This window comes from Mycoplasmopsis pullorum (genome assembly GCF_001900245.1).
Taxonomy (GTDB): domain Bacteria; phylum Bacillota_I; class Bacilli_A; order Mycoplasmatales; family Metamycoplasmataceae; genus Mycoplasmopsis; species Mycoplasmopsis pullorum.
This window is the reverse complement of the sequence record NZ_CP017813.1, coordinates 692,056-749,726: the sequence shown is the minus strand read 5'-3', so window position 1 is coordinate 749,726 and position 57,671 is coordinate 692,056. Positions and strand designations below refer to the sequence as shown.

Annotated in this window: 59 protein-coding genes (2 of these 59 only partly in view); 25 read left to right on the top strand and 34 right to left on the bottom strand. The window is 29.4% G+C overall.

The window, feature by feature from the left end; translation table 4 throughout:
* A protein-coding gene (locus BLA55_RS03095) for an HsdM family class I SAM-dependent methyltransferase (RefSeq protein WP_073372626.1) crosses the window boundary here: on the top strand, positions 1 to 1,702 show its 3' portion. 416 nt of this gene lie to the left of the window's left edge; the window shows 1,702 of its 2,118 coding nt (coding positions 417-2,118); its start codon lies beyond the left edge, outside the window; its stop codon occupies positions 1,700 to 1,702.
* On the top strand, positions 1,690 to 2,781 hold the full coding sequence (locus tag BLA55_RS03090) for a restriction endonuclease subunit S (RefSeq protein WP_073372625.1): 1,092 nt from the start codon (positions 1,690 to 1,692) through the stop codon (positions 2,779 to 2,781). The genes BLA55_RS03095 and BLA55_RS03090 overlap by 13 nt, the downstream gene beginning before the upstream one ends.
* 6 nt (positions 2,782 to 2,787) lie before the next feature.
* Here BLA55_RS03090 and BLA55_RS03085 read toward each other — a convergent pair whose 3' ends face one another.
* On the bottom strand, positions 2,788 to 3,105 hold the full coding sequence (locus BLA55_RS03085; RefSeq protein ID WP_073372624.1) for a hypothetical protein: 318 nt from the start codon (positions 3,103 to 3,105) through the stop codon (positions 2,788 to 2,790).
* Between the two features lie 340 nt (positions 3,106 to 3,445).
* On the opposite strand from BLA55_RS03085, the gene BLA55_RS03080 reads away from it, so the two are divergent.
* The 4 genes from BLA55_RS03080 to BLA55_RS03065 all read left to right on the top strand — a co-directional run bounded on the left by BLA55_RS03080 (position 3,446) and on the right by BLA55_RS03065 (position 7,627).
* Positions 3,446 to 4,045, top strand: a complete 600-nt coding sequence (locus tag BLA55_RS03080) for an MHJ_0274 family protein (protein ID WP_073372623.1) — start codon at positions 3,446 to 3,448, stop codon at positions 4,043 to 4,045.
* Entirely contained in the window at positions 3,999 to 4,721 is a 723-nt protein-coding gene (pgsA, locus tag BLA55_RS03075; RefSeq protein WP_073372622.1) for a CDP-diacylglycerol--glycerol-3-phosphate 3-phosphatidyltransferase, read from the top strand. The genes BLA55_RS03080 and pgsA overlap by 47 nt, the downstream gene beginning before the upstream one ends.
* A gap of 173 nt (positions 4,722 to 4,894) precedes the next feature.
* Positions 4,895 to 6,244, top strand: a complete 1,350-nt coding sequence (locus BLA55_RS03070) for a DUF2179 domain-containing protein (protein ID WP_073372621.1) — start codon at positions 4,895 to 4,897, stop codon at positions 6,242 to 6,244.
* A 195-nt stretch (positions 6,245 to 6,439) separates the two neighbouring features.
* Entirely contained in the window at positions 6,440 to 7,627 is a 1,188-nt protein-coding gene (locus BLA55_RS03065) for a phosphopentomutase (protein WP_073372620.1), read from the top strand.
* An 85-nt stretch (positions 7,628 to 7,712) separates the two neighbouring features.
* Here BLA55_RS03065 and BLA55_RS03060 read toward each other — a convergent pair whose 3' ends face one another.
* From BLA55_RS03060 to rpmF, 5 genes are all read right to left on the bottom strand, one after another.
* Positions 7,713 to 8,312: an FMN-dependent NADH-azoreductase gene (locus tag BLA55_RS03060; RefSeq protein ID WP_073372619.1), complete on the bottom strand. Its 600-nt coding sequence runs from the start codon at positions 8,310 to 8,312 to the stop codon at positions 7,713 to 7,715.
* Positions 8,313 to 8,442: 130 nt separating this feature from the next.
* Positions 8,443 to 8,697, bottom strand: a complete 255-nt coding sequence (gene rpsR / locus BLA55_RS03055) for a 30S ribosomal protein S18 (protein ID WP_073372618.1) — start codon at positions 8,695 to 8,697, stop codon at positions 8,443 to 8,445.
* 8 nt (positions 8,698 to 8,705) lie between these two features.
* The gene (locus BLA55_RS03050) at positions 8,706 to 9,368 is read right to left on the bottom strand and encodes a single-stranded DNA-binding protein (RefSeq protein WP_073372617.1); all 663 of its coding nucleotides are present in this window, start codon (positions 9,366 to 9,368) and stop codon (positions 8,706 to 8,708) included.
* Positions 9,369 to 9,397: 29 nt separating this feature from the next.
* Positions 9,398 to 9,766, bottom strand: a complete 369-nt coding sequence (gene rpsF / locus BLA55_RS03045; RefSeq protein WP_073372616.1) for a 30S ribosomal protein S6 — start codon at positions 9,764 to 9,766, stop codon at positions 9,398 to 9,400.
* Between the two features lie 137 nt (positions 9,767 to 9,903).
* Positions 9,904 to 10,101 carry a 50S ribosomal protein L32 gene (gene rpmF, locus BLA55_RS03040; protein ID WP_073372615.1) on the bottom strand — a complete coding sequence of 66 codons (198 nt, stop codon included), beginning with the start codon at positions 10,099 to 10,101 and terminating at the stop codon, positions 9,904 to 9,906.
* Between the two features lie 195 nt (positions 10,102 to 10,296).
* Here rpmF and BLA55_RS03035 point away from each other — a divergent pair, with 195 nt between their 5' ends.
* Both BLA55_RS03035 and BLA55_RS03030 read left to right on the top strand, forming a co-directional pair.
* Positions 10,297 to 11,211, top strand: coding sequence for a nucleotidyltransferase (locus tag BLA55_RS03035; RefSeq protein WP_073372614.1), 915 nt, complete (start codon positions 10,297 to 10,299; stop codon positions 11,209 to 11,211).
* Between the two features lie 13 nt (positions 11,212 to 11,224).
* Positions 11,225 to 11,800, top strand: coding sequence for a thymidine kinase (locus BLA55_RS03030; RefSeq protein ID WP_073372613.1), 576 nt, complete (start codon positions 11,225 to 11,227; stop codon positions 11,798 to 11,800).
* Positions 11,801 to 11,820: 20 nt separating this feature from the next.
* On the opposite strand, the gene BLA55_RS03025 is transcribed toward BLA55_RS03030, so the two are convergent.
* The 4 genes from BLA55_RS03025 to BLA55_RS03010 form a co-directional block, all read right to left on the bottom strand.
* Positions 11,821 to 13,053: a CNNM domain-containing protein gene (locus tag BLA55_RS03025; RefSeq protein WP_157089918.1), complete on the bottom strand. Its 1,233-nt coding sequence runs from the start codon at positions 13,051 to 13,053 to the stop codon at positions 11,821 to 11,823.
* 86 nt (positions 13,054 to 13,139) lie between these two features.
* Positions 13,140 to 14,621: a replicative DNA helicase gene (gene dnaB, locus BLA55_RS03020; protein ID WP_235631829.1), complete on the bottom strand. Its 1,482-nt coding sequence runs from the start codon at positions 14,619 to 14,621 to the stop codon at positions 13,140 to 13,142.
* Between the two features lie 11 nt (positions 14,622 to 14,632).
* On the bottom strand, positions 14,633 to 15,091 hold the full coding sequence (rplI, locus tag BLA55_RS03015; RefSeq protein WP_073372612.1) for a 50S ribosomal protein L9: 459 nt from the start codon (positions 15,089 to 15,091) through the stop codon (positions 14,633 to 14,635).
* Positions 15,072 to 17,063 (bottom strand): GGDEF domain-containing protein, encoded by a 1,992-nt coding sequence (locus BLA55_RS03010; protein WP_073372611.1) that lies wholly within the window; start codon positions 17,061 to 17,063, stop codon positions 15,072 to 15,074. Before BLA55_RS03010 ends, rplI begins: the two co-directional genes overlap by 20 nt.
* Positions 17,064 to 17,274: 211 nt before the next feature.
* Between BLA55_RS03010 and BLA55_RS03005 the strand changes: the two genes are divergently transcribed.
* The 3 genes from BLA55_RS03005 to BLA55_RS04290 all read left to right on the top strand — a co-directional run bounded on the left by BLA55_RS03005 (position 17,275) and on the right by BLA55_RS04290 (position 21,487).
* Entirely contained in the window at positions 17,275 to 19,065 is a 1,791-nt protein-coding gene (locus tag BLA55_RS03005; protein ID WP_084107660.1) for an ABC transporter ATP-binding protein, read from the top strand.
* A complete protein-coding gene (locus BLA55_RS03000; protein WP_073372610.1) occupies positions 19,058 to 20,968 on the top strand; it encodes an ABC transporter ATP-binding protein in 1,911 nt (636 codons plus the stop codon). The genes BLA55_RS03005 and BLA55_RS03000 overlap by 8 nt, the downstream gene beginning before the upstream one ends.
* A gap of 366 nt (positions 20,969 to 21,334) precedes the next feature.
* Entirely contained in the window at positions 21,335 to 21,487 is a 153-nt protein-coding gene (locus BLA55_RS04290; protein WP_167542420.1) for a hypothetical protein, read from the top strand.
* Positions 21,488 to 21,543: 56 nt separating this feature from the next.
* On the opposite strand, the gene BLA55_RS02995 is transcribed toward BLA55_RS04290, so the two are convergent.
* The 3 genes from BLA55_RS02995 to adhP all read right to left on the bottom strand — a co-directional run bounded on the left by BLA55_RS02995 (position 21,544) and on the right by adhP (position 24,893).
* Complete coding sequence (locus BLA55_RS02995; RefSeq protein WP_157089916.1) at positions 21,544 to 22,482, bottom strand: aquaporin; 939 nt, start codon at positions 22,480 to 22,482, stop codon at positions 21,544 to 21,546.
* A 13-nt stretch (positions 22,483 to 22,495) separates the two neighbouring features.
* A complete protein-coding gene (locus tag BLA55_RS02990; protein WP_073372609.1) occupies positions 22,496 to 23,533 on the bottom strand; it encodes an NAD(P)-dependent oxidoreductase in 1,038 nt (345 codons plus the stop codon).
* A gap of 322 nt (positions 23,534 to 23,855) precedes the next feature.
* On the bottom strand, positions 23,856 to 24,893 hold the full coding sequence (gene adhP, locus BLA55_RS02985; protein ID WP_073372774.1) for an alcohol dehydrogenase AdhP: 1,038 nt from the start codon (positions 24,891 to 24,893) through the stop codon (positions 23,856 to 23,858).
* A gap of 154 nt (positions 24,894 to 25,047) precedes the next feature.
* Here adhP and BLA55_RS02980 point away from each other — a divergent pair, with 154 nt between their 5' ends.
* Positions 25,048 to 25,677, top strand: coding sequence for a DNA-processing protein DprA (locus BLA55_RS02980; RefSeq protein WP_073372608.1), 630 nt, complete (start codon positions 25,048 to 25,050; stop codon positions 25,675 to 25,677).
* 23 nt (positions 25,678 to 25,700) lie between these two features.
* Here BLA55_RS02980 and rpmA read toward each other — a convergent pair whose 3' ends face one another.
* The 5 genes from rpmA to prfA all read right to left on the bottom strand — a co-directional run bounded on the left by rpmA (position 25,701) and on the right by prfA (position 28,548).
* Positions 25,701 to 25,961, bottom strand: coding sequence for a 50S ribosomal protein L27 (rpmA, locus tag BLA55_RS02975; protein ID WP_073372607.1), 261 nt, complete (start codon positions 25,959 to 25,961; stop codon positions 25,701 to 25,703).
* An 8-nt stretch (positions 25,962 to 25,969) separates the two neighbouring features.
* The gene (gene rplU, locus BLA55_RS02970) at positions 25,970 to 26,269 is read right to left on the bottom strand and encodes a 50S ribosomal protein L21 (protein WP_073372606.1); all 300 of its coding nucleotides are present in this window, start codon (positions 26,267 to 26,269) and stop codon (positions 25,970 to 25,972) included.
* Positions 26,270 to 26,372: 103 nt separating this feature from the next.
* The gene (locus BLA55_RS02965; RefSeq protein WP_073372605.1) at positions 26,373 to 26,618 is read right to left on the bottom strand and encodes a hypothetical protein; all 246 of its coding nucleotides are present in this window, start codon (positions 26,616 to 26,618) and stop codon (positions 26,373 to 26,375) included.
* 121 nt (positions 26,619 to 26,739) lie between these two features.
* A complete protein-coding gene (gene prmC, locus BLA55_RS02960) occupies positions 26,740 to 27,465 on the bottom strand; it encodes a peptide chain release factor N(5)-glutamine methyltransferase (protein WP_073372604.1) in 726 nt (241 codons plus the stop codon).
* Positions 27,466 to 28,548, bottom strand: coding sequence for a peptide chain release factor 1 (gene prfA / locus BLA55_RS02955; protein WP_073372773.1), 1,083 nt, complete (start codon positions 28,546 to 28,548; stop codon positions 27,466 to 27,468).
* Between the two features lie 285 nt (positions 28,549 to 28,833).
* On the opposite strand from prfA, the gene BLA55_RS02950 reads away from it, so the two are divergent.
* The 4 genes from BLA55_RS02950 to BLA55_RS02935 all read left to right on the top strand — a co-directional run bounded on the left by BLA55_RS02950 (position 28,834) and on the right by BLA55_RS02935 (position 34,406).
* On the top strand, positions 28,834 to 31,548 hold the full coding sequence (locus BLA55_RS02950; protein ID WP_073372603.1) for an OppA family ABC transporter substrate-binding lipoprotein: 2,715 nt from the start codon (positions 28,834 to 28,836) through the stop codon (positions 31,546 to 31,548).
* A 70-nt stretch (positions 31,549 to 31,618) separates the two neighbouring features.
* On the top strand, positions 31,619 to 32,554 hold the full coding sequence (locus BLA55_RS02945; RefSeq protein WP_167542432.1) for an ABC transporter permease subunit: 936 nt from the start codon (positions 31,619 to 31,621) through the stop codon (positions 32,552 to 32,554).
* Entirely contained in the window at positions 32,544 to 33,617 is a 1,074-nt protein-coding gene (locus tag BLA55_RS02940; RefSeq protein WP_073372601.1) for a hypothetical protein, read from the top strand. The genes BLA55_RS02945 and BLA55_RS02940 overlap by 11 nt, the downstream gene beginning before the upstream one ends.
* 21 nt (positions 33,618 to 33,638) lie before the next feature.
* The gene (locus tag BLA55_RS02935; RefSeq protein WP_073372600.1) at positions 33,639 to 34,406 is read left to right on the top strand and encodes a class I SAM-dependent methyltransferase; all 768 of its coding nucleotides are present in this window, start codon (positions 33,639 to 33,641) and stop codon (positions 34,404 to 34,406) included.
* 48 nt (positions 34,407 to 34,454) lie between these two features.
* Here the strand turns inward: BLA55_RS02935 and rplA are convergent, their stop codons facing one another.
* The 11 genes from rplA to mutM all read right to left on the bottom strand — a co-directional run bounded on the left by rplA (position 34,455) and on the right by mutM (position 43,118).
* Entirely contained in the window at positions 34,455 to 35,150 is a 696-nt protein-coding gene (gene rplA / locus BLA55_RS02930; protein WP_073372599.1) for a 50S ribosomal protein L1, read from the bottom strand.
* 2 nt (positions 35,151 to 35,152) lie between these two features.
* Positions 35,153 to 35,740: a 50S ribosomal protein L11 gene (rplK, locus tag BLA55_RS02925; RefSeq protein WP_073372598.1), complete on the bottom strand. Its 588-nt coding sequence runs from the start codon at positions 35,738 to 35,740 to the stop codon at positions 35,153 to 35,155.
* Positions 35,741 to 35,907: 167 nt separating this feature from the next.
* Entirely contained in the window at positions 35,908 to 36,567 is a 660-nt protein-coding gene (locus BLA55_RS02920) for a deoxynucleoside kinase (protein ID WP_073372597.1), read from the bottom strand.
* 77 nt (positions 36,568 to 36,644) lie between these two features.
* On the bottom strand, positions 36,645 to 38,600 hold the full coding sequence (locus tag BLA55_RS02915) for a transketolase-like TK C-terminal-containing protein (RefSeq protein WP_073372596.1): 1,956 nt from the start codon (positions 38,598 to 38,600) through the stop codon (positions 36,645 to 36,647).
* A gap of 159 nt (positions 38,601 to 38,759) precedes the next feature.
* Positions 38,760 to 39,311 (bottom strand): inorganic diphosphatase, encoded by a 552-nt coding sequence (locus BLA55_RS02910; protein ID WP_073372595.1) that lies wholly within the window; start codon positions 39,309 to 39,311, stop codon positions 38,760 to 38,762.
* Positions 39,312 to 39,347: 36 nt separating this feature from the next.
* On the bottom strand, positions 39,348 to 40,013 hold the full coding sequence (locus tag BLA55_RS02905; protein ID WP_073372594.1) for a LemA family protein: 666 nt from the start codon (positions 40,011 to 40,013) through the stop codon (positions 39,348 to 39,350).
* 13 nt (positions 40,014 to 40,026) lie between these two features.
* Positions 40,027 to 40,266: a YneF family protein gene (locus BLA55_RS02900; RefSeq protein ID WP_073372593.1), complete on the bottom strand. Its 240-nt coding sequence runs from the start codon at positions 40,264 to 40,266 to the stop codon at positions 40,027 to 40,029.
* 36 nt (positions 40,267 to 40,302) lie between these two features.
* The gene (locus BLA55_RS02895) at positions 40,303 to 41,388 is read right to left on the bottom strand and encodes a M42 family metallopeptidase (protein ID WP_073372592.1); all 1,086 of its coding nucleotides are present in this window, start codon (positions 41,386 to 41,388) and stop codon (positions 40,303 to 40,305) included.
* Positions 41,389 to 41,390: 2 nt separating this feature from the next.
* Positions 41,391 to 41,732: a Smr/MutS family protein gene (locus BLA55_RS02890; RefSeq protein WP_073372591.1), complete on the bottom strand. Its 342-nt coding sequence runs from the start codon at positions 41,730 to 41,732 to the stop codon at positions 41,391 to 41,393.
* Complete coding sequence (locus BLA55_RS02885) at positions 41,725 to 42,267, bottom strand: cysteine hydrolase family protein (RefSeq protein ID WP_073372590.1); 543 nt, start codon at positions 42,265 to 42,267, stop codon at positions 41,725 to 41,727. Before BLA55_RS02885 ends, BLA55_RS02890 begins: the two co-directional genes overlap by 8 nt.
* Entirely contained in the window at positions 42,267 to 43,118 is an 852-nt protein-coding gene (gene mutM / locus BLA55_RS02880) for a bifunctional DNA-formamidopyrimidine glycosylase/DNA-(apurinic or apyrimidinic site) lyase (RefSeq protein WP_073372589.1), read from the bottom strand. Before mutM ends, BLA55_RS02885 begins: the two co-directional genes overlap by 1 nt.
* Positions 43,119 to 43,173: 55 nt before the next feature.
* Between mutM and BLA55_RS02875 the strand changes: the two genes are divergently transcribed.
* From BLA55_RS02875 to BLA55_RS02855, 5 genes are all read left to right on the top strand, one after another.
* Complete coding sequence (locus BLA55_RS02875) at positions 43,174 to 43,650, top strand: L-threonylcarbamoyladenylate synthase (RefSeq protein ID WP_073372588.1); 477 nt, start codon at positions 43,174 to 43,176, stop codon at positions 43,648 to 43,650.
* A 79-nt stretch (positions 43,651 to 43,729) separates the two neighbouring features.
* Positions 43,730 to 45,244: a phospholipase D-like domain-containing protein gene (locus BLA55_RS02870; protein ID WP_073372587.1), complete on the top strand. Its 1,515-nt coding sequence runs from the start codon at positions 43,730 to 43,732 to the stop codon at positions 45,242 to 45,244.
* A 445-nt stretch (positions 45,245 to 45,689) separates the two neighbouring features.
* A complete protein-coding gene (locus BLA55_RS02865) occupies positions 45,690 to 45,947 on the top strand; it encodes a hypothetical protein (RefSeq protein ID WP_073372586.1) in 258 nt (85 codons plus the stop codon).
* Between the two features lie 5 nt (positions 45,948 to 45,952).
* Positions 45,953 to 47,317, top strand: coding sequence for an ATP-binding cassette domain-containing protein (locus BLA55_RS02860; RefSeq protein WP_073372585.1), 1,365 nt, complete (start codon positions 45,953 to 45,955; stop codon positions 47,315 to 47,317).
* Positions 47,304 to 48,845 carry an ATP-binding cassette domain-containing protein gene (locus BLA55_RS02855; protein ID WP_073372584.1) on the top strand — a complete coding sequence of 514 codons (1,542 nt, stop codon included), beginning with the start codon at positions 47,304 to 47,306 and terminating at the stop codon, positions 48,843 to 48,845. The genes BLA55_RS02860 and BLA55_RS02855 overlap by 14 nt, the downstream gene beginning before the upstream one ends.
* A gap of 42 nt (positions 48,846 to 48,887) precedes the next feature.
* Here the strand turns inward: BLA55_RS02855 and asnS are convergent, their stop codons facing one another.
* The 5 genes from asnS to BLA55_RS02830 form a co-directional block, all read right to left on the bottom strand.
* Positions 48,888 to 50,240 (bottom strand): asparagine--tRNA ligase, encoded by a 1,353-nt coding sequence (gene asnS, locus BLA55_RS02850; protein WP_073372583.1) that lies wholly within the window; start codon positions 50,238 to 50,240, stop codon positions 48,888 to 48,890.
* Positions 50,241 to 50,366: 126 nt separating this feature from the next.
* A complete protein-coding gene (gene ylqF / locus BLA55_RS02845) occupies positions 50,367 to 51,221 on the bottom strand; it encodes a ribosome biogenesis GTPase YlqF (protein ID WP_073372582.1) in 855 nt (284 codons plus the stop codon).
* 1 nt (position 51,222) lies between these two features.
* On the bottom strand, positions 51,223 to 51,477 hold the full coding sequence (locus BLA55_RS02840; RefSeq protein ID WP_073372581.1) for a hypothetical protein: 255 nt from the start codon (positions 51,475 to 51,477) through the stop codon (positions 51,223 to 51,225).
* Positions 51,478 to 51,479: 2 nt separating this feature from the next.
* A complete protein-coding gene (locus BLA55_RS02835) occupies positions 51,480 to 52,208 on the bottom strand; it encodes a TrmH family RNA methyltransferase (RefSeq protein ID WP_073372580.1) in 729 nt (242 codons plus the stop codon).
* On the bottom strand, positions 52,192 to 52,728 hold the full coding sequence (locus BLA55_RS02830; RefSeq protein ID WP_073372579.1) for a tRNA (cytidine(34)-2'-O)-methyltransferase: 537 nt from the start codon (positions 52,726 to 52,728) through the stop codon (positions 52,192 to 52,194). Before BLA55_RS02830 ends, BLA55_RS02835 begins: the two co-directional genes overlap by 17 nt.
* Positions 52,729 to 52,881: 153 nt before the next feature.
* Here BLA55_RS02830 and BLA55_RS02825 point away from each other — a divergent pair, with 153 nt between their 5' ends.
* The 4 genes from BLA55_RS02825 to secA all read left to right on the top strand — a co-directional run.
* On the top strand, positions 52,882 to 53,388 hold the full coding sequence (locus BLA55_RS02825; protein WP_073372578.1) for a metallophosphoesterase family protein: 507 nt from the start codon (positions 52,882 to 52,884) through the stop codon (positions 53,386 to 53,388).
* A gap of 10 nt (positions 53,389 to 53,398) precedes the next feature.
* A complete protein-coding gene (locus BLA55_RS02820; RefSeq protein ID WP_073372577.1) occupies positions 53,399 to 54,304 on the top strand; it encodes a Cof-type HAD-IIB family hydrolase in 906 nt (301 codons plus the stop codon).
* Between the two features lie 114 nt (positions 54,305 to 54,418).
* Complete coding sequence (locus BLA55_RS02815; RefSeq protein ID WP_073372576.1) at positions 54,419 to 55,837, top strand: ribonuclease H1 domain-containing protein; 1,419 nt, start codon at positions 54,419 to 54,421, stop codon at positions 55,835 to 55,837.
* Positions 55,838 to 55,914: 77 nt separating this feature from the next.
* Positions 55,915 to 57,671 carry the 5' portion of a preprotein translocase subunit SecA gene (secA, locus tag BLA55_RS02810; protein ID WP_073372575.1) on the top strand. The gene runs 817 nt beyond the window's last position, so only the first 1,757 of its 2,574 coding nucleotides appear in the window; it begins with the start codon at positions 55,915 to 55,917; its stop codon lies beyond the right edge, outside the window.

Sequence of the window (57,671 nt, the reverse complement as noted above, 5' to 3'; positions counted from 1 at the left end):
AAAAGAAAGTGCTAAATTAATTAATGATGTTTTAATTTCTATAAATTATAATAATGACAAGATTTTAAAAAGAGAGTTTTTAGATCCAACTGATTTAGCAATTAAAATAAATAAAATATTAGTAAATGTAACATTTGCTTCAGCTAAAATGTCATTATATACATTTGTTGAATTATTTTTATTTAAGTATTTATCCGATATAGGAATACTTGGTGGAGAAAATTCGTTTAATTATATAGCAAGTATGTATAAAGAAGAGTATAAAAAAATTGATAATACTATTACAGAGGCTAAAATATTAGGTAAATATATAGATGGTGCTAGAGAAACTATGAAAACTCTTTTCCCTAGTGGAGATGATGGAACAAGTATAATAAATGGACAAGTTTTTCACGTAAAAAAAGATGAATATAATGAATATATAAGTGAAGATAATACAGATAAAATATTTAAAGAAGTTATTTTAGCTTTTGAAAATTATGAAAAAGAAAAAGGAAAATTCATTAACATAAATTCTGATTTTAAATCAAAATTGTTTGAAACTTTTATGAAAAATAGTGATGAAAAAAGTAATATGGGACAATTTTTTACACCACTTAAAATAGTGAATGAAATGGTTAATATGATAGATATAACCGAGGGGATGTCTATTTGTGATCCTGCTTGTGGAGTAGGTAAGTTTATTTTAGAAGCTATAGAAAGTAAAATACAAGAATATTATACATATAATAGTAAAGAGAAAGATGAAAAAAATAAACTTAAGAAAAGTATTAATATAATTGGATTTGATAAGATGATGTCAGAAAAAGATGATTTAACTATTATTTTAGCTAAAGCGAATATGTTAATTTATTTTTCTGAACTTTTCAAAAAGAATAATAATTTAAAAGATATAAAAATTATTTCAGAAAATTTGTTAAATAAATCTTATTATTTATATTCAACTATGTTAGGGACTCTTGGAGAATTAAAAGAAGATAAATATGATTTAATATTAGCTAATCCACCTTATTATCAAAGTGCACTTATGATGAGTGAAGCAAAAAAAACGGGTAATTATACTTTAAATGGTGTTGGAGTTGAAAGTTTATTTTTAGAGTGGATTTTAAAATCACTTAAACCAAATGGAGTCGCAAATATTGTATTACCAGATGGAATATTCTCAAATAAATCTAATAATATAATAAAAGAATATATATTAAACAATTTTTTTATTGATAGTATAATATCTCTTCCTGTAGGTGCTTTTTTTAATACTCCAAAAAAAACTTATATTTTAACTGTAAGAAAATTCAATAAACGAGAAAAGGAAGAAAATATAAAACAAAATTATCCTGTATTTACTTATATTACAACAAGTATAGGAGAAACTTTAGATTCTTATCGTTTTGATATTGAAGATAATGATTTAAAAGAAGCGGTAATTAAATATAATCTTTTTAAAAGAGAAGATAAAAATAATTTAAATGAACCTATAAAATCATATATTGAATCGGATATTAAATTAAAGTTAATAGATATTGAAAATTTTGACAAGAATGAATCTTGGATTATAGAAAATTTTTGGTCTGAAGAAGAAAAAATTAAAATTGGATTGAAAAAAGAAAAAAATATTGCAACTATTGATGAATTTAAAATATTGCTAGATGATACGATTTCTCTAATGAATGAATTTAAGGAGGAATTAGAATGGATAAAGTAAATTATAAGGAAGTGAAATTTAGTAATATACTTGAAAATTTAGGTGGAAACACTAAGTATTCTCTCAAATATATAAATGAAAATAAAGGAGAATACCCAGTATATTCTGCAAAAACAACAGGTGATATGAATAAGGGCTATATTAATACATTTGATTATGATATGGAATGTTTACAAATAACAACAGATGGAGCGAAAGCAGGCACAATAATTTATAGAGAAAAGGGAAAGTTTTCTATTGGACCAGCTACAAGAATTTGGTATATAAAAAATAATATAGATAATTTATTATTAAAATATATAGAAATAAAATTAAAATCAATTTTCAATTCTAAAAATTTTTCTTGGACAAATAAAGCCTCTTTATATAGAATAGAAAATATAAAAATAAGAATACCTATAGATGATAAAGGGAATTTTGATATTAATGAACAAAAAGAAATTGTAAAAAAATATAAAATTATAGAAGAAAGAAAAAAAGAACTAAAAGAAAAATTAGATTTTTTCAAAAACCTTCAATTTGATTTTATGAATTCAAAAAAAATAAAAACAATAAGTATTAAAATAAAAGATATATTTGATATTAATAGAGGAAAATCTCTATATACAAAAAGTTATTGTAAATTAAATGAAGGTGTTTATCCTGTATATTCTGCTAATAATAACATTCCTTTAGATTACAGAAATAATTATGATTACGATGGAAAATATTTAACTTGTTCGATTAATGGGATAGCAGGGGTTATTACTGTTTTAAATGATAAATTTTCAATAAATGCAGATAGAGTTATTTTTATTCCTAAAATAATTAATTTGGATTTAGAATACATAAAGTATATTTTAGAGCCTTTACTTAGAAATATAACCAAAGGAAGGAAAGGATTATTTGAAAAAAACGAATTTACAAAATTAAATCCTGAAATGATTAAAGAAGTAGAAATACCAATTCCGATTGAAAATGATAAAATTTCATTGAATATTCAAAATAATGTATCTCAAAAGTATAAAATTATAGATGAAATAAAAAATAATTTAGAACTAAAGATATTAGATATTTTAAATACAGACATAGAATTTTAATAAATATTATCATTTCTTAATGGTTCTATCTTTATGAATACAATAAGCATATATTCATTCATCTTTAACAACCCTATCTTTTAACATAATTTTATGTATCATAGCATCAATATCATTTTGTTTTAATAACAGACTAGCTAAACACCATTTAGCTAGTTTTTTATATTTAGGGATTTTGTAATGTTTAGCAAGTTCATATAACTTATATGTAGGAATATTTAATAAATAATCTCTTTTATTAAAGGTAGATACATTATCTTCATCATTAAATTTAAAATTAGAATCTGTTAATTGTTGTAGTTTTTCTGTTTCTTCTTTTAACATTGACATTATTTTTAAAATGTGCAATTTATATGAAAATTGGTAAAAAAGGCAAATAAAAAGACCATTTAAGGTCAGAAAAACAATTTTACAAATTATTTTTTATTATCATATGAAATTGAGTTCTAGACTCCAGGAGCAGGTTGCTTCATAAGTCAACCACCAGTTCTTTTATTCGAACTCATCGGAATAATTATAATTTAAAACTTAATTTTTCTTGAATAAAAAAATATTATTTTTTTTCTAAGTGTGGAAACGATATTAAAAATAGTTTTATGTTTGATTTCTTAACTAAAATTAATATAATTAAATATATATTTTTAAATATACTGAAAGGCTTAAAATGAAATATTTATACGAAGCAACAGAAAGTACTACATCTAGCTCAAATAGTTTTGGTAATTTTCTAAGTCAATATGCAATGTATCTAATTTTGGGATTTGTTGTAGTTGTCTTAGTTGTATTTTTTATCGTAGTAACTATTAAGGATAAAATCAACAAACGAAAACTTTTAAAAGAAAAAGAAGAATTTAATAAAGAAGTTGAACGTCAATACGAAAAATTGATATTAAAATTAAATGCATTAATTCAAGTCAACGAAGAACACATGAATAATTTTCAAGTAAGTATCGGTGAACACACCATGAGCGAATTAACTGTAAGTGCAAAAACTATTTTAGAAGATATTGTTCGTGATCCAGATTTCCAATTATATCTATTAAATAACGATCAAAGTCAAAAAATTGTGAAATTCGTCGTGCAATTAAAAGATAACAAAAGTAATTTATGAACCAAAAAACAAGCTAAATTGATTGAAGAAATTAAAAATGAATTACAAAAAATTGAAATTGCTGATTTAGAAAAAAAACAAGAACAAGTTTTAAACGAGGTAAGAAATGAATTCAATTCAAAACTTTTGAAAAAATCTGAATCTACCAAATAAGCTAACAGTCATTCGTTTGCTTTTAGTAATTCCATTTATTTTATTTTTATCAATAGCTCTAATTTTAAATAATTTAAATAATAAAATATCATTTGGATCATGATATATACCTAGAGTTGCAAACACTTTTCGTATTATCTTTTTATGTTTAGCATTATTAATTTTTATCGCAGCAATGATTACTGACTTTTTTGATGGAAAAATTGCTCGTGAAAGAAAAATCGTGACCGATTTTGGAAAATTATGAGATCCAATTGCTGATAAAATTATGACTACTACTGCACTTATTTTTCTAACCGTAGTCGGATACCTTTCATTTCCTCTTTTGTTACTCATTATTTTAAGAGATATTATTGTGGCTGGAGCTCGTGGGGTAATGATTAAACACAATATTAGCGTCGCAGCTGATAAATACGGAAAAATTAAAACCGTAATTTTAACTGCTGTGATTATAAGTGGTTTTCTTTTTCATATTATTTTTAGCTCTGTTTCATTTTCTTTAATTGACTCTGTTTTATTTTCTTCAATTGAAAATATTAATGTAATAAATATTAATGCTATTTTAGAAAATATTTCTTATTATTTCCTTAACGGTGTTTTTGCTGTAGCAGCAATTTTAAGTACAATTAGCGGAATCAAATATGTTTCTAAAGTTTCAACATATATGTTCAAATAATATGAAAATTTTTAGTCAAATTAAACTAATAATTTAAGTTAACGATTAAAGTGGTATAATAATCTGTAGCATAATTTATTATTTAAATTTGACACTAATAATTATTATTAATGCCAATAAAAACATTCGCAGTTCTGCGTGTGTTTTTATTTTTTAAGGAAAGGTAAGGTTTTATGGATTATAAAAAAGTAATTGATAAATGTAAGATGTGTCTAACACGTAAAAATAAAAAATTCAAGCTAAATGAAATCTATGATAAAGATTATGATAACCATGTCGATCCACATGATGAGTTGTGTTCGGATGTTGTTAAGAAAAATACTGTTTATAAACGCACCAAGATGTCGAACTTCGGTTTGAAATTGAGTAATTTCTATAAAGCTATGCCGATGTGAAAAATATTACTTATTACAATTGTTACCGCAATATTCTTCGGTATAATCAGTGTGTTTTTCGTTAAAAACGTCGGAATTTATAACTTTGGTTTTGCTGCTTTTGGACAAGCTGCAGCTCGGTTAATCACTTCATCGATGCCTGAAAGCATCGCTCCAACTGTTCGGAACTTAATTGACCAAGCAATTTTCTGAATTGCTTATATTATTTTAAGTATCCCAATCTTCATTTTTGGATACAAAAAAATCGGTCGTGTTTTTACTAACTTAACAGTTATTTTCTTAGTTGTTTCATCAATGGTTTCATTTTTAATCGGGATGATTCCTGGGGCTAACCAAGCTTATATTATTGGTAATTTTGACAATGAAATCATCAAAAAAGCATTACCAAAATACCAAGTTCAATTAAGTTCAATTATCCCTTTACTTTGAAGTGATGCAGGTAATGTAATAGCATTGATGATTTACTCAATTTGCTATGGATACATGCTTGCTTGAGTTTTCGCAATCATCGCAGTAATTGGTGGTACCGCTGGGGTTACTGGTGTTATTGGAGAATGATACGCAAATACAAAACAAAAATCATTCGGTAGCATATCAGGTAATATGAATATCATCATTATTTTCATTACTGTTGCACTTGGTTCTTATTTACCAGGTTCATTGCTACTTGAAAATGCAGAACGTAATTTTGATCAAATTGCAAATTCAAATCTTTCACAAATTCAAATCGAAGCGATTAAAGATGTAATTAGTAAAAAATGATCAGCAGAATTATATTTCTCTCCAAACTTTGTCGCAACAATTTTAACCAATATTGTCTATATTTTAGTATTGAATAAATTATTCCCTAAATTCAAATTAGTACGTGTTGAAATCTTTTCTACACACTATGAATTGGTTCAAACAAAACTTGCTAATGACAAGAGAATTGTTACTGGATTGACAATGTTTAAAGCTAAAGGTGGTTTTAAAGGAGAACACATTGATGTAATTACCTCAATTACATTATTTAGACAAGTACCAAGATTAATTAAGAGAGTGCGCGCAGTCGATCCTGATGCCTTTATCGCGGTTAGCGATGTTACAAGTATCGACGGATATGTTTACCTACCAACCGAAAAATTCTAGAGTCAAGTTTAACTTGACTTTTTTATTTGACTATAAATAAATCTGAATTGTCCCAGCCGGGGAGAGTTAACTTTACTAAAAACTCAAACCAAAAAAGAAATAAAAATGTGGTAAAAATGATTTTCGATACCATATTGTGCAAGTTTAATAAAAAAAGACTAAAATATATATGTATATAGTTATTAAAGGAGAAAAATGCCAAAATTTAATCGTATTTTTATGATAGTAACAGACGGATTGGGAATTGGACCTGACCGTGACCAAAAAGCTTTTGGTGACAAAGGGGCTAATACTATTAAATCCGCTTCACTAGCAGAAGAATTCAAAATTGATAATTGAAAAAAATTAGGAATTGGAAATATTACTGAATTACACGGTAATTACCACGTGCCTAAACCACTTGCTTATGTTGCGAAAGTTCAAGAAGTATCAAACGCTAAAGATACATTAGCCGGTCACTGGGAAATGATGGGGATTAAAACTTTAGTACCATTCCCAACTTTTGCTGAACACGGATTTCCAAGCGACTTAATTACTGAACTAGAAAAAGCGTTTGACGGACGTAAAATTATTTGCAACAGAGCTGGTTCAGGAACAGAAGTTATTGATGAGTATGCTCAAGAACAAAAAGAAACAGGTGCATTGATTGTTTATACATCTAATGACTCAGTTTTACAAATTGCAGCTCACGAAGAATGAATCGGTTTAGATAATTTATACCGTTATGGTAAAGCTGCTCGTGAAATTTGTAGCTCAAAACCAGAATGAAACGTAGGTAGAATTATTGTTCGTCCATTCGTTGGGGAAGATGGTAAATACACAAGAACATTTAACCGTCACGATTATGCAAATAAACCGCAACCAATGATTTTAAACAAATTACAAGAGCAAGGTGTTGAAGTGGTTTCGATTGGTAAGATTAATGACATTTTTGTTGGACAAGGAATTAGCACACATATTCCAAGCGGTAGTGACGACAAAGGTATGGACATTACAATCGATTTAGCTACAAAAGATACTAAAAATCAATTTATTTTCACCAATCTTGTGCAATTTGACTCACACTACGGACACCGTCGTGATGTTCATGGATACGCACAAAATATCGCTAATTTAGACGTTAAATTAGGAAAATTATTAAATGTCTTACGTGAGGATGACCTTTTAATCATGACTAGTGACCACGGTAACGATCCACTTTATCCAGGTTTCAATCACACACGTGAATTCTTGCCGGCAACAATTTATTCTAAATCATTTACTAAACCTAAAGTTTTACCTAATTTTAATGGACTTGGTACTTTAGGTAACATTGTTGCACGTAATTTTGGTGCTGAAATTGTAACTGAAACTGGAGACGATGTTTTTGAAGAATTAGTTTAATCAAAAAAAGAAGGAGTAATTATTAACTCCTTCTTTTTATCATTTAAAATTGAATTTAATAAATTGTCCCAGACTGGGACAAATATTAAAAACTTTGAGCTTTTTCTTTGATCAGTTGAAGATTTTCATCAACTAATTTTTTTGGACTAATTTCATTATATGGTGCAACTTTTGTCCCAGCAAGTAGAATAGAGTCTACTTTTTTTGCTCCTAAAAAGTTTCATGTTCCCTCTAATCAAGTTACGTGACTACCTCAAAGATATCAATCTTTTGGTGCTCCTTGAGTTGCTAAAATCATAACATCGAGGTTATTAAGTAGTCCAATTGCATCACCTTTTTTCGAATATTTATATGAAAAAGTTTTGTTTGCAACTGCGATAGCATCGATAAAGTTTTTAACAACTGAACTAGGTCCAAAATTAATCATTGGTAAAGAAATGATTAATTTGTCCACGTTTTTTAATTTCTCGATTCATTGGTCACTTTTAACATCTTGTCAATATGTTGCAAAAGTTTTTTTATTAAGATAGGTGTGTGCTAATTCAGTATCATTTAAGTCGATAACTTCGATTTGAGATTCTGGATTAGCTTTTTTAAATTCATTTAAAAATTGTTGTTCTAAGTAAAATGATGTTGAGTTTTCATCGCTAGATAAATTAGCGTGTAAAAATAAAGCTTTTGACATTTTGATCTCCTTTTTATTTATATTTATTTTAACCAAAAAATCAAAAAAATAATGTTTTTTATCGAAAAAATTCACTTTTTGAAAAATAAAAATCAGATTTTAACAACCTGATTTTATTTTTTAATTGATATTATCTTTGTGTTCTTACACGAATAATTGTGTATGGTAACAATGCGATAAATCTTGCTCTTTTAATTGCTGTCGAAACTTTTCTTTGGTGTTTTGCACAAGTACCTGTAGCACCTGCTGGTTTAATTTGTCCTGTAGCATTGATGTATTTTTTTAACACTTCGGTGTTTTTGTAATCAACATATTCTTGTTTAGATTCACAAAATTCACATACTTTTCTTCTTGAAAAACCTTTTTTATTTTTAATAAAAGCCATTTTTTCTCCTAATCTAATTTATCGATATTATCTAAATCAAACATAAAGCTTGATTCGTTGTCGTTGTTTGCTACATTAGAGGTATTATTATTTGAACTATTTAATGAATTGAAAGTATCATCGTCTAAACTATGAAAATCATTCATTGGTGGGACTACTTTATTTTGTTGGTGGACTTGAGTGAAATTGCTATTTACACTACCAAAATTAGGTTTAATCTCAGGAGTTTGAATTTGGTTCACAACTCTAGCTTGTGAGTTGGTCGTCCCTTGAGGGTTTAAGTTTGGAGTGTAGTTAACATTAGGTCTATTTTGTGCTGGACTTGGAACGTAACCAGGGTTTGGTTGACGATTTTCGACCACACTTTTAGGTTCTAAAATAGACACATTTTCAATTGAAACTTCATAACTACGCACAATATTACCATCACGTGATTCGTATTGGTTTGAGAATAATGCACCTTCAATTGAAATCAAAGTACCTTTGCGCACATGTGCGTTTAAAAAATCTGCAGTACCACGTCATGCAACAACTGGAATAAAGTCAGTCGCATCAGTATTTGAATTTCTACGTTCAACCGCAACAGTTGTACGTGCGTACGCAACACCATTAGCGGTGTGGTTGTAGCGCACTTCGCTTGTTGTACGTCCTATCAAAATGATTTTGTTCATAATACCATCCTTAATGTTTGTAAATGTTACTAATTAGAAGCAACTTTTTCAGTTTTAGCAGGTTTTTTAGCAAAAGATGAATCTCTCTTAGAAGTTTTTTTAACTTTAACTTCTTTACCGTATCCTTTTTCTGAATCTAAGTTAATTACTAATTGTCTTCAAAGTGTTTTTAAAATATTTGCTTTACGTGTAAATTCAGCAATGTTAGCAGGATTTGTTTCAACTTCAGCATATACATATTGAGCATGTTTTGATTTGTTAATTGGATAAGCTAATTCAGTTAACTCTAATTTTTCAGCTTTTTTAACGTCTTTACCAAAAACTTCATTTAAAAGATTGGTAGCAACTGAAGCATCAGCTTTAGGGTCAACGATTAACATAATTTCGTATTTTGACATAGTGTCCTCCCTTTGGTCTCAGGGTTATTTTTATAAAAATAACCAAGGAGTATAGTAATACTCCATCATATTATAACATTTAAAAAAAAGACACATTATAGAAAGTGTCTTATTTTTAAAATTAAATTATTTTTGAATTAAGCTCTGTCGTTAAGAGCAACATATCCTTCAACTTTTTTTCCTTTGTAGAAACCACAGAATCTGCATGCACGGTGTTGTTCAATTAATTGTGTACAGTTTGCGCAAGCAACAAGGTTTGGTGTTGATAATGCGTCGTGGGTTCTTCTTTTGTGTTTACGTTGTTTAGATGTTTTACGTTTTGGTACAATAGCCATAGCTTTCTCCTTTTATTTTGTGGTTCTATTTAAAAAATAGCACTATTATTATATATATTTTTTATGAAAAGTTAAATAATATTTTTAGCTTTTAAAAGAGTTACAAAATTGAATTAAACTATCTATATTATAGGTTAAAAAGTTAAATTTAAAATAAAATCAAATCAGCAAAATAATTTAAGTATAATTAGACAAATGAAGAAAGTTAAAATTGGTATAGTTGTTGAATATAATCCATTTCACAATGGTCACATTTATCAAATTCAACAAATTAAAAAGATGTTTCCAAGTTCCAAAATCATAGTTGCAATGAGCGGAAAATACTCGCAACGTGGCGAAGTAACCTGTGCATCATTCGCTAAACGCAAGCGTTACGCACTCAAAAATGGAGTGGATAAAGTACTCAAACTTCCAACGCAAGTGTCCACACAAGCTGCTCATATCTTTGCTAGTGAAAGTGTCAAAATCCTAAATAAGCAAAAAATAGATTATTTAGTTTTTGGTAGTGAGAGCGATGATGTTGAACGTTTAATTAAAATTGCTCAAATTATCAAAAAAAATCGTGAACAATATAACCAATTAATTAAACAATTTCTCAAAAAAGGAGCTAATTCATTTCCAAAAGCTACTAATTTAGCACTTCAAGAATTATCTGGGGAAGATATTTCAATGCCAAATGACATTTTAGGATTAGAATATGTTAAAACAATCATTGATAATGACTATCCGATTCAACCAGTTTCGATAAAGCGGACAATTGATTTTCATAGTGAAGAGACATATCTAGATTTTGCTAGTGCAACTAAAATTCGTCAAATGCTAAAAAATAACCAAGATTACACCAAATATACACCAATGCGATTTAATTATTTTGATAAATTAAGAAATAATCAAAAAATTTATCGTCGTTTTCAAAAAGTGATTCGTAAATATAGCACCGAAGAATTAGAAAAGTTTAAAATGATTAGTGAAGGGATTCAAAATTTATTCAAAAAGCACATTGAAATAGATAAATACGACGATTTTGTCCAAGAATGTACCTCAAGACGGTACACTTCAAGTCGAATTAAACGGACCATTTTAATGGTAGCGTTAAAAATTAAAAAATAGGAGCGAAAATAACATGTTTTTAAAATATCCTGATGGTACATTAGAAGTAATAACCGGACCAATGTTCGCCGGAAAAAGTGAAGAATTGATTAAACGAATTAAAATTTTACAAATTGCTGATGTTAAAACTTTAGTTTTTAAACCAGAATTTGATAATCGCTTTAGCGATATAGAAATTGTTTCACGTAATGGAGCAAAAGTTAAGGCCATTAATATTAATAATTCAGAACAAATACTGGAATTTTACGAAAAAGACTATAAAGCAGTCGTTATTGACGAAATTCATTTCTTTGATGAAAATATTATTAATGTAATAAATACACTCACTTCATATGGTGTCCGTGTAATTGTGAGTGGACTGGATATGGATTATTTAAAACGTCCTTTTCCAATTTTAGCTTCACTTTTAGCTATTGCGGATGAAGTGGATAAATTAAAAGCTGTGTGTGCATTATGCAAAGGAGCGGCGGGATTCTCATACCGCAAGACTGCAAATCAAGAGCTTAATTTTTTAGGAAATAAAGAATACGAAGCTAGATGTAGACACTGTCACGATTTAGGAGAGCAACAAAAAATGCAGTTAGGTTAATACAACTGCATTTTTTCATATTAATATTTATTAATTCCAATAATAGCCACTTTATTTTCTTTATTTTTCGATTGAATAACTTTAAAAGAAGCGACTTTGTCTAAATTGAAGCGTAAGTTTTTGTTTAACTTTTGTTTATTTGTCATTTTCAACATTCATTTACCTAAAGTCAATTCGTAATCTTCATCATCTAAAGTGTCATCATCAATATCTAATTGTTTAAAGACATCTTTGACCTTGACATTTGCATGAACCTCACTTTGTTCAAGTGAAATTTCAAAAATTGATTCAGCTTCGTCAGTTTCATCGTAAATTTCACCAACTAGCTCTTCAATAATGTCTTCAACGGTAATTATTCCCAAGACTCTGGTTGAGTTGTTATTTTCAACAACAAATCCCATCTGTACTCTAGCTCGTCTTAATTTTTCCAAAGCACTAGTTAAAACAGAATTAGTTGAAATAAAAGGGACATGAATAATATAGTTAATAATCTTACCGCGTTTAAGATGATATAGATCTTTTAACATTATAATTCCAATTAATTCGTCTTTTTTGACCACTGGGATACGTGAATAATTAGTCTCCTTGAATAGCTCTAAAGCATCTTGGACGCTAGCACGATAATCGATGCTGGTCACATCTTTAAGACGTAAATAATGTTGTGAAACTTTGGTCGAGTCTAAGTCAAGGGCATTTTGTGCAAGTAGACTTTCCCCAGATTGAAGCACTCCCTCATTACGAGCTATTTCAATCATTTTTTTCAATTCATCTTCTGAATTTGTTATATAAACCTTTTTACCAATCTTCCCTAATGGATAAGCAAAGATTCATAAAACTCAGTAAATAAATTCAATGAAGTATCCAAAAATTTGTAAGTATTTAACTGGATGACTCTTACCTAATAATTTTGGAATTATCTCACTAAAAATCACTAAAATTGGAGTAACTAAAGCGGTGGTGACAATTGTTACGAGTGCACCGCTACCAATAAGTTGATTTAAAATAAAACTTGTTAAAGTCGCAGAACCAATATTAACAATATTATTTGCGATTAAAATAGTTGTGAGAATTTGATTATATCTTTTGAGTTGTTTATGAATTAATTTTGCTCTTGCTTCATTATTTTCTACCATTGTGTGCACTTTTGCCATCGAAATTGATGTATAAGCGGTTTCGGCACCACTAAAAATTGCACTAAGAATAAAGAATAATAATACAACTATAAATAAGCTTATTAGGAGAATTTTACTCATGAGAAATCTCCTTTTTGATATTACTTATTTTGTTGCAACTTCGGGAATAACTATCCATTTTAAACTCCTGTTATAAAATTCGTTTTTTATTTGTTATTGTTATTAAATAATTGTGTGTTATTAAGTGAAACAACCGGATCACTAAAACGAGAAATTGACATATTAAAGCGTAATTTGATCGATCCAGTCGGTCCACTTCTGTGTTTTGCAATTATTAAATCTGTTTCAGAACCAATTTCATCTGAAATTCGTTCATTTTGCTTCTTTTGATAATAATCGTTTCGATATAGGAACATAACCATGTCTGCGTCTTGTTCGATACTTCCACTTTCACGCAAGTCTGAAAGAATTGGACGTTTGTCCTCTCTTTGTTCCACACTTCTGCTCAATTGCGAAAGTGCAATAATTGGAATTTCTAATTCACGCGAGAGTTCTTTGAGAGTTCTAGAAATTTTCGAAACCTCGTTTTGACGGTTATCATTTGACCTTGATGAACCGGTCATTAATTGCAGATAATCGACCACAATTAAATCAATATTATGTAGTTTTTTCAAACGACGTGCTTTTCAAGCGATTTCGGCAATTTTTGAAGAACTCGAATCATCTATAAAAAAGTTCATTTGGTCAATTTTAGTTTGTTTTGCAATTGATAAACGTGTCCAATCTTGTGAGTCCAAAAGACTTGCTTTTTTTAATTTATTTCCCTCAACTCCGGAAACAATGGAAAAAATCCGACTCATAAGTTGAATATTACTCATCTCCAAACTGAAAAAGGCAACTCTTCGGTTACTTAAAGCAGCATTAACACAAATGTTTAATGCAAAAGCAGTCTTTCCCATCGCTGGCCTAGCAGCTAAAATAATGAGCTCACCAGATTTAAAACCTTGTGTCATAATGTCTAAGTTATGAATCCCAGAGGGGACACCTGCTAAATGATTTTCATCTAGATTACGACGGTATTGCAAGTCCCTGATGTATTCGTTTGCTGCATCGGAAATACTAGTAAATGAAGATAAGCTCCGATTTGAATTCGCTTCGGTGATTTGAGCTTCAATTTCTGCAGCAAAATCTTTTACTTCAAGATTTGCGGGGTTATTTAATTTATTTAATGAATGAACTAAAGTACTATAGATTTTTCGCAAACTAGTTAGTTTGGTTAATTCTTCAAAATAAAGTAATTTATTGTCGTAATTACCTGCTTTTAATGCGATTTTTGATAAAAATGATAAGGTGATTTTACGTGTGTGATTTTCATTAAAATTGCGTTCGATAAATGTAAAAACATCATTAATATTGATTGTTTTTAATTCTTGTGCACGATTTTGTAACTGTTTAAATACCAAGAATAAATTTTTATTATCAATAAAATAAAAATCTTCTTCACTAAGGTACATAAGGGACTCATGCAAAATCTCAACATTAGCTAAAATCATCCCTAAAATTTTTTCTTCTAATTCAATATCATGTAATTTAGACGTGTCAAAAGTAAAATTTTGAATTTGTCCCTGATGATTGTTAACTGTCCCAATCTGAATTGGTGGTTTCATATAATTATTTGATTGACTCATTTGAGTTACCGTTATTTAATTTCTTTAATTTTGATTTTAATAAATAATTTCGCTGTAATATCTTTATAAATAACTACTTTAATTTCGTGAGTACCTTCAGAAACTAAGTGCACTTTTTCAATTGCATGCTTTCCTAATTTGAAACCTAATTTAGCTAAATCTTTTTCAACGTGTTTTGTCGAAACTGAACCATGTACGTTTAAGTTGTAATTGGCATCAGTATTAGCTTCAAGTGTATATTCTAATTTAACTTCCTCTAATTTAGATTTTAATTCAAGTGCTTTTGATCTTCTTTCGTGTTCTTCAGCACTTAATTCATTTAATTTACGTTCTAATGTTTTTGCAGTTGATTCATTGTATGGTAATGCAAACCCTTTATTAATTAAAAAGTTTTTAGCGTACCCTGGGGCTACTTCAATAATTGTGTTTGCTTTTCCATCTTTACAGTCTTTAATCAATATTACTTTCATCTCTTAAACTCCCTACTATTGCTTGTTTTATGTTGTCCACGAACACATCTAACGGTTCGTTGGTTACTGCAGCTGCTGTACTAAAGTGTCCACCACCTCCAACTGCTTCACAGATTACTTGGACGTTTGTATTCATTCCGCGAGCACTTAATTTGTATTTGTTGGTACTGCTTAACTTGGCCACCACAAAACTCGCATGACGTCCGCTTATTTTTAAAATTTCATTAGCTGCAATACTAATAATGTCATTTTCCACTTCAATATTGCTATAGGCTAAATAATATCCTTTTTTGATTTCTTGAACATTCTTTAATAAATCTTGAACTATTTTTGCTGTTTTTTCATCAATTTTTAATAATTCACTACTTAATGAACCACGAGCACCTTTAGACTCCAATCATGACGAAGCACTAAAGGCTCTTGGTGTAACTGATTTTGTGAATTGTGCTGTATCTAAGTAAATTCCGTTTAATAAAAATTGTGCTGTATTAGCAGAAATCTTATTATTGGTATTCATAAATGTAATCAATTCAGTCACAATTTCACACGCACTTGAAGCATTTGGATCAATATAACGATTGCTACGCGGACAAAAATCAACACTTTCTCCAACACGGTGGTGATCGAAAATAAAAATATTTTCCGCCTTAGCATTTAAAATTGCATCCTTATTATCGGTACGATTTGGATTTGAATTGTCCACAAATACTACCAAGGTGTGTTCGTTTGTAATTTTATTCGCTAGATGAGACTTAATAAAAATATCACTCTTGAGTAAGTTTTGACTACGTAAAAACTTATCAGCAGTCGAATCGAATGTGTAATTACAAATATTTGCTCTTTTACCATAATTTTTAGCAATTTTATAAATTGCGTAAGCACTTCCTACTGCGTCTAAATCAGAAAGTGAGTGACCATAAATTATCACATTTTGAATATCGCTTGATTGCAATTTCTTTTCAAATAAATGAGCGATCAATTTAATTTCAGTACGGTTATTATCCGCCATAATTTCACTTGAAGAACCAAAGTAAATAGGAACTGAATCATTTGAAAAGATTGCTACTTGGTCCCCACCCCGGTTCTGAGCTTGTAATAATGCTTTTTTAGCTTGTTCGATTTTTAAATTCAAACTCGGCCATCCCCTAGCGAATCCGGCTGAGATACTTAAGCGATTATTATCACGCATGAAAATGTCCGAATCGTTAAAACTTAAAAAGCTTCTAAATTGGTCCTCTAGTAATTTTTCCAAAGTCAATTCATTGCAAATAATCACGTATTTTCCGTTCGTATATTGACGATAGAATAAATTATATTCAGGATCTTTAACGTATTTTTCAATTGAGTTAATAATACATTTGTTAATATTGAATAATTGTTCTTCACTTAAAATAGATTGATAAAGTTGAAAGTTATCAATTTCAATTTCACCAATTACAATTTTTTGTTGTTTTGATTCCTTTATAATGTTACTTTCATAAGTTACATCACGAATGCTAATTGTATTTTTCAGTGGTCAAACTTGAACTTCATATTCAAGATTGTTAAATTCAAAGTTAAACGAACTTTTATACAGTGCATTTTTAACATTTGGAGCAAATTCATCAAAAAATTCTTTAATTGATGAGCCAATCACCTTTTTACTAAACCGAGCACGGATAAAATTACTCATTCATAAAATTTTTTCACTTGAATCGAAAATAATTATTCCGAAATTATTATTTGTAATAATGTCTTCAATATAGTTGTTAAATGATTTTTTAACCAAGTCACGTGATTTTGCAAAATTATTAATTGCAAAATAAACTACTACGATAAAAATTGAAAGAAAGGCCAAAATTGTCAAGAAAGCCAGAATTCGAAAAACGATTAAATTTTGACTATAAAAAGTAAAAACCGTAAAAAAGATAGCCAATGACAAAGCTACTAAAGATGACAAAATCCAAATTATCATTTTCTGCTTATTTGTCATTTTAAATTCCTCTCTTTATATTTAATTATTATTTTTTAAAATATTATACCTTGTTATTAGTGAAAATTTCAAAAAAGGATTAGGTATAAATTTATTTTTGCACAGAAAAAAGATGGAAATTATAACTTATTCAAAATTCAAAAAATTAAGAATTTTCTAGTTAAATTGATCAAAAATATAAAATTTATTTATAAAAAACGAAAGGAGAAAGATGAGATCAAAACGAGATAAAAAAGTTGATGTGATTTACAATCAAATTAAAAGTGTCAGTTGATGAGATCAAACAAAAGGATATCGAACTGTATCATTTTTATCAGCTTTTTTTGTTATTTTAGAAGTTGTAATTCAACTTTTTATGCCAAAAGTTAATGCTTATTTACTTCAAGATTCTTTTGATACAAGCAATGGTAAAGTCATTTTAGCTCAACTCTTTAAATGAGGATCGATTTTATTTTCTTTAGCAATTGGATCAATTATTTTTGGTGTCTTAAGTGGAATCGCCTCATCAAAAGGTGCAGCTGGAATTGCACGTAATTTAAGAATGAATATGTTTGCCAACATTCAAAAATTTTCATTCTCAAACTTAGATAAATATACAACTGGTAGTTTAATGATTAGACTAACCAATGATATTACTAACGTACAAAATGCTTACATGCAAATTATTCGTACCTTAGTAAGAGCACCAATTATGTTAGTCGGTGCGATTGTAATGGCATTTACAATTAATACTAAAATGGCTACCATTTTCTTAGGAGCTGTTTTAGCACTAACAATTATGTTATCCTTAATTATTGGTTTTGCATTTCCGCTTTTTGGTAAAATGCTTAAATCATATGATAGATTAAACAATAAAATCAAAGAAAATATCTATGCAATAAAAACAATTAAAGCCTTTGTTACAGAAGAAAAAGAATTAGAAGAGGTTCAAAACTTAACTGCAAGGCTAAAAAAAATCTCAATAAAAAGTGAGCGTTTAGTTGCACTTAATAGTCCAGTATTATTCTTAACTATTTATGGACTAACATTTTTAATTTTATTTGTTGGTACTAAATCAGTTGTAAGTCGCAACATGGAATGAAGTGAATTAATTGCTTTAATTTCATACATGTGACAAGTGGTAATGTCACTGATGTTAGCTTCTATGGTATTTGTGATGGTAACAATTGCTCATCAAAGTTCAATCCGGATTAAAGAAGTATTGAATGAAAAACCATCAATTACTTCACCACAAAATGGTAAAAAAGAAATTTTAGACGGTTCAATTGAATTTAACAATGTATCGTTTAAATATAATTCAGATACGAATATAAAAAACTTAAAAAACATTAATTTAAAAATCAATTCTGGTGAAACAATTGGAATTATTGGAAAAACAGGATCAGGAAAAAGTACTTTAGTACAATTATTACCTCGTTTATACGACATTAGCGAAGGTGAATTAAAAATCGCAGGTACTCCAATTCAGGAATATGACTTAATGAATTTAAGAGATGCAATTTCAATTGTTTTACAAAAAAATACCTTATTTAAAGGTACTTTAAGAGAAAACATGAAATGAGGTAATTTAAGTGCTAGCGATGAAGAAATTAAGACTGCACTTAAAAACTCAGCTGCTTATGATTTTGTCTTTTCAAAAGACGAGGGACTAAATCAAATTGTTGAAGAAAAAGGAAATAACTTCTCAGGTGGACAAAAACAACGTTTATGTATCGCTCGTGCTTTGATTAAAAAACCAAAAATCTTAATTTTAGACGATTCAACATCTGCAGTGGATAATAGAACTCAAAAATTAATTCAAAATGCGTTTGAGAAAAATTTAAAAGATACAACTAAATTAATTATCGCTCAAAGAATCAATTCAATTGAGCATGCGGATAAAATTATTGTTATGAATAATGGTGAAATTGAAGCTTTTGGTACTCATAATGAACTATTAAAAAACAATAAATTCTATCATGGATTGTATGTTTCACAAACACAGGAGGGCGATAATGAGTAAAAAAAGAAAACGTCCACCAATTAAATCTGGATCATTTAAAAAATTATTAAAATTCATTTGAAAATATAACAAAGTATCTTATTTCTTAGTATTTTTAACAATTTTCATATCATCTGGAATATTTATTTACGCACAATCATTTTTAGGAAATGTTGTTTTTGAAAAATATTTAGTTCCTTACTTTATTACAGGTAATTTCGACAATACAGGATTTACAAATTCGATGTTAATTCTTGGTGCAATGTTTTTAATATCAATTGCCTGTTCATTGATTTCGAGCCAAATTGCAGTGGTAGTTACACACAGAACTATCAAAAAATTGCGTGACCAACTTTATGGATACATTCAAAAATTACCATTAGGTTACTTTGATACGCAACTTAAAGGTAATATCACAAGTATTTTTACTAATGATATCGATGCATTAAGGGACATGCTTTCACAAAGTATTCCACAAATCTTTAATGCTATATTCTCAATTTTATTTTCATTAGTAATGATGATTTACTATAGTTGATTCTTAACAATTTTAGTTTTATTAATGGTTGTAATATTAATGTTCTTAGCACAAATCTTAGGTAAAAAATCAATTAAATACTTTAGTGCACGTCAATCGTCGCTGGGGACAGTTAATGGTTATTTAACTGAAATGATTGAGGGGATTAAGATTGTTAAAGTCTTTAACTATGAAAAAAAATCAGTCGAAAATCTTAAAGTTAAAAATGACAAACTTTATGAAAATGATTATAAATCCAAATTTTGAGTAAATATAATAATGCCCGTGCTCATGAACATGGGGAATGTAAATTTTGCACTCATGGCTGTTATTGGTGGTACTTTATTCTACTATCAAAACCAATGAGGGACAACTTGAATGAACATTAGCATTGGTACATTAATTACTTTCTTACAATACTCAAGAAGTTTTATTGCACCTATTGGACAAGTTTCACAACAATTAAACTCAATTAGTTTAGCAATTGCTGGATTTTCTCGTGTGGTTGATGTTCTTGAAAGAACGCCAGAAGAATCAAATGGAAATGTCAAATTATTAACTAAAGAACAATTAATTCAAAATGATTCATCATTTACAAATTCAAATACTAACTTTTATGACTTCTACTGGAAAGTGAGCGACAAGGTTACACAACAAATTAACTACATACCAGCACTAGGGGCAGTTAAATTTGAAAATGTATCATTTAGTTACTCACCAGAAAAGAAAATTATCGATAACTTTAACTTAGATGTTAAACCAGGACAAAAAGTGGCTTTAGTTGGTTCGACTGGGGCAGGTAAGACTACAATCGCTAACCTATTAAGTCGATTTTACGAGACCACAGAGGGACACATTTATTTAGATGGTATCGATATTAAAGACATCAACAAAGATGACTTGAGAAAATCGATGGGATTAGTACTTCAAGATACTTCACTTTTTAGTAAGAGTGTTAACGAAAATATTTCGTATGGTCTTGATCATTGTGAAGATAATGTTATTGTCAGTGCAGCAACAGTGGCAAATGCAAATGACTTTATCACTATGTTGCACGATGGCTATAATACAATTCTAGAAAACTCAGCCGAGGGACTTTCACAGGGACAAAAACAATTGTTATCAATTGCCCGCACCAGTGCTTTAAATCCAGTGATGTTGATTTTAGATGAAGCAACAAGTACAATTGATACTCAAACAGAAAAATTAATTCAGCAAGCATTAGATAATTTAATGCACCAAAGAACTAGTTTCGTGATTGCACACCGTTTAAGCACAATCAAAAACTCAGACTTAATTGTGGTTCTCGAGCATGGTAAAATTCTCGAAAAAGGAACGCACAAAGAGCTTTTAGCACTTAAACAAAATTACTACAAACTTTACACTGGTGTGGCTGAATTAGATTAAAAGACAAAGAAAAAATGTTGCAAGATTAATTTGCAACATTTTCTTTTTCGACTTATTTACTTTTCCTACGTTTCCCACTTAAGGGTATTTTTACTTGTTTTATACACCTATATATTTATAAAATAAATATATAAAAATACTAAAATTTACTAGTAAAAATAGTATAAAATATAAATAACTTGGTTAAATTTGATAAATTTCTATGTTTTTTTAACTTTTTATACCAAAATTTTATTATTTCTTTATAAAAAACATGTCAAATAAGCAATTTTTTGACTCAATTCAACATATTTTTGTCATAAAAACAGTTTTGTTATGACTTGATTTTTAAATTTTATACTAGGAACTGGGAAACGCAGGAGTTTCGTGATTGCACACCGTTTAAGCACAATCAAAAACTCAGACTTAATTGTGGTTCTCGAGCATGGTAAAATTCTCGAAAAAGGAACACACAAAGAGCTTTTAGCACTTAAACAAAATTACTACAAACTTTACACTGGTGTGGCTGAATTAGATTAAAAGACAAAGAAAAAATGTTGCAAGATTAATTTGCAACATTTTCTTTTTCGACTTATTTACTTTTGATTTGGCGTTGTCATGTTTTCAGATCTAGTGTTTTTGAATTTAATAATCCCAACAACTCAAGGGTTAACGAATTCTCTAGTAAATCCGGCAACACCTAAGTATAAGAATGGTGATAATCAACTTCCTAATACCATTGCAATTGTCCCGTATTGCACTGATAAAGTTAAATTGTTTGTTGCTAATTCTTTTTGTTGGAAAATCAATGATGGTAATTGTTGTGCAAGTCCACGTGCAGGGTTAATTGCAGCAGTACCACCTAAAATTCCCATTCATACGTCCAATGAAATAATGAACATAATTAATAAATCACGATATTCATCACGAATATTTGGTGAGAAGATAGGGAATAAAAGAATTGCAGTCATAACTAACTCAATAAAGAAGATTCATAATGAACCATCAATTAATGAAGCATTGTTTTGTTCACCTAATAAATCCTTGCTTGCAGCTTTTAAAGCTTGGATTGGTTCATTGTGTAAACCGTGTTTTGCTGCTGATGTACCAGCAGCATAAATAATAGCTGCAGCTACTAAAGCTCCTAAAAATTGCATTACAAATTTCATTAAAGCGTAACGTGTTGTATTAGTTCCGTTTAATCATCTTGTTAGAGTAACAGCAGGGTTTAAATCACAGCTTCATCTTAAGAAAATAAATAAACATAATCCAACAATTACAAATCCAGCAAAAAATCCAACAATAATTAAGTGACCTAAGTACTCTTCAATAACAGCTTCACCATTAATATAAGTACTTAAACCTGCTAATCCAAGTGAAATAAAAATAGTTCCGATAAATTCACTAAGAGCATGAATTAATCAAGTTTTTACATTTTTAGGTTCTTGAGCGAATGGTCTATTTTTCGCTCCAAATTTAAACAAATAAAAAGAATCTTTAAACCTGTTTGATAAACTTTTTTTCTGAGTTTCCATATTTTCCGTTCTACTATCCGTTCTGTACACGTCCGTTTTCTAATAATTTAAGTGCTTTTGAGAAGTCGCCTTTTTCAGCCATATCAGCATTATCTAAAGTAATTTTAGCAATTTGTGTTAAAGCAACGTTTGTTAAGAAAGCTTGGTGAGAAGTAATTAAAACATTATCCATTTCAAGTAATTCTCTTCATTCAGGATCGATTTTTTTGTATTCTTCAGCTTTATCTGAGATATCTTCGTAGAAACGTCCCTCTTCACGTTCAAGCACGTCAGAAGCTAATCCTGAAATAATTCCTTCTTTAAGACCTTTAATAACAGCTTTAATGTCCATTAATTCACCACGAGCAGTATTAACTAAAACTGCTCCTTTTTTCATAATTGCAATCGCGTCTTCATCGATAACGTAACGAGTTGATGGTAATAAAGGTGCATGAAGTGAAATAAAATCACTTTCTTTTAATAATTTTGTAAGTGGTGCATATTCAAAACCTAATTGGTCAGCTAAGTAAGGGAAGTTTGTTTCGTTGAATGTATCAAATACTAAAACTTTTGCTCCCATCCCTTTGGCGATTCTGATGAAAGCTTGACCGATTTTTCCACCACCAATAACACCAATGGTTGAACCATGAACACAAAGTCCGTCTAATCCATTAAGTGAGAAATTATAGTTTTTTACACGGTGTGAAGCAACGATTAATTTACGATTTAATGACATCATAGCTGACATTGCGAATTCTGCAACTGATTCAGCTGAATAGTTAGGAATTCTAAAAACTTCGATTCCTACTTCAGCAGCTTTAGCTAAGTCAACTTTGTTGTATCCCATCGATCTTTGCAATCAAAATTTAACACCTGATTTAGCTAATAATTCTAAAATAAATTTATCACCATAGGTATTAACAAAACCACAAACTGCGTCAAATCCTTGAGCTAATTTTACAGTATCAATACCTAAATTTTCTTTGAAATAAACAATTTCATGTCTTCCGTTATTTACGGCGTCAAAATATTTTTTATCATATTCTTTTGCATCAAAAAATGCTATTCTCATTCGTGTTCTCCTAAGATGAAATATTATATTTAACAATTTCTTTGAAATTATAAACTTTTTATACAAAAATGTAATTTGAGTGTTTTTGTTCTAAATGACAAAAATGGAAATACTTACAAAAGTAAAAGTTAATTTTTTGCTGAGAAAAAATGATAAAAAATAATTTTTTACTCTTAAAATTCATCCTAAAAGTACAATGGTTACTTTTATTGCTGGAAAAATTTTTGCTGCTTAAAAATAAAGTGTTAATTTTAGAGCTCAAAATTGCTTTTTGCATAAAAAAACACAAGGTCTTAAACCTTATGTTTTAAAAAACTTTTAATTATTTACGAAAGTCGATAACAGCTCTTCCTAAAAATTCACCTTTTTCAAGTTTTTCAAAAATGTCAGCAACTTCTTCTAGTTTCACCACTTTTGTTACTTCAGATTTAACTTCTCCACGAGCTGCATAGTCAAGAGCTTCAGCTAAATCTTTTCTTGTACCAACAATTGATCCTGCTAGTTCACGTTCAAATAATACTGTTCAGAATACTGAAACTGGGAATTCATCTCTTCCTAATGAGTCTTTAGCTGGTAATCCAACAAGTACTTGACGTCCACCACGTCTTAACATGTTCATACCATCGTAAGCTGCTTTTGTAGAAACTGATGTATTTACAACTGCGTGTACTCCACCTTTTGTTGCTTTAATAACTTCTTCAACTGCATTAACTTCTTTTGAGTTAAAAGCAAATTCAGCACCTGATTTTTTAGCTAATTCAACTTTTTCGTTTGTTAAGTCAATACCAATTGGTCTATATCCCATTGATTTTGCGTATTGAATTGCTAATTGACCAAGTCCACCAACACCAATAACAGCAACATATTCACCTGGTTTTAATTTTGCTTGTTTAATTGCTTTATAAGTTGTAACCCCAGCACATACAACAGGTGCACCAGTAATAACGTCTAATTCTTTAGGTACGATTCCAACATAGTCTTCGTGTCCAATTGCGTATTCAGCGAATGATCCATCTTTTGTATATGCAGACATATTTTGGTTTGCACAAAGAGTTTCCTTACCTGTTAAACAGTATTCACAGTGTCCACAAGCGTCGTGTAATCAAGCCAAACAAACTCTGTCTCCAACTTTAAGGTGTGTACATCCAGGTCCTAATTTTTCAACAATACCGATTCCTTCGTGTCCAGGAATTAATGGATATTTAGGTTCAACTAATCAGTCAAAATTAGCTGCATGTAAGTCGGTGTGGCAAATTCCGCTTGTTTCCATTCTAATAAGAACTTCTTTTTCCTTTGGTTCTGGAATTGCAACTTCTTCTACGCTTCAGTTTTTTGGTGAGCGAACAACGAATGCTTTCATTTTTTTCATTTATATTTCTCCTTAATATTAAAATTTTCTATCAACTTAATTTTATTCCTTTTTTATTTAAAACACATAAACTTTCCATATTTGTGAAAACATATTTTCATATTCAAAAATTGTAAAAAGTTGCATATTAATAATAGGAGAGAAAATGAGTACAGAATTAAAAATCAAAAATAACTTAAATTCAAATATTTTAAAAATTAACTCAAATGAGTTCGAACAATATTATTTGTTGGCAAACAAAAATTTGACATTCAAAGAATTATATTTTAGTGGTGATTTAAACTTGTTGAAGCACAAAAATAAAGTCATTACAATTGTTGCAGCAAATTGAAATGAACATTCGCAACAAGTACTTGAGCAAATTTTAAATTGGTATCCAAATTGCATCTTTTTAATGTCTGACTTTGCTAAATTTGAAAAATTTGCAAATGAAAAAATATTAGAAAAACATAAATTGATTACCGTTTTAGCAAATGGTTTTAAAAATAAAGCAAACGAACAAAAAAATTCATTATTGATGAGTTCATTTAAACCAAATACACATTGCTATAAAATCAATTTTTTAATTCGAAACTGCTTAATCGCACAACTTTCGGACATTTTATTTGTTATCAATGTGGACAAAAAACTAAAAATTTACAATTTAATTTCACAATTCATCGACAACAACAAAGAAGTTTGTTTTTTAGATCAAGAAAGTGCGAATAAATGTTCTGAAGTTGAAAATATTCAATTTGACGCAATTGATTGGTCGAAAAACTACATTTGAAGTTAAAAAAATAGCCAGTATAAAACTGACTATTTTTGTTTTTCAGGATAAACAGAAGCGTATTTTCTGTTTCTTCTAGTTTCATATTTTACATATCCATCAATTGTTGTAAATAAAGTATCATCACCACCACGCATTACGTTAACACCTGGAAAAATTTTTGTACCTCTTTGACGGTAGATAATTGATCCAGCTGTTGCGAATTGTCCATCACCTAATTTAGCACCTAGTCTTTTACTGTGTGAATCACGACCGTTACGTGTCGATCCACCGGCTTTCGTGTGTGCCATTTCTTAGATTATCCTTGAATTCCTGTAATTTTTACACGTGTGTAAGGTTGACGGTGTCCAAGTTTTCTTTTGTGAGTAGACTTCGCATTGTGACGGTAAACAACGATTTTTTTTGCTTTACCTTGTTTTTCGATAACTCCAGTTACAACTGCATTTTCTAGATATGGTTGACCAATTTTTGTGTCAACAAGTAAAACTTTATCAAATTTTACTACGTCTCCTTCTTTACCTTCGATTTTTTCGATAAAGATAGTTTGTTCTTCAGAAACTAAAAGTTGTTTTCCACCTGTTTCAATGATTGCTTTCATAGTAGGTAAATAAACCCTTTCAGTAATTGATTCGTCTTGAAGGTGCTGTGCTTGAAAACCTTTTTAGAACGGTTACCGAAGTAACGTTTCAATTATATATTTTCTAATTAAAAAACAAAATTTTTTCTGTAGTTTTTTGAGAAGCTTTCGGAGCATCATCTCATTTGAATGTTGCTTCTTTAGTTTTAATCTCTCCATCACTTGAAAGTGTCGATTTAATTAACCCTACAACTGGTGCTATAGCATTTACTACAAGCGGTATAGCACTTAAAAAAGTTACAAGCGCTGAACCTGGTTCAATTTTAGCTAAATCTTTGTTTGAAGCAGGTTTGAGTTCATTAATTTTCATTTTTACCTCCATTTATATAAAGCGAAAAAATAGTAAAAATGAAATAAAAAATTAATTTTGAATTTTGTTCAAAAAAAGAGTCACATGTGGACTCTTAGATTATTTAATTGATAAAATAACGTTAATCATTTAACTGAATAATCACCATACGGTCTTTTTGATTAATGTCTTTAAGAAGCTCAAGATTAAAAGTCGATTTTAAGATTTCTCAATATTGACCGTGAATTGGATTAATTTCAAAAAAAATCATTCCATTTTTTTCTAAAAAAGTTTTACGATTTTCTAAAATTTTCTTATAAAAAAACAAACCATAATCAGGTGCAAATAACGCTTCAAAAGGCTCATGATTTATAACACTTTTTGGTAAAACTTCACTTTCTAAAATATATGGTGGATTTGAAATGATAACATCGAATTTTTTCTCTTTAACTTCGTCTCTAAGCATTGAAAAAAGATTTGAATACATAACATTAATTTTCACACCATTAATTAAGGCATTTTGTTTTGTTTGAATTAACGCGTCATCACTAATATCCGTTGCATAAACTTCCAAATCAGGACGATTTTTTTTCAGTGCAATTGCGATAAAACCACTACCACAACCTAAGTCCAAAACTTTGGCATTTTGCGGTATTTTTTCGATTGCTTTTAAGACCAATTCTTCAGTTTCATATCTAGGAATTAATACGTATTTATCCAAAAAAATACGTACATTTGCTAAATCAACATATCCAATAATTTTTTGAACTGGAGTATCTTGTTTAAGCAACTCCTTTTCATGTTCAGAAACTTCTTCAGGTAAACCATAACGTCTTTTTTCAAGCAATAAATCTTCAACTGTTGGCATTTATTCTAAACCTGCTTCTTTGATTTTTTCGTTTTGTTCTTCGGTTAAAAGTGCGTCAATAATAGGATTTAATTTACCATCAATAACTGGTGAAAGACTTGTTGAAAATGAAATACGATGATCGGTAACTCTATCTTGTGGATAATTGTAGGTACGAATTTTTTCGCTCCGTGCTCCACTACCGGCTAACTTACGATATCCTGATTCTTCTTCATGTTTTTTTTGTAATTCTAAATCATATAATTTTGATTTTAAAATTCTAAGTGCTAATTCACGGTTTTGAATTTGCGACTTACCTTCTTGACATGAAACTACAATATTAGTTGCTAAGTGAGTAATTCGCACCGCACTATCGGTAGTATTAACTGATTGACCACCATTTCCTGAACTACGGAAAACATCAACTCTAATATCTTCTGGTTTAATTTCAATTTCGATTGTATCGTCAATTTCAGGCATAACCGTAACGGTTGCAGTACTTGTGTGGACTCTTCCTTTTGTTTCGGTCACTGGGACACGTTGCACGCGGTGAACGCCACTTTCAAATTTTAATTTTGAATATGGTTTCTCCCCGGTTACGGAAAATGTGACTAGTGTGAATCCCCCCGCTTCAGCGGTAGTAGAATCTAATAATTTATATTTCATGTTATTTTGGTCACATCATTTTGTATACATTCTATACAAGTCCCCGGCAAAAATGTTAGCTTCGTCCCCACCAGCAGCTCCACGAATTTCAACGATTACGTCTTTGTTATCATTTTCATCTTTTGGTAGAATTAGAATTTTTAATTCGTCACTTAATTTCTCCATGATAGTTTCAGACTCCGCTATTTCAGATTTTGCAAGTGCGATAAAATCTTCATCTTTTTCAGTCATTAAAACTTCTTTGGCATTATTCAAGTTCATTTCTGCATTTAAGTATTTATTAAAAGCAACAACAATATCTTCGATTGAGTTAATTTCTTTGTTCAATCTTGTGTACTTTTTAATGTCCGAAATAACTTCAGGATCATTTAATAATTGTTGCATTTCATCATATTTTTCTTTAATTTTTAATAAAGAGTTATACATTGTATTTTCCATAAAAAGAATTATAACAAATAAAGAAATCATAAGCTTTGGAAAAATCATAAGTTCGAACAAAATAAATTGTAATATAACTTTTCATGTAGACATTCCCCTCTGGGACAATTAAGTAAAAACGGTTGTATTTCATCTTTATTATGGCAATTTTTTCAAAATTTTTTATTTAGCAAATTAAAAGATAAGATAATATTTCACTTTTAGCAATTAATTCAAAAAATGCTCAAAACTAAAATGATGTTTATTATAATAAAATAGCTTTTTTATTCAAATCTAAGGAGATTTATGAAATTTAAAAATAAAATTCTATTACCGTTTTTTGTAGGTTCTTTAGCAACATTACCTTTAGCAGTTATCAGTTGCGAAAATAAACAAACTACATTATCTACCAATTTAGAATCATTTAACTTAAAATACTATAGTTTAGATACTTCGACAATGTTGGACTCGCGGATCGATCCAAATTCAAAACTTGAAATTGCTTCAGCTGCAATACTTTTTAGAAATGAAACAATTTCATCACCGCAATATGATAAAGAGACTCAAAACGTAACCAAACCCGGATTTTACCGTTACAAGTTAGAACTAGCATCAAAAATCATTTTAACCTTAAAAGATAAAAGTGTCGTTGAATTTGATACTGATGAAATTGATAGTTTAGACTCTCAAACCAATAAAGCAATCCTAAAATCAAGCGAACCATTTGAAAAACTTTATTCAGCAAATCAAAAATCAATTAATAGTGCTTATTTTGAACAAAGTATGAAAAATGCAATGAAAATGCAAATTGAAGTCCGTAAAAACGTCTACTGAAGCGATACCAAAGGTCAAAAAACTCAATTCAGAGTATCCGCGCGTGACTTTTGATATTCATATTTAAGAAGTTATTACACAGGACAATTCCAAAGAGTTAGAAGAGAACACAATGGTACACTTACCGAAGCTTTAGCTAGTGATGCAGCTGCACGTAAACGTTTTAACGATCAAACTGATCGCTTCGGTGCTTTACTTTTTACTAACAATCAACAATTTGACATTAATGGTATTAATTCAACTAAGTTTTTAGAATTTGATGAAAATTTTGAAGCTAAAAATGCTCTGGAAAATGGAAAATTAACCTTTGAAATTAAAGAAGAGAATGCAGTAAATAATAACTTTTTAGATTTTTGAAAAATTATGTTTATCAAATCATTAATGTTTGCAGCAGCCCCAAGTGAGTACATCAATACTTTACTTAAAGACGATTCAGACTTAAATGCAGAAGTAAAAGTAAATGGACAAGGTATTGTTCGCAAAATTGGTACCTATTATTATGGAGTTAACGGATGAGAAAATAACCTTTATGCTGGTAACTACATTCCAAATTCAAACAAATCAAATGAAAATAAATTAGTCCTTGAAATTAATGATCAATACTTAAATATTGGAATTATTCAAAACACTAAAGCTCCAAAAGTTCTCGAATTCATAAAAGGTTCAATTACAAATGATGATCAAGTAAGTAGCTTTAACAATAATAAAAATTTAATTTTAGATTACTCAAAATTAAACGATAAAGAAAAAGAATTAATTCAAAAAGATAAAGTTAACATCAACTATTATAAAGAATATAAAAATGCACACAGCATTGGTAATACAGCATTTAATATTACACCTGCCCCAAATCTCAAAGCTGGGGACAATTTAGTTAAAGTCGACTATGAAGCTGTAGCATTTAATAATAATTACGCGAAATTAGTCTATGGCGCAACAATTGAAGAAATTCAACAAGGTTTTAAAGGTGAATTTGATTCTAAAAAATCAATTTCTTCTGGTGTGTTCGAAAATGCTTCGGTTGCTTTTAGAACATTAATCAATGCAGCAATTAATTGACAAAATTTAAGTGAGTTGAACACAAATTTAAAATCACAATTATGATTGACCAATGCTGCTCCAGATGCTAAATTCAATGGTATTGACCAAAATGAAAGTAAGTACAAAACACCTCGTCATGCCGCTGAATTAATTAATAAATTAATTGTAATCAATGACTTAGGGGATTTAGTCGAATTACAACCTGAAACATCAAATAATTTCAAGAGTTCAAACTTTGATTTAATTCAAAGAAACATGAAAGAATTATTGGACCGCTTTTATCAAGAAAATAATCTTGCAGCTACAGAAAAAATTAAATGATTTATTTACAATAACAGAATTTGAGATATTCAAGAGAAAAAGCGTGCAAATGAAATTGTTAATATAATCAAAGAATTAGACACGAGATTAGAACCAACTTTAGTAATCAAAGAAAATCAAAAAGACATTGATTCGGTAATTGGTTCTACAAATGGAAACGGTAATAACTCAATTGCTCAAAATATCGTTTATAACTACGAATATGATTCATTAAGTCCTTATTTAGATAAAATTACACACGCAATTGGACTCTCTCCATTTGCTTTGTGATATAAATTTGCCGAATTATCTGATGATAATGAAGTTGACCAAAAACTCAAAAAACACTTCCCTATGATGGTCAAATTCTCACAAACCCTAAAAGCTAAAATAACTGATGGTTTCATTAAATGAAACGAATATTACACAGGAACAGAGCAAAATTATCGTAAACTAGAATGATCTGATTTACCACATTTAAACTCATACGAAGAAAGAATGTTATACTTAAGAGGTGAATTATCAGGTGAAAACGATAAAAAAGGATGATCATACACTGGTTTAGGTGGTGTTGGTTACAAATGAGATATCGAGAAAAAAGAATTTGTGATCGATAATATCGCTGAACAGTCAAAATTCGCACGCTATTTTGTAAGTATTTCAAAAAACGAAGAACTTGCCGAATTATTAAGAGAGTTAAATACCTGAAGAAGTTTTAATATCGATCTAGACAAAAGTATCACATCCTTAGATAATCGTTCAATTCTAATCACACATAAAAATACAGAAATTGTTATTCCTATCTATGACGTCGCATATCCACAAGATTATAAAATCACTAAGTAAAAATTACCTTTTAAAAATTACTCAAAAGGTAATTTTTACTTTTCTTATTTTGTTAATTTTCATTTTCTTATTGAATTATTTTTTAACCTACTTTTTTCCACTACCAAAGAAAATCGAAGATTTAATTAAATTAAATACCGGACTAATCAATGCACAAGAATATTATGACAAATATATGTTGCATTATATTCCAATTCATCGAGCACTAATTTACACTTTGCGAACACTCACTTTTAATTTTGGTCAAATTTCCACTGTTGGGGACTTTGATGTGACAAGTGTATCTGAATCGTGAATCTGAAACTATTGAATAACTCGTAATTTAGTTGGATATAAAATTAACTTAGTCAGTTTTATATTTGCGATGATACTAGGAATTTGATTAGGTTACTTAGCGGCTAAAAAACGCACCCAGGGGACCGATTACATCATCAACTCTTTTGCTATTTTATTTTTGAGTGTCCCAGCATTCATTTTGATTCCGCTAATTAATATTTTTCGTTCTTGAATAGGAGGGACAATCAACATAGATTATAGTAATCCCCTCTGATTCTTGTTTAATGTAGATTTTAATAATGACCAAATGATCTCATATTTAATACCAATTATAATAATGACGTTAATAAATTTTGCTGGAATTATGCAAATATCTCGCAGTGCATTCATTAAAGTTTTAACGAGTGAATATTATAAATTTGCACTACTTAATGGATTACCAAAAATTAAAATATTTATTTTTTATGCTCTCAAAAACTCTTTAAGTGAAATTATTAATATCTTTCCATTCTTATTTACAGGCATTTTTGTAAATAACGTCTTTTTAGAAACCTTTTTTAATGTTTCAGGTACTTGAAAGAATTTATACCATCTCATTACTTGAAAAGAAAATAATGCAATAATTGCACTAACATATTTATTATCGCTCACTTACGGAGTTTCTTATATTTTTGTTCTAATAGTTAAATATATAATTTCACCATACAAAGGAGTAAATAATGAATCTTAATTTATTTCAATTTAGACAAAATAAGTTGGAACAAAACTACTCTTTTGCACAAAAAACAAGTCCACTGCGTCGTTTTTTCAGAAAAAAAATTAACATATTTTTGATCATAATTTTGGTGATTTTATTAGTACTTCCTTGCATTTCTTTATTTTGAAAAAATAGTGATTTACAAATTTTAAAAGACTATGATTTAGATAAGAATATTGTTAGTTTTTTAAAACGAAATGATTACGTTCAAAAAAGTTTAATTGGTAAAAATCAAAAAATTAAAGAATTATTAGACAATTATGATGCTCAATATTTTATTAGTGAAAATCTTTCGAGTCAAGTAATAAACTTTAGATTTGCAGATTTGTTAAAAAGTCTAAATTTAAGATACCCAATGCTAGGGACTGATGCTAACGGTAATGACGTTTTAGTCGATTCACTTCACAAAATTTTCTACTCGCTTTTTTTATGTTTAACTCTTTTTATTTTCGAAATGTGTTTAGGTTTAATTGTTGGTTCATACACGGCATTAAAGCAAAATGTATGAACCAAAACCTTAAATGAAATACAAAAAATAATGATTAGTTTACCAGATATTTTAATCATAATCATTGGATGAATTTTTAATTTAATCCAAGGAAATTCACTTAGTTCAGGTCTCGCAATTATTTACTGTTTAATATTTTTTACTGGTACCATGAGAGCAATGTACTGAGCACGAGAATTGAGTGTTGATGTACTCAAAAAAGACTTTATTATAGCTTTAAAGGTAAATGACATTAGCAATCTAAGATTAATTTTTATTCATTTAATACCGGCAATTTTAGCTGAAATTTTGATACTTTTTGCTCGTAGAGTGGGATACATAATTTTCTTAATTGGTACTATCTCATTTTTAGGTTTAAACATTGAAAATAGTATCGCACAAAGTATTAAAGATAATTGAAAATGATGAAGGCTTAATCCGATGCAAATTTTCTTTCCGGTCGTCTATTTATTTGTATTTTTAATTACTTGACAAATGTTTATAATTAGTTTTTCAATCGCAATTAATCCAATTCAAGAAAAGAAATAAGGTGCAATAAAAGGGATAAAAATGAAAACAATTAAGAATGATACTGTCTTTTTTACAGATGTTTACAACAATGAAAAGGTAATTCAACATTATCTAGATTCGCATGTTAATGTCGGGATGATTAATGCGGAACGAGAATTAATTAAATTTGCACAAAAGCACATGAATCGGAATGATCTTTTTGTGGCTGATTTAGGTTGTGGTACTGGTCGCTTTACTTTTAATTGTGCCAAGAAATTTCCAAATTTTAAATTGCACGGTTATGATATTTCAAGCAAAATGATTGCGGCGGGACAAAAATTTGAGCAAAGTGTCCCAAATGTTGAATTTTTTGTTAGTGATTTAACGCAAGAAACTTATACGAATTATAAGTTTGATTTAGTCTTTTTCACATTTAACTCGCTTATGACCATGCCGGGGAAAGTTAATAAAATCAAGTCTCTCCAAAACGCCTTTCGAGCACTTAAAGATCACGGTTTGCTAATTTTTAGTGCACCACAGATAGATGATTCTGATGCAAAGAGAGAATGATTTAATCGTCAAAGACAAGAATTAGCAAACACTAATCCTAATGAAGTTTTAATTGAAAAAATTGGAGATTGTTTCTGACAAGAAAATAATCAATACGGCATCTTATGTCACTATAATATAGACGAATTAATGGAATTAATCGCAGCTGCAGAATTACCTAAACCGATCATGATTAAAACTCGTGATGAATTTGGTGCGGAAACTCCAGCAGCTCAAGAATTTAGTGATAATGCTCTTTATGTGGTGATTCAAAAATAAAAAATGATGAGTTTAAGCTCATCATTTTAGTTTGCAAAATTGTTAAAATTATTTGTCTAATTTAATTTTAACACTTGGTCCCATAGATGCTGAAACTGTTAAGTTTAACATGTATGTACCTTTAACTGCAGCTGGTTTTAATTTTCTAATTAATGAAATTAAAGTTTTAGCATTTTCAACTAAAGCTTCAGTTGACATGCTCTTTTTACCGATTAATGAGTGTACAATACCAGCTTTGTCTGTACGGTAGTTAGCTTTACCTTTTTTAAGTTCTTCAACAGCTTTTTCAGGAGTAGGTGTAACTGTCCCAGTTTTAGGATTAGGCATTAATCCTTTAGGTCCAAGTTTTTTACCGTATTTTCCTAATAAAGGCATCATTGATGGATCAGCAACCATAACGTCAAAATCAAAATCATCTTCTTTAATTTTTTGTTCTAATGCTGGTCCATCAACAACAATGTCAGCTCCTGCAGCTTGAGAAGCTTTTTGTTTTTCAGGATTGTTTGTAGCAACTAATACACGAACGTTTTTACCTGTTCCATGTGGTAATAAAACTGCTCCACGTAATTGTTGATCCGCTTTACGAACGTCTAAGTTTAAGTTGAAAGCTAAATCGATTGATGCATCAAATTTTGCGTATGAAGTTTTTTTAGCAATTTCAATCGCTTCTGTTAAATCGTAAGCAAGGCTACGGTCGAATGATTCACGTGCAGCTTTAAGGTTTTTAGAAATTCTTTTAGCCATAATTATTCTTCCTCTCCTTCTTTACCATCATGAATTGCATTTACTTCAATATCTTTACCTTTAGATTCAATTAAATCTTCTTGTGCAGCGGCTAATGAAGCTTCTCTAGCTGCAGCTAGAGCTGATTCTTTAGCTGCAGCTTTTGCAGCCGCTTTAGCTTTAGCGATGTCGTCTCATCCCTCAACTAAAACCCCCATGTTTTTTGCTGTACCAGCAATTGTGTGCATTGCAGCTTCGACATCGTCAGTGTTTAAGTCAGGTAATTTGTATGCAGCGATTTCTCTTAATTGATCTAATGAAATTGTTGCAACAATAGTTGTTTTTGAATTTGAAGATCCTGATTGAATTTTAGCAGCTTGCTTAATTTTGTATGAAGCAGGTGCTGTAAATAATTTAAAATCAAATGATTTATCTTTGTAAACTGTAATTTGAACTGGAACTGGTTCGTTTCCACGATCTCTAGTAGCGTCGTTGAATGCTCTGGTGAATTCTGGCATGTTAACACCAACCCCAGCTAAAGCTGGACCTGGTTTAGCTTGACCTGCAAGAAATTCTAACTTCGCAACACGAACTATTTCTTTTTTTGCCATGTAAAATATCCTTTCGATAATTGTGGTCTAGCGATATTTGTGTATCTCCCACTAGTAGAGGCAATAAGTCAATATTGCTTTTAAATTATAGTGTATTTTAAAAAAAGCGAAAACAAGTTATTTACTTTTTTCAAGAGATAAAAAATAGTAAGCAAAATGTAATTTTGCTAATTATTTTGAATATTTTTGTGTTGTTGAATAATTGTAATTGTATTGTCCAAAACTTGTTGAATATCTAAGTTATTTGTATCTAAAATATAGTACTTAATATTATTTTCCTTACATAATCTTTCAAATGTTGGACGATATAAACTATGTAATTTTTTTCAATATTCTTCATTGCTGCTTCAACTATCAATTTCACTCTTACGGTTACGTGTAAAGAGGCGTTTTTTGAAATTTTCGAAACTTAAATCAAGAAAAATTGCAAAATCAGGAAGTACGTTTTTGTTAATTAATTGGTTTGAAGCAGCTAAATAAACACCTAAGGCTTCTGGATCAATTTTACTAAAAGCAACTTCACCAAAAATCAAATGTTCAACACAAAAACGGTCCAAAAAGATGAAATCTTGCTTTGGATCCATTTTTTGAGCGTAAAATTCCTCTTGTACTTTTTGGAAATTACGCACGTGACTGGCCATAATGTAAGTTTCAAAAGTTAAAGTTGCATGTGGTTTGTGATCTAAATGTCACTTTAACATAGTATTAAACATCTCATCATTCGGATCGAATTCATTTAATTTTAAAGAGTTTGGAAAATGCTGAGCTAAATTATCTACCAAACTACTCTTTCCACTACTAGTCATTCCACTAATCGCTATTGTCATATTTCTCCTATTCAAAATGTTATTATATAAATAAAAAATAACTAATAATACTATTTTACAGTAAGATTAGTTATTTTTTATCATTTTAAAAATTCTAAAACTTTGTTAGTCAAATTATTAACTTCGAAACCTTTAATTTCATATACTTTTTGACCATCTTCACTATATCCGTATCCAGAAGATAAGTGTGCATCTAATTTATTGTATTTGCTTAATCTAAATCACATTGAGTCACTAGTTGCTTCGATTACGTACATTGGTTTTTGGTCTAATTTTAATTTTTGTACTAATTCAGTATTATCAATTAAATCTTGTAATAATGGTACAGAAATTACTTGTGCCTTAACGTTGAATTCGCTTGACAATTTATTTGCAACCTCAACTGCTAAACCAACTTCTGAACCTGAAGCTAATAATGAAACTTCAAAATCTTCTGCAGCTTTAATCACGTAAGCTGCTTCTAATTGTGTACGGTTTGGTAATAAGTTAAATGAAGGGATTGGTTGACGACATCCAATAATTGCAACTTGATTCTTTTGTGAATTTAAAGCATATTGGAAAGCAGCTAACATTTCAGTTTCGTCACATGGACGTACAACTTTTAAGTTAGACATTGCTCTTAACATTGGAATTTGATCAAATGGTTGATGAGTTGGACCATCACCACCAACTTGATATGAATCGTGTGTAAAGACATGAATTGCTGGTTGCTCCATTAAAGCGCCTAGTCTTAAAGCTGGTTTCATATAATCAGCAAAGGCTAAGAATGTCGAATCAATTGTTTTTAATCCTGTATCTAAGTTAATTCCGTTATTAATTGATCCCATCGCGAACTCACGAATACCATATTTAATATTTGCTCCTGATTCACTTGCAAATTGCTTTGCAAATCCAACTTTAGTTGCAGCAAATAAGTCGGCTGAACCACCAACCACACTATTGTAGTTAGCATCAATATATTTCATAATTGTTGCAATGTAGTTACGTGTTGCAACATTTGATTCAGTAAATTCTACACCTGATAAATCGTATGAAACTTCCTTATTTACAATTAAATTAAGTTTTTTAGCTAATTCTGGATAAGCTTTTTGATATTCATCAAATTTTTCAACTCATTCGTTGTATTTTTTAACTTTGTTTGCTCATAAAGTTTGTGCATAATCGTACACATCAGCGTCATACTCGAAAGGAACTTCATTTGTTAAACCAATTTTGTGTTTAAATTCAAGAGTTTGGTCACTCTTAAGTGTACCATTGTGACCGTTTGATTTTCCTTCAACTGGTGTATTTTGAGCAATAACTGAGTGAACTTGAATGTATGATGGTTTATTTGCTTTTTTTGCAGCTTCAATTGCATTAATAATTGAATCTAAATCATTTGTATTTGCTTCAAAAACAGCAAAATTTTGTGATTCAAAATATTTTTTAAAATCAATATTATTAACTTCTGAAGTTTTTGAATCAATTTGAATTGCGTTATAGTCGTGAATTAAAATTAAACGATCTAAGTTGAGTGTCCCAGCTAACTGAATTGCTTCTAATGCAACCCCTTCTTGTAGACAACCATCCCCATGCAGCGCGAAAACATGGTGGTTGAAAATATCAAATTTTTCTCTATTAAATTCTTTTTGCAAATATCTTTGACTAATAGCCATCCCCACTGCCATTGCAATACCTTGTCCCAAAGGCCCAGTTGTTGCATCCACAAATTCGTTCGCATCAATTTCTGGATGTGATGGTGTTTTTGAGTGTAGGTGCTTGTGGTTTTTCATATCTTCAACCGAAAGTAATCCCATAAAGTGCATGATTGAATAAATCGACATTGAACCATGACCAGCACTTAAAACAAAACGATCACGATTAATTCATTTTGGATTTTTTGCATTAAAATTTAAAATTTTTCCGATTAATGAATAAGTAATAGGAGCTGCTCCAATGGCCATTCCGATGTGACCTTGACCAGCTTTATTAATTGAATCTAAAGCAATTGCTTGCATTGAAGAAACTAATTTATTTTCTATATTTTTGTTCATTTTTTACCTCTTGTAATGAATAATAATATTATAAAATAAGCAAAATTAATTTCAAAAAATTTCTTTTAAAATCCGTGAAATTATCTTTTAGTTCCACATAAAAAATAAAAAAAATAAACATTAGTTTATTAAATTAAAAATTAAACTAATGTCGCTTTATTAAAGGTATTTTTCTGGATGTTCTTGTTTCATTTTAGCAAGAAAATCTTTTTTATCTAATGATCCATATTTATGCATTAATTCAACACATTCGTCATATTCTTTCAATGCTCATTCGACATTTTCAAAACCATCAACACTTGTAATACCTGGACGTTTTCAGTTTTTATATGTGCTAAAGAATGTTTTAACTGTGTCTAAAAATGGTAAAGGTAAATCTTCTAATTTTTGAATATGATCTAAACGATAATCATCAGCGTGAACAGCAACTAATTTAGTATCTGTTTCACCATCGTCGATCATTTTCATTGCTCCTACTATTCTTGCATTTAATTTAACACCAGGAGCAAATGTTTCTGATGAATATAATAAAACATCAAGCTCATCACCGTCTCAATCTAATGCTTCAGGAATAAATCCGTAGTTGCATGGATAAACAAAATCACCTCTTAAAATACGGTCAACTTCAATTTCTTGTGTTTTTCTGTTATATTCGTATTTAATCTTTGAATTCTTTGGAATTTCGATTTTAATTTGTACTAAATTTTTCATATTAAAATGATAACAAAAAAAGCACAAATGTGCTTTCTAAAATTTGATTTCTACATCTTTTCTTTGTAATTCACTAGCTTGATAAAGTGGAATTGTTGAAAGTCTCATTGTACTTGCTGGTACGTTCGTTGGAAAGGCGAACAATCTTTGGTTAAATTGTGTAACTTGTGAGTTGTATAGTCTTCTTGAAGCAGCGATTTCTCTTTCGATGTAGGTAGATTCTTCCATTAATTCTTGGAATAATGTATTAGCTTTTAATTCAGGATAATTTTCAGAAACCATCATTAATCTACCAAAAACATTGTTGTTTAAACTAGTTAATTCACTTCTTAAATCATTTGCTTGAGCTTCGTCAACTACGTTTAATCTACCTGAAAGTGAACGCATTTCTGCAACGCTTTCAAATAATTCTTTTTCGTGTTTTGCATAACCTTTAACCGTTTCAAATAATTTAGTTAATGTTTCACTTCTTTTGGTTAATTGAATATCGATGTTACTTGCTGCTTGGTTAATTTCGTTTTGTTTGTTACGGAATCAATTTAAATAACTAATATGTTTTACAATAAAAATAATTGTTATAAAGAAAAGATAGTAAAAAAACTTTGCAACTCCTGAAGCTTGAGCTGGTACTGGTCGATTGTCAGTATTTGGATTGAATCCTTTTGGATCTTGTTCAGTTCTATTATCAAATAAATTTGCCATTTTTTGTCCTTAATTAATTCTTTTCTTTTACTGCATTCATTGAACGCATTACTTGTTTAATTTGTGTTTCACTAGCTTTACGCCCCATCTGCTGGAACATAACTCTAATCATTTTTTCAGTAATAGGCGGATTTTCACGAAGTTGCTTTTCAAAGATTTTTTTAGTCACTAAAAAAGTAACAATTCCAGTTAAAATAACTGTACCAAGAATTGAAAAACCTAGTGTCAATCCAAATGTTAATCCATCTATCATTGAGTTCCTTTCTAAAAACGTATTTTAGTATTCATTTTAATTATACTTTATTTTGTCAAATTCATTCTTGTTCATTTTTTCAACAAATTTTACTAACAAATCCCCAGTCGCAATTAAATCGCTAAGTGCACAAACTCCAATTGGAGAATGTAGATAACGTTGCGGAATGCTTAATGTTAATGTAGCTGCTCCACCTTTGGCAAATTGTAATTCAGCCGCATCAGTCCCACCACCTGCAGCAACGAATTTATATGCAGGAATTTCATTTTCTTTTGCTACATGGTACACGTATTCAACCAATTTAGGATCCATAAGTGTCCCTCTGTCAGCAACTCTTAAAGCTGCTCCACCGAATAACTTGGTTGTCCCAGGAATTGTCCCTATTGTGTCGTGCGAGCTTGTAGTATCTAACGCAAATGCAATGTCGGGATTAATTAAGCTAACAGATGTTTTTGCTCCACGTGTCCCTACTTCTTCTTGAACTGTCCCTACTAGGTACAAGTCCACACCTAAATCTTTATTTGCTAATTTATGAGCAACATAATCTAAAACAGTAACACCAGCACGATTGTCCATTGCTTTTCCACCAATTAAATCTTCATTTTTAAATTGAATGGTTTCACCAGAAATATAAACACGGTCACCAACTTCAACACCATTTTCAATCGCTTCTTGTTTATTTTTAAAACCAAAATCAGCATAAATTTCATTATTTGTGATTGCTTTTGTAACTTTTTCGCTTTGCATAATGTGAATTGATGTGTGTCCAAAAACACCGTAAAACACTTCATTTTTGCTATGTGTAACTAATTTTGCTTTAGTACCTACAACTACAGTTGGTCAAATACCACCAACTGGGGACAATAACACTTGTCCTTTTTCATCGATCATTCTTACAAGATAACCAATTTCATCCATGTGTGCAGCAATCATAACTTTAGGTGCATTTTCAGTTTTTGATTTCTTAAACATGATAAGAGACCCCATTTTATCCCACGAATACTCGTAACCTAAATCTTTAGTACTTTCTTTTAAAGCGTCCACTACCGGCTCTTCGAAACGTGACATAGCTTCAATTTCCATGTATGTAATTAATTTTTTTCTTAATTGTTCTTTGTTCATTTTTACTCCTTTGTTTTTAGATATTCGTTGAAAATAACGTCTAAATCATTTTGTGAAATTTGTTCATCTCACTCATCTTCATCGTCTCAATCAGCAAAATTATAAGATGAATATATTTGTGGTTTTATTAAGAAAGCACCACCTTGATTAATTTCTTGATAGTCAATTTTCTCTTTTTCTAATATGTTTAACAATGTATATTTAACAGCACCTCTTCCGTGTCCTGTGATAAATAATAATTCTAAGTTACCGTCATTGTGAAACTCATAGATTAAATTATAAATAATCCCAACAATTTCATCACTTTGGTAACCATGCAAATCGACCACTTGTCTTTTATACATATTCTTTTACTTCGATACCAGCATTTAACATTAACTCAAGTGCGAATTTATGAAAAGTTTTTGCATTATGATTAGGTCCGTCAAAAGTACTACATAAATTTGACCAAACAATCACTTTTTTATCAGAATGAATATGGTTTAAATAAGTTTTTAAACTTAATGCAAATTGCAACACACAAATATCAGTACAACATCCAACTAGTTCAAATGAGTCAAAATTATCGTAAATTTTAGTATCAATTTGGTGAAAAGCGTTTGTGGAATTTTTGTAAAAAATTGTACTATTTTGAAATCGCTGTAATTCACTTACAATTTTAGCTTCTTCACTATCTTTTAAGCAGTGAATTGGATATTGATTCATTTCTAAATCGCTTGTTGAATGTGCATCGCAAATAAAAAACACTTGTGCATTGTTGTGTTTCTTATCTAAATAATTGACAATTGGATCAATAATGTTTTTGACGTTTTGTGAAGCTAATGCACCGCTTTTGCTAAAACCATTAAGCATATCAATAACAAAAATTGCTGTTTTCATTACACCTCTTTTTGGCAGTTAGGACAGTAACTGGTACCACGTCCATTAGCTTTAAAATCCAATTTAACTTTGATAATGTTAGATTTACCGCAACTTAAACAAACTTTCCCAGCACGACCGTAAACTCGTAATTGATTTTGAAATGTCCCTTTTGCCGAATTTACTGACTGATAGGTGTGGACACTACTTCCGCCAAACTTGATGCTTTGATCCATAATTTCTTGAGCATTTTTTAGTAAAATCGCTAATTCTTTTTTAGATACTTGATTGCACTTAGTCATTGGATAGATTTTACTTTTAAATAAAGCTTCATCAGCATAAATATTTCCAATCCCTAAAACTAGTGATTGATCTAATAAAACACTTTTAATACTAATATTTTTACGTTGCAGCTTTTTATACAATTCATCAACGTCAATGTCCCCAGGCAATTGAGCAAGTTTTTTAATTTCATAAATGCTTCTTTTATCACTTTCATCTACTAACTCAAAACCACCAAATTGACGAGAATCATTATAAATCATGACCTTTTGGTTGTCTAAGTAAAAATACACGTAATTATGTAAATTGAATAAGAAGTCTTTATCAAGTTCTAAATCGTAGACATAAAATTTCCCCGCCATACGCAAGTGTGATAGCATTCGTAAGTCCGTATCAAAATTAAAAACAATGAATTTTCCAAAGTTTTGGACATTTTTGATTGTACGTCCCTGGACTTGCTGGACAAACTCTTCAACACTAACATTGCGAATAAATTTATTATTTCGTACTTCTACTTTTATTATTTTTCTACCACTAACTAGATTATTTAATGTGTTAGTTACAACTGTTACTTCAGGATATTCAGGCATAAAAAAATTATAAATTAAAAGTTGATTAATAAAAATTAAATAAAATATTTTAGCTATGAAATTTCAAAATTTTGACGATATTTTTATTTTTACAACCGACACAGTAACTGGGATTGCGTGCAAAATTAATGATCAAAGTTTAGAAAAAATTTATTTTCTAAAAAACAGACCTTTTGAAAAGAAAATTATGATTTTAGTCGGAAGTCTTGAACAAGCTCGTTCATTTAAACAATGAAACGAGAAAGCAGATCAATTTGCCAATAAACACTGACCAGGGGCTTTTAGTGTTATTGTCAATGATCAAGGTTTCCGCATGCCTAACTGTCCCCAATTATGTGAATTTTTATTACAAAATGGTCCCATGTATGCCACCAGTGCAAACAAAAGTGGTCAACAACCGATAGATATTAACCAAGCACACGATGTTTTTCCGGAAGTATCAAACTCAAACGTGTTCAACTTTGGACCTGGGACAAATCAAGCAAGTCAAATTTTTAACTGCGACACAAACGAATGAATAATCAGAAAATAGATCTTAAATGCTGTATTTGATAAAACTTTGGAATAACATTAGTTTGAACGAGTAATTTTAAATCTAATATAATTGAAATATGAAAAAGAGTAAATTTAGCGATATTTTATTATGAATAATTCAAATTATCATTATTTTAGCTTATTTTTGTGGTGTATTGCTATTAACTTATTTAGTTAATGGTCAATTTTTATATTTACTTTTTTTAGGAATTTATCTTTTAAATTTAATAACAACTTTTTTAATTTGAAAACAACGTCGTCAAAGCGCTACAAAATTGTCATGAATTTTGGTGACAATTATTTTTCCGATTTTAGGACACGTTTTATATTATATTTATGGTTTATCATATTGAAATAAATACGAATTTAAGTTAAGAACTAATCCAAAATTCAACTACAACCTGTATAACAATAATCATCAATATTCAAAAGAAGTTGATCGTTTTAATAGTAAATTAAAAAAATATCATAATATGAACAAAAACGGAATTGTCAATTCGCAAACTCAAATCGTCAAAGAGGGATTTGATTTTTACGAAGAATTATTTAACGGTCTCAATGAAGCAAAAGAATCAATCGAAATTGTTTCTTATATCATTAAAAAAGGTGAAATTTTTGATCAACTAGTCCACATTTTAGAAAAAAAAGCATCCGAAGGTGTACGAATTAAATGATTAATTGACTATTTTGGTTCTGGTTCAATTGGAATTAATCCATTTGAAATACTAAAAAATTTCGATAATGTTGAAATTAAGTACATCGGAAAAATATATTATCCCTTTATAGTTAGTCATAGTTTCTACCGTAACCACCAAAAATTCTTCATTATCGATAATAAAAAAGTTTATACTGGCGGAAATAATATTTCTGATGAATATGCTTCTTTTAGCAAAAGATTTGGTCACTTTATTGATTTAAACTACATTTTAAGTGGTCCAATTGTTAATTTATACATAATTCATTTTGCTTATTTTTGAGAAGTTATTACTAAAAAAGAAATCGAAATTATTCCAAAATTACAAAATTACACTCACGAAGTTCAAAATTATAATAGTGACATAATTTTAATTGATGATTCACCAAACTTAACTTATTCTGAAAGTGAAATGTATTGATTAAAATTGTTTGCTAACGCTCAAAAGTCAATTAAAATAGTCACTCCTTATTTTTCAATTACTGATGCTCTTTGAAAACTATTAATCATCGGAGCAAAATCAATGTTAGATATTGAAATTTATATTCCTGGTTTACCTGATAAAAAATTTATTTACAATATCACCTTAAATCAACTTAAATCCTTGAGTAAATATGGTATTAAAGTTTATATCATGGAAAATCATTTTTTACATACTAAATTAGGAATTGTCGATGATGAAATTGCATGATTTGGAACGAACAACTTCGACTCAAGAAGTATGTTTGCTCAATATGAAATCATGAACCTAGTTAGCGGAGAAATAGTAAGTGAATTAATTGAAATTGTTAATGATTACAAAAGCAAATCCATTCCACTTGAACATCACAAGTTTTACAACAAAAAAACTACTTCTTTGGTTAAAGTTATCTATAATTTAGCAAAACCATTAGTTTAATTTTTTACCAAAAATACCAAAAAATGCTAAAAATGGCGTTTTTTTTATGCTATTTTCGGTCTTTTCTAAAAAAAAAAAAAAAGCGATATAAAAACAAAAAGGTATAATAATTTTGTTATGAATTACATAAATGCAAAAGTCTTTTACATTATTATGAAGAAGAGCTTAATCTTTAAGAAAGATTAATATTTTTTGCATTTGAAATTCCAATAAAATCGAATAAATTTAACAAATATATTTAATTTAAAAGCGAATGAAAACATGGAATACTTTAATGCAAAAAAGTGTCCATGTTTTTTTGTTTTTCATAACATAAACTAAAGAAAATAAATAACTTTAAAAACGATAAATGAACCTTATCGCTCACAAATTGAAAATAGATTTATTTCAATTTGTCCTATAGATGTACAAGTAAATAAAAACAAATACTCAAAAAAGGAGGTATATGAAAAACGTAGCAAAGAAAAATATTTCATTATTCATTTTAATGATTTTATTTGCCGGTTTGGTTTTTTGTATTAATTATTTTGAAATTTATTACTTAAATCAATTTATTAGTAATTTAGAAAATAATGTACGAATTTCAACAACTCAAAAGAACTTAATATTTTTCTTATTGATTTCTTTATCTTTTGTCTTTTTTACCTTATTTTCAGAATTCTTTTACATATTAGCGGCATTTTTATTCAAAAAACCGTTTTAAGAGAGTTGATTAATGAACATTTAAGCAAAAATCCAAGTAAATGAGCCTTAGTTTCAAAAAATGACGTAGTTGTTTCTTATACAAATGGACCTGAATTTTTAGTCAATGCTTATTATTTGACTATTTTACAAGTATTCATTAATGTTGTCTCATTTATAAGTAGTATTGTAATGATTGGAATCTTAAGTCCGATTGCACTTTCTTACATTATTCCTTTATCATTAATTGCGTTAGTTGCCCCTGTTTGCGGACAGTTTAACATTCAAGAATTAACTGAATTTAATAACGATTTAATGATTAAACCAAAACAAATTTCTGCAAACGCTTCAAATATGTTATTCTCAAGTTCTGTTAATAACAATTTCACAATTTTGGAACATTGATATCAAAAAGAACTAAAAAGTACTTTAATTCAAAAACTTCCAAGATTATCACACCTATATGGTTTGTATTACTTTTGAAATAACTGTATTTCACTAGTTTATAGCTTTTTAATTATTTTGATTTCGCTTTTAATTTGTTTATACAAACCAAACTTATTACCTTTAACAGTCTTTACAACAATTTTTGTAACACTACCAAATCTCAAAACTTTTGTTAACGGATCACTTAATACTTTCTTAAGTATTTATGTCGGAAAAGCACAATTTAGTCAATTCAGATCTAATTTATATAGCAAAATTTTTGATGATTTTAATTTACCAGAGTCGCACACTGTCCCTAACGGGACAATTCAGGAAATTAAATATAATAACGCTAAAATTATTACTCCTGAAGAAAAAACAACAATATTATCAAATGTTAATTTACAAATTAATCAAAATGACAAAATTGTAATTTTCGGACACAGCGGTTCCGGAAAAAGTTCATTGATTAAATATTTAAGTGGTTTATTACCTTTTTCTTCCGAAACACAAATTGAATTAAATAATAATAAAGTAAACAATTTAGATTTATTCAATATCTCGTACCTTTCACGCGAAAAAGGTGATTTAATTGAAGGTACCTTAATGGAGAATTTAACATTTTTTGATCCAGATAAAGAAGCTCAAACTCGTGATCTAATTGACATTTTTAAGTTAAGTGAATTAGACTTAAATGAGTCAGTGGACACAAATAATTATCAACATTCACTTGGTCAATTGCAAAGAATTCAATTAATTCGTGCACTTAATAGTGATAAAGAAGTCTTATTTTTAGATGAATCTTTAAGTAATATTGACCACAAAACACTTGATATTATTTTAGAATACATTAGTAAATTAAATCGAACCATCATTTTAGTTTCACACAATTTAACACCTACACAACAAAGTTTCTTTAACCGAGTTTGAAAAATTGAACAAGGAGCAATACATGAAGTGAAATAGATTAATTTTACAAGATAAAAAATCGTATTTTAAAGCTTTGTTTATTGGTGTTTTGAATTCAATTTTTATTGTTTTAGGCACATGATTATTCTATAAAGCGCTTGAAAACCTGAATGCTTCACAATTAAGTATGTCACTCTATTTTCTTTTAGGATTTATCGGATGTGAAATCTTTTCAATCTTTTTTGAGTACTATAAACAAAAATTATTTATCTGATTAATATACTCAACTCAAAATAATTTACGTTACGCTTTCTTTAATAAATTAAACGAAATTCATCCAAGAGATTTCAAAAATCAGGCTAACGAAAGTTTTCTTAACTTACTTGAAACAGACTCAAATAACGTTGCTCAATACGCACTGGTTCAAGTAACCATTCTATCCTATATTACAGTAGTTATCGGATACACAATTTTATACGCTTATTTAGCTTGAATGATTATTTTGATTTTTTGAGCTATATCAATTGTTAAATTCTTAATACAACTTATCACCATTAAATTCAAAGCTAAAAACACCGTTCGAGCAAAAGCATTGCAGGAAAATCTTTTTATTAAAATTGGAAATTATGCAAATAACTTTTTAAGTTTCGTCTTTGCAGATAAAACTAAATTAATTGCTCACTTATTTGTCAAAAATATCAATGGTATTTACATCAAAGAAGCTAAATATGCTGCAATTTCATCAACATTCGGTTTTATTCAAAATTTACTGAATTGAATCGCTTTAGCAACTTGTTTTGTAACCGGTTTATTGATGTATCAAAATCAAATCATTAGCTTGTCACTATTTATCATTTTTGTTACATACTTCAATCGTTTTGATAGTAACTTTAGAGCTTTATTTGATGTGTTCGAAGATGTAAAATTAATCAAAGAATACAACAAAAAAGTTAACGATTTCTTTGCAAAATTCCAAACCAAAAATCTCTTAAACAAAGTCGAATTTGAAAAATTAAGCATTGAAAATTTATCTTTTAAATATGAAGATAAACAAATTTTAGACAACATAAATTTAACAATCGATAAAAACAAAAAATACTTGATTTCAGGTAAATCTGGAGCAGGTAAATCAACATTAGTTGAGTTAATTTTTAACTTATTACCAAATTATCAAGGGACAATCAAATTAAACGATTATACCATTCAAAAAAGTGACGATTTATCAAGTAATTTTGCATTGATGAATGATGAAATTATCTTACCTGAAATAATTGAAAAAGAATATTGACAACAAAGTCAGGTTCAGGATTTACTAGATAATTTAGTAATTGATTTTATTGATTTTAACCAAAACACTGAAACTAACAAACTCTCTTTAGGTCAAAAACAAAGATTGATTTTATTAAACACATTAATGCAAGATAAAAACATTTATGTTTTGGACGAATCATTAAGTAACATTGACAAAGCAAATCAAGTCAAAATTTTTGATTATTTGGTTAGTCTAAATAAAACAATTATCTTCGTGTCGCACCATTTTAACCAACAAATGATTGCTAAACTTGATCAAGTATTTACAATTTAGGTACAAAAAAGAGCGAACCGCATAAGGGTTTGCTCTTTATTTTTACATTCTGATGTTTCCGCTAGTTCTAGGATAAGGAATTACGTCACGAATGTTGTCAGCACCTGTTACGTACATTACAAGTCTTTCAAATCCTAATCCAAATCCGGCACTACCTGAATCTCCGAAGTTTCTTAAGTTTAAATATCACTCAAGGGATTCAGCATCAATGTTTAATTCATTAATTCTCTTAAGTAATTTATCGTAGTTTTCTTCACGTTGTGATCCACCAATTAACTCACCAATCCCTGGGACTAATAAGTCAAATGCTGCAACTGTTTCATTATCATCATTTTGTTTCATGTAAAATGCTTTAAAGTCTTTAGGGAAGTTAATTACGGCAACTGGACCATCAAATAATACTTCTGAAATGTATCTTTCGTGTTCGGTTGCTAAATCTAATCCAAATTTAATGTCTTGATTTTCAAAACGATCTTTAACTTTAGCAAGTTCTTCAATAGCTTTACGATATTCAATAACTTTTAAATCACTTTCTAAAAACTTGTTCAATCTTGCTAATAGATTTTCGTCAATATTTTTAACTAAGTAATCAAATTCAAATGGATGCTTTGCAATTGTATTACGAATAACCACTTTTAACATGTCATCTGCTAATTTGATGTCATCTTTTAAATCATAAAATGCAACTTCTGGTTCAACCATTCAAAACTCAGCTGCATGCTTTTTGGTATTTGAATTTTCAGCTCTAAATGTAGGTGCAAAAGTGTACACTTTTTTCATTCCGATTGCGTATGATTCAGCATGTAATTGACCAGTTACACCTAAAGTCGCTCTATTTCCTTTTCCAAAAAATGGTTCTTTTGAATCATCGTCAACATTAAAAGTTTCCCCAGCTCCTTCACCATCGTTTGAAGTGATAATTGGACTTGACATGTAATAAAACTCTCTAGTCATAAAGAAACGGTGAATTTCTTGAGCTAAAGTCGAACGAATCAACATAACGCATTTTAAGAAATTTGTTCTGTGCCGAACATGTGGCATTTCTCTTAATGTTTCAAGTGCGATTTCTTGATTTTGAATCGGAAAATCGTTTGTGTTTTTCGACAACTTAAACTCTGTCGCTAACAATTCAATTGGTTGTTTTGCTTCAGGTGTTGCTTTAAGTGTTCCAATGATTTCGACAGCAGCCCCTAAATTCACTTGGTCCAATAATTCGTAATCGAAGTTTTCCCCTTTGAATACAACTTGCAAGTTAGCAACTGTCGATCCATCATTAACCATTAAAAAACGCATTTTTTTGTTTCCACGGTTAGCAGAAACTCAACCACGAACTTTTATGTTTTCGTAGTTATCGTAATACTCCGGTTTTAATAAAAACATTTTAATACTGTTCATTTTGACTCCTTAAATTTGATTGGTATATTATTATACATCGTTAAAAAATAAAGTTTAATCGAAAGATTAAAAACTTAACTTATTGATTTGATAGTGAGTTTTTTTGCTAATAGTTGGACACTCAACCTAGTCATAAGTGACAGCTTTTAAATTTTTAACTCACTCGATAAATCATTTATATGTTTTTTCTAAATCAAGCTTATTTTTTGAATTTCGAAAGTTTTTGATTTCTGCTAAATTATAGAACTCATTTAAAATCGCTAAATCGTCCTCACATACCTTTAAACCTAAATTCTCAATTAAGTTTGGATAATAATCACATAGCAATTTATATTCTGCACTGGCTAAAAAATTCAGCGGAAAGATTTCGCTTTTGACCGAACCGATCGCACATAATTTAATACCTATTTGCTGATCATCGAATTTTGGTAGCAGAATACCAGGAGTATCGAGAAACCAATGATTTCCATTATTAACTCATTGAAGTGATTTAGTCACACCGGGAAAGTTAGCGACTTTTAACTTACCATTACCAGACATTAAATTGATTAAAGAACTTTTTCCCGCATTTGGGACACCTACTACAAAGCATTTAATTCTAGGATTCATTAAACCTTTTTTCTTATCTGCATCAATTTTTGGTTTCATGATCTTAGTTATTTTATCTAATATTTTTTTACGTGAAGAACCTTTTCGTAAGTCAACTCATAAAACATTGCTATTTCCAAAACGTGCTGTGATTAAGTCTTTTTTGTTAATATCCATTAAGTCTGATTTGGTAATAATAAAAAGTCTTGGTTTATGTGGTGCTATTTCATCAAAATTTTCGTTGTAGGAACTAATTGGACAACGAGCATCTAAAACAACTATAAACAAGTCACATAAATCAGCTTTTTCCTTAATGTCCCGCATCCCCTTAGCCATGTGTCCCGGATATCAGTTAATTAAGTTTTCGTAATTTTCGTCTAATTTTATACTCATATTATTCTTTCTTTTTATTTAATGATTCACTTCTTTTTTGTTCAAAACGTAACTTATCTAGTTCATTTTTTAGTTTTTTATTTTCTTCGAAAAGAGACTCATTTTTATTCTCTAAATCTTCACGAATCTTGATTTCATTTTCTAAAATCAATAACATTTCTTGTCTAAACACTTCAACTTCTCGAATATTGTAACCGTTTAAATCTCTAACAAATTTTGCATCTTGAATTTTTTTGTAAACATCATTAATTTTCACTTTTAACCATTCCTTAATTTATTTAATACAATTGCAGCCGCACAAGCTACGTTTAAACTTTCGAAACTAATTGGAATATAAATACTTTTGTCCATCAATCCATCAATTTCTTGATCAATCCCAGCACCTTCGTTACCAAAAACAATCACTTTTTTATGAATTTTGCTAAAATCGACGTCATTTATTTTATTGGCATTTTCATCAAGTTTAGTTCCAAAAACTTGATAAGAGTTTTGCTTTAATTCCTTTAAAATTTCGGTATTTTTAACACTTAGAATATTTAATTTAAAAATAGCTCCTTGGCTTGCTCTAATTATTTTTTCATTATACAAATCACAATTTTGCAAAATTAAAGTATCAATATCAAAACTACGACACATACGAATGATAGTACCGATATTACCAGGATCCTGTAACTTATTTAAAAAAACAACGTTATTACCAATTTTTGCTGGAGTTTTTAAAAAATTGCAAATACCGAAAATCTTTTGTGAAGTAACTGTTGTTTTTAATAAATTCATTAAATTTTCTGAAATGATAATTTGTTCGATTGATTGATATTTTTCGATAAACTCGGTCGTAATAATTTTTCTTAAACATTTAGCTGCAAAAGCTTCTTCGACTAAATGGTGACCTTCAACTAAAAATTGTTTTTCTAAATTGCGGTACTTTTTTTGCTGTAATTTTAAAATTTTCTTAAATAAAGGATTATCTTTAGATGTTATTGTCATTTTCTAGTAAATAAAACTTACCTTTCTGAACTTCATATTGACTTAAATCACTAAAATCAAGTTGGCGCATCACTTCAAAACCTAAAATACTTACACAGTTGGCTAAATTGATACTTCTCATTGCTGAAACCATCGGAATGCGAATACAAGTTTCAATATTTTTTTGTAAAATCGATTTTTCAATTCCGGTTGATTCACGACCAAACATTAATCAAATTTCACCATTATTTTCAAAGTCTTTTTTATAGTCCATTTGAGAATAATTTTTTAAACCATAACGTGTGACATAATAGATTTTTTTATCTCCATATTTCTGTGCAAAATCATCATATGATGCATGAACTTCATGCGGAATGTCACTAAGCATTCGACCAGCTCCATATCTTCTTAAAAACTTTGGATGTAAATCGAAACCAATTGGTTTAATAATGTGCAATTTCGCACCAATTGCAAAGCATGTACGAATAATATTTCCTGTGTTAGGACAAATTTCAGGTTGATATAAAACAATATTAAGCATTTTTTAATTATATATTATTTAGATAATCGAATTCTTATTTAATTTAGCTTTTTAGGTATAAAAAATCGATTTTTATGTGGAATATTTCCAGTCTTGTAAATTAAAGACAAAAAATATAGTAAAATTTAATAACCATAATTCAAGGAGAATTTTATGCAAAACAACTATTTGATAAGAGTTTTGTGCATGTCTGATATTCATGGTAATCAAACTCAAGCTGAAAACATTTTAAAAAATGAAAAATATGATTTAGCAATAAGTTCAGGGGACACTGAATTAGAGTTTGAATGAATTCAAAATCATTTTCACTTTTTTGTGACTGGTAATAATGATTTTGATCGAAGCTTACCGCTTGAATCTAAATTTAATCTAGGTAATGTTAGTGTTTACTTAACACATGGACATATTTTAGGTGGTTACGATACCTTAGTTAATGAAGAAAAAATCAAAAATGCAACTCAACATATTAATCAAAAATTAATCGTTTATGGACATTCACACTATCCAGTACATTTTTATGACAGTGAAACTGGTAAAACTTTTATCAATCCAGGTAGCATCACATATCCAAGATTTGGAAGTAAAAAATCATATTGTTTAATTGATTTAAACATCGAAAAAGGAACCGTTGAAAAGGTTCAATTTAAAAACATAACATAGGAGTCAAATAATGGAAAAAGAAAAATATTTATTTGCAATTGATTTAGATGGAACGACTCTTTCTTCATCAGCGACTGGGGAAATTCACGATCGTACAGTAGAGGCTATTCAAAGAGCTAGAAGCGAGGGACACGTTGTATGCATCATTACTGGACGGCCATGACGTGGGACAAAACACATTTACGACGCATTAAAATTGGACACAATTGTTGCTAACTATAATGGTGCTCACATTCACCATCCTCACGATGATGATTTTATCCCTTACATTAAATATTTAGATTTAAACGAAATGTTGTACATTCTTGGGGATGAAAAAATCAAAGAACACATTACAAATATCGCTATCGAAGGACCAGGATGAGTTCAATTACAACACCGGGATGAAGATTTAGAAAAGGTTTTTGGATTTAACACTAGCTCCAAATTCAGAGTCGGATTAGATTTTCACAAGGTACCACTTAAACCTACTGGTATTATTTTTGATATTAAACCGAACTCAAATCCAGAAGAATTACGCAGATACTTAAAAGTCCGTTATGGAGATTTAGGAGAATTTTCTTACTGATCGAAAGGAGAGGGTTTAACACCAGTTTTCGATATTACCAATGTTACAGTTAATAAAGGTAAAGTTTTAAGCATTTTAATGAGATATTATGATGTTAAAGCTGAAAACGTAATTGCTATTGGTGATGGATTTAACGACGTACCAATGTTTAAAATTGCTAACATAGCCGTAGCGATGGGGAATGCTTCAAAAGACGTTCGTAAATATGCAACAGTTAAAATTGCAAAAACAAATAAAGAAGGTGGAGTTGGTTGATATATTAATAAATTCTTAAACGATCCACAATCCGAAATTCAAAAAAGCAATGAACGTAGAGCTAAATTACAAAGTAAGGACGATCTTGAGTAGACCATTTAAATCCAGATTTTTCAATCTGGATTTTTTATTATTAACAAATTTTCGAAAATATGACTATGAAATAAGTGTAAAATTAAAATAAATAAGAAAATAAGAGAAGTTGAAATGAGCCAAAAAAAATATTACGCAGTTAAAGTTGGTAAAGTACCAGGAATCTATGAAACTTGAGGTCAAACTCAAGAACAAGTTACTAAATTTCCAAACGCTAAATATAAAGCTTTCGCAACTAAAGATCAAGCTTTGGATTATTTAAACTCAGATTCACCAGTAGAAAAACAAGATTCGACAAATGTCGCAATTGATTTGGAAATAGATAATTTAACAGACCAAGAAGTTTTAGCTTTTGTCGATGGAAGCTATACCAAAGATTCAAAACAACAAGAAAAATACAGTTTCGGTGTAGTTTTAATTACAACCAAAGCAAATGATTATTTATCCAGAGGTTTTGAAAATCCTGATTATGTCAAATTTCGTAACGTTGCTGGGGAAATTGAAGGTGCTAAAGAAGCTATTTTATGAGCTTTAGCAAACCAAAAATCTAAAATCAAAATATTCCACGATTATGAAGGTATAGCAAAATGACCTAATAAAGAATGAGATGCAAAAAATGAAATTACACGTAATTATCTTGATTTTTATGAACAAAAAAAGGATTTAATCCATATTGAATTTTCACATGTTAAATCACATAGTGGAGTAATTTTCAATGAAGAAGCTGATCAATTAGCTAAAAACGCTTTAAAATCACAAAGCTACAAATTACACAATTTAACAACTATTTATTTTGAAAACATCGACAAAGAAACATGAATTAGTTTAATTCAAGACGAAAATAATTGACTAAATTCAAATGAAATTCCCAGAATTGCACAAGAACAACATGAAATTGATCAACTAGTTATATCTAATCAATCTGAAGAAGTAATTATTGAATGTGATGAAAATGGTAATTCTTATGTTTGTGGTAAAAATTCTTTTCTTTACGAACAAATTATCACTTTAGGAATTCAAAAAATAGTTTCAACTCGTGAAATTTTACAGACTCTCAATTCTTATTATCTTTTAAATATAAAACTTGACATAATCGAAAAAAGATTTAAAAATCTTCTTAAAAATTTCAAATTTGATAAAAACGAGCATAAAAATGACCGGAAAAATTTTAGAAACCTGATTCAAGCATGTTTTTATTCACTAGCTAATGTTTATGCTCCAAATTACACAATCTGGTTATTTTCACTCCTAAATATTAGTAAATATTATTTGGAACGAATTTTAGGAAATAAATGACAAAATGAATATTTTGTCCAAAATTATGAAAATGGAAAATATCAATTCAGCGATCATAAAAATAAATTTAATGAATCTCAAATTAGTTTTTTAAATAATTTATATAATGAATATCAAAAATTAAATGATTTTTATCAATCGCAAAAAATGATTGATGAAATAAAATTTGTTCGTGAGTGAATCATTGATTATCTAACTTTAATCAATCAGTTTTACGAATTATTTGAAAATCATTAATCTAAATCAATAAATGCGGACTGTTGTCCGCTTTTATAATTAAAGAAAATATAAAAATTGTTAAAATATTAAATAGTATGAAAAACTCAAAACACTTTGGTATTTTTGCGTCGTCAGAAATGAAGATTGCAAAAAAAACTTTAGATAAAATTAATAAATTAGAACCTGAAATTGCAAAATTAACAAATCAGGAGTTACAAGATAAAACAATCGAATTCAAAAACCGTTTAGCAAATGGTGAAACGATTCAAGATCTTCGTGTTGAAGCTTTTGCAGTTGCACGTGAAGCTACTAAAAGAATTTTAGGTAAAAGACCTTATGATGTTCAAATGATTGGTGGTATTCTTTTAGATTTAGGTAGTGTTGCCGAAATGAAGACTGGGGAAGGTAAAACTATTACTTCAATTGCCCCGGTTTATTTAAACGCTCTTGAAGGAAAAGGTGCCATTGTTTCAACAGTTAATGAATATCTTTCTGAGCGTGATGCCCAAGAGATGGGACAAGTATTTAATTTCTTAGGTTTAACTGTCGGACTTAATAAAGAACAAATGCCAACATACTTAAAGCGTGAAGCTTATGCGGCGGACATTACCTATTCTGTCCATGCTGAAATGGGATTTGATTATTTACGTGATAACATGGTGGAAAACATTGCTGAAAAAGTACAACGTGGTCTTCACTTTTGTTTAATCGATGAGGTTGATTCGATTTTAATTGACGAAGCTAAAACACCGTTAATTATTTCTGGTGGTGAAGGTGAAAATACACAATTGTACTTTGCTGCAGACCAATTCGTAAGAACATTAACTAATGATGATTTTGTAATTGATGACGAATCAAAAGCAATTAGTTTAACACACTCTGGTATTGAAAAAGCAAACAACTTCTATAAAATCGAAAGTCTTTATGACATTGAAAATAGTGAAATTGTACACCGTATTGCTAATGCATTACGTGCACACAAAATCATGAGAAACAATGTTGAATACATTGTCCGTGAAGGGAAAATTGAACTAGTTGATGCATTTACCGGAAGAATTATGGATGGTAGAAGTTATTCAGAGGGACTCCAACAAGCACTTCAAGCAAAAGAAATGGTTGAAATTGAACCGGAAACAAAAACTTTAGCAACAATTACTTACCAAAACTTCTTCAGAATGTTTGATAAGTTGTGTGGTATGACAGGGACAGGTAAAACTGAAGAACAAGAATTTATCGACATTTACAATATGCGTGTAAATGTGGTACCAACCAACTTACCAATTGCAAGAATTGATGAACCTGATGCTATTTTTGCAAGTGCTGAAGACAAATGAAATGCTGTAGTAGAAAAAATTGAAGAACTGCACAAGAAAAAACAACCTGTGCTAGTTGGAACTGCTCAAATTGAAGACTCTGAAATTGTCCACAACATGCTTGTCAAAAAGGGAATCCCGCACCAAGTTCTTAATGCAAAACAAAATGCCGCTGAAGCTGAGATCATTTCACACGCTGGTGAAGTTGGTTCAGTTACAATTGCAACCAACATGGCTGGTCGTGGGACTGACATTAAACTTTCAAAAGAAGCTTTAGAATTAGGTGGATTGTACGTTTTAGGGACAGATAAAGCTGAATCACGTCGAATTGATAACCAACTTAAAGGTCGTAGTGGTAGACAAGGAGATGTTGGAACAAGTAAGTTTTACATTTCACTTGACGATCAATTAATGCAAAGATTTAGTAATTATGAAAGTTTTAAAGCTGCTTATTCTGATGCGAATGGAAAAGAAATTACTAATCGAAACTTAATTTTTGGTTTCAATCATGCACAAAAGAAAATCGAAGGTTTTAACTA